At 37.4% G+C, this 57671-nt stretch carries 49 protein-coding genes and 3 pseudogenes; 18 read left to right on the forward strand and 34 right to left on the reverse strand.

The genetic code is table 11. The annotated features are described in order from the left end of the window. Nucleotides 1-245: 245 nt before the first annotated feature. Nucleotides 246-446, forward strand: a complete 201-nt coding sequence (locus ACFINZ_RS05380; protein ID WP_375684827.1) for a helix-turn-helix transcriptional regulator — start codon at nucleotides 246-248, stop codon at nucleotides 444-446. A gap of 99 nt (nucleotides 447-545) precedes the next feature. Here the strand turns inward: ACFINZ_RS05380 and ACFINZ_RS05385 are convergent, their stop codons facing one another. From ACFINZ_RS05385 to ACFINZ_RS05395, 3 genes are read right to left on the reverse strand one after another with little or no spacing between them, the layout of a single operon-like run. Then, entirely contained in the window at nucleotides 546-950 is a 405-nt protein-coding gene (locus ACFINZ_RS05385; protein ID WP_375701214.1) for a hypothetical protein, read from the reverse strand. Then, the gene (locus tag ACFINZ_RS05390; protein WP_375701215.1) at nucleotides 947-1360 is read right to left on the reverse strand and encodes a hypothetical protein; all 414 of its coding nucleotides are present in this window, start codon (nucleotides 1358-1360) and stop codon (nucleotides 947-949) included. Before ACFINZ_RS05390 ends, ACFINZ_RS05385 begins: the two co-directional genes overlap by 4 nt. Beyond that, entirely contained in the window at nucleotides 1353-2333 is a 981-nt protein-coding gene (locus ACFINZ_RS05395) for a hypothetical protein (RefSeq protein ID WP_375701216.1), read from the reverse strand. Before ACFINZ_RS05395 ends, ACFINZ_RS05390 begins: the two co-directional genes overlap by 8 nt. A gap of 73 nt (nucleotides 2334-2406) precedes the next feature. Here ACFINZ_RS05395 and ACFINZ_RS05400 point away from each other — a divergent pair, with 73 nt between their 5' ends. The 3 genes and pseudogenes from ACFINZ_RS05400 to ACFINZ_RS05410 form a co-directional block, all read left to right on the forward strand. After that, nucleotides 2407-2601 carry a DUF488 family protein gene (locus ACFINZ_RS05400; protein ID WP_375634695.1) on the forward strand — a complete coding sequence of 65 codons (195 nt, stop codon included), beginning with the start codon at nucleotides 2407-2409 and terminating at the stop codon, nucleotides 2599-2601. Between the two features lie 353 nt (nucleotides 2602-2954). Further along, a complete protein-coding gene (locus ACFINZ_RS05405; protein ID WP_375633559.1) occupies nucleotides 2955-3326 on the forward strand; it encodes a hypothetical protein in 372 nt (123 codons plus the stop codon). Further along, nucleotides 3278-4176 (forward strand): annotated as a pseudogene (locus tag ACFINZ_RS05410) (tyrosine-type recombinase/integrase); the annotation flags it as partial. The gene ACFINZ_RS05405 and the pseudogene ACFINZ_RS05410, both read left to right, overlap by 49 nt. A 57-nt stretch (nucleotides 4177-4233) precedes the next feature. Here the strand turns inward: ACFINZ_RS05410 and ACFINZ_RS05415 are convergent. The 6 genes and pseudogenes from ACFINZ_RS05415 to ACFINZ_RS05440 form a co-directional block, all read right to left on the reverse strand. After that, a complete protein-coding gene (locus ACFINZ_RS05415; protein WP_375618459.1) occupies nucleotides 4234-4533 on the reverse strand; it encodes a HigA family addiction module antitoxin in 300 nt (99 codons plus the stop codon). An 18-nt stretch (nucleotides 4534-4551) separates the two neighbouring features. After that, a pseudogene (locus ACFINZ_RS05420) lies at nucleotides 4552-4832 on the reverse strand (type II toxin-antitoxin system RelE/ParE family toxin). Nucleotides 4833-5038: 206 nt separating this feature from the next. After that, nucleotides 5039-5707, reverse strand: coding sequence for a ribonuclease HII (locus tag ACFINZ_RS05425; RefSeq protein ID WP_375633558.1), 669 nt, complete (start codon nucleotides 5705-5707; stop codon nucleotides 5039-5041). Between the two features lie 166 nt (nucleotides 5708-5873). Beyond that, on the reverse strand, nucleotides 5874-6782 hold the full coding sequence (locus tag ACFINZ_RS05430; protein ID WP_375634696.1) for a 4-(cytidine 5'-diphospho)-2-C-methyl-D-erythritol kinase: 909 nt from the start codon (nucleotides 6780-6782) through the stop codon (nucleotides 5874-5876). A gap of 238 nt (nucleotides 6783-7020) precedes the next feature. Continuing rightward, entirely contained in the window at nucleotides 7021-7869 is an 849-nt protein-coding gene (locus ACFINZ_RS05435; protein WP_012754808.1) for a S49 family peptidase, read from the reverse strand. 192 nt (nucleotides 7870-8061) lie between these two features. Further along, on the reverse strand, nucleotides 8062-8850 hold the full coding sequence (locus tag ACFINZ_RS05440) for a tRNA1(Val) (adenine(37)-N6)-methyltransferase (protein ID WP_375633556.1): 789 nt from the start codon (nucleotides 8848-8850) through the stop codon (nucleotides 8062-8064). Between the two features lie 180 nt (nucleotides 8851-9030). Between ACFINZ_RS05440 and ACFINZ_RS05445 the strand changes: the two genes are divergently transcribed. From ACFINZ_RS05445 to glyS, 4 genes are all read left to right on the forward strand, one after another. Beyond that, a complete protein-coding gene (locus ACFINZ_RS05445) occupies nucleotides 9031-10107 on the forward strand; it encodes a polyprenyl synthetase family protein (protein WP_273787893.1) in 1077 nt (358 codons plus the stop codon). Between the two features lie 95 nt (nucleotides 10108-10202). Continuing rightward, nucleotides 10203-11897 (forward strand): tetratricopeptide repeat protein, encoded by a 1695-nt coding sequence (locus ACFINZ_RS05450; protein WP_375701217.1) that lies wholly within the window; start codon nucleotides 10203-10205, stop codon nucleotides 11895-11897. A gap of 91 nt (nucleotides 11898-11988) precedes the next feature. Continuing rightward, a complete protein-coding gene (locus tag ACFINZ_RS05455; protein ID WP_375606430.1) occupies nucleotides 11989-12930 on the forward strand; it encodes a glycine--tRNA ligase subunit alpha in 942 nt (313 codons plus the stop codon). Further along, a complete protein-coding gene (glyS, locus tag ACFINZ_RS05460; RefSeq protein ID WP_375701218.1) occupies nucleotides 12930-15152 on the forward strand; it encodes a glycine--tRNA ligase subunit beta in 2223 nt (740 codons plus the stop codon). Before ACFINZ_RS05455 ends, glyS begins: the two co-directional genes overlap by 1 nt. 124 nt (nucleotides 15153-15276) lie before the next feature. On the opposite strand, the gene ACFINZ_RS05465 is transcribed toward glyS, so the two are convergent. The 8 genes from ACFINZ_RS05465 to ACFINZ_RS05500 form a co-directional block, all read right to left on the reverse strand. Next, nucleotides 15277-15771, reverse strand: a complete 495-nt coding sequence (locus ACFINZ_RS05465; RefSeq protein WP_375633552.1) for a F0F1 ATP synthase subunit B — start codon at nucleotides 15769-15771, stop codon at nucleotides 15277-15279. Continuing rightward, nucleotides 15768-16349, reverse strand: a complete 582-nt coding sequence (locus tag ACFINZ_RS05470; protein ID WP_375633551.1) for a F0F1 ATP synthase subunit B — start codon at nucleotides 16347-16349, stop codon at nucleotides 15768-15770. The genes ACFINZ_RS05465 and ACFINZ_RS05470 overlap by 4 nt, the downstream gene beginning before the upstream one ends. 143 nt (nucleotides 16350-16492) lie before the next feature. Next, nucleotides 16493-16723, reverse strand: a complete 231-nt coding sequence (locus ACFINZ_RS05475; protein WP_005773968.1) for a F0F1 ATP synthase subunit C — start codon at nucleotides 16721-16723, stop codon at nucleotides 16493-16495. Between the two features lie 54 nt (nucleotides 16724-16777). Beyond that, the gene (locus tag ACFINZ_RS05480) at nucleotides 16778-17536 is read right to left on the reverse strand and encodes a F0F1 ATP synthase subunit A (RefSeq protein WP_375623586.1); all 759 of its coding nucleotides are present in this window, start codon (nucleotides 17534-17536) and stop codon (nucleotides 16778-16780) included. Nucleotides 17537-17543: 7 nt separating this feature from the next. Further along, complete coding sequence (locus ACFINZ_RS05485; protein WP_375618449.1) at nucleotides 17544-17978, reverse strand: AtpZ/AtpI family protein; 435 nt, start codon at nucleotides 17976-17978, stop codon at nucleotides 17544-17546. Nucleotides 17979-19063: 1085 nt separating this feature from the next. Continuing rightward, nucleotides 19064-20488, reverse strand: coding sequence for a ribosome biogenesis GTPase Der (der, locus tag ACFINZ_RS05490; protein ID WP_375642960.1), 1425 nt, complete (start codon nucleotides 20486-20488; stop codon nucleotides 19064-19066). A gap of 4 nt (nucleotides 20489-20492) precedes the next feature. After that, complete coding sequence (locus ACFINZ_RS05495; RefSeq protein ID WP_375618447.1) at nucleotides 20493-21164, reverse strand: tetratricopeptide repeat protein; 672 nt, start codon at nucleotides 21162-21164, stop codon at nucleotides 20493-20495. 581 nt (nucleotides 21165-21745) lie between these two features. Further along, complete coding sequence (locus tag ACFINZ_RS05500; RefSeq protein ID WP_375634700.1) at nucleotides 21746-23518, reverse strand: SLC13 family permease; 1773 nt, start codon at nucleotides 23516-23518, stop codon at nucleotides 21746-21748. 354 nt (nucleotides 23519-23872) lie between these two features. On the opposite strand from ACFINZ_RS05500, the gene ACFINZ_RS05505 reads away from it, so the two are divergent. After that, entirely contained in the window at nucleotides 23873-25579 is a 1707-nt protein-coding gene (locus ACFINZ_RS05505; protein WP_375701219.1) for a hypothetical protein, read from the forward strand. A gap of 146 nt (nucleotides 25580-25725) precedes the next feature. Next, nucleotides 25726-27084 (forward strand): Na+/H+ antiporter NhaA, encoded by a 1359-nt coding sequence (nhaA, locus tag ACFINZ_RS05510; protein WP_375633545.1) that lies wholly within the window; start codon nucleotides 25726-25728, stop codon nucleotides 27082-27084. A gap of 2586 nt (nucleotides 27085-29670) precedes the next feature. On the opposite strand, the gene ACFINZ_RS05515 is transcribed toward nhaA, so the two are convergent. Beyond that, complete coding sequence (locus tag ACFINZ_RS05515) at nucleotides 29671-30927, reverse strand: aspartate kinase (RefSeq protein WP_375633544.1); 1257 nt, start codon at nucleotides 30925-30927, stop codon at nucleotides 29671-29673. Nucleotides 30928-31116: 189 nt separating this feature from the next. Between ACFINZ_RS05515 and ubiG the strand changes: the two genes are divergently transcribed. Then, nucleotides 31117-31860 carry a bifunctional 2-polyprenyl-6-hydroxyphenol methylase/3-demethylubiquinol 3-O-methyltransferase UbiG gene (gene ubiG / locus ACFINZ_RS05520; RefSeq protein ID WP_375633543.1) on the forward strand — a complete coding sequence of 248 codons (744 nt, stop codon included), beginning with the start codon at nucleotides 31117-31119 and terminating at the stop codon, nucleotides 31858-31860. 20 nt (nucleotides 31861-31880) lie between these two features. Here the strand turns inward: ubiG and grxC are convergent, their stop codons facing one another. Further along, entirely contained in the window at nucleotides 31881-32135 is a 255-nt protein-coding gene (grxC, locus tag ACFINZ_RS05525; RefSeq protein WP_375618441.1) for a glutaredoxin 3, read from the reverse strand. Nucleotides 32136-32182: 47 nt separating this feature from the next. Continuing rightward, nucleotides 32183-32968, reverse strand: a complete 786-nt coding sequence (locus tag ACFINZ_RS05530) for a ComF family protein (RefSeq protein ID WP_375634703.1) — start codon at nucleotides 32966-32968, stop codon at nucleotides 32183-32185. 195 nt (nucleotides 32969-33163) lie between these two features. Between ACFINZ_RS05530 and ACFINZ_RS05535 the strand changes: the two genes are divergently transcribed. Beyond that, nucleotides 33164-34042 carry a methyltransferase gene (locus ACFINZ_RS05535; protein ID WP_375634704.1) on the forward strand — a complete coding sequence of 293 codons (879 nt, stop codon included), beginning with the start codon at nucleotides 33164-33166 and terminating at the stop codon, nucleotides 34040-34042. 7 nt (nucleotides 34043-34049) lie between these two features. On the opposite strand, the gene ACFINZ_RS05540 is transcribed toward ACFINZ_RS05535, so the two are convergent. Beyond that, nucleotides 34050-35405 carry an L-cystine transporter gene (locus ACFINZ_RS05540; RefSeq protein ID WP_375612078.1) on the reverse strand — a complete coding sequence of 452 codons (1356 nt, stop codon included), beginning with the start codon at nucleotides 35403-35405 and terminating at the stop codon, nucleotides 34050-34052. 1022 nt (nucleotides 35406-36427) lie between these two features. On the opposite strand from ACFINZ_RS05540, the pseudogene ACFINZ_RS05545 reads away from it, so the two are divergent. Next, nucleotides 36428-36658: pseudogene (locus ACFINZ_RS05545) on the forward strand (type ISP restriction/modification enzyme); the annotation flags it as partial. Between the two features lie 1126 nt (nucleotides 36659-37784). Here ACFINZ_RS05545 and ACFINZ_RS05550 read toward each other — a convergent pair. Together ACFINZ_RS05550 and ACFINZ_RS05555 are read right to left on the reverse strand one after the other, a co-directional pair. Next, complete coding sequence (locus tag ACFINZ_RS05550) at nucleotides 37785-39158, reverse strand: glutamate--cysteine ligase (protein ID WP_375612076.1); 1374 nt, start codon at nucleotides 39156-39158, stop codon at nucleotides 37785-37787. 68 nt (nucleotides 39159-39226) lie between these two features. Continuing rightward, on the reverse strand, nucleotides 39227-39970 hold the full coding sequence (locus ACFINZ_RS05555) for a 16S rRNA (uracil(1498)-N(3))-methyltransferase (protein WP_375634705.1): 744 nt from the start codon (nucleotides 39968-39970) through the stop codon (nucleotides 39227-39229). 235 nt (nucleotides 39971-40205) lie between these two features. On the opposite strand from ACFINZ_RS05555, the gene ACFINZ_RS05560 reads away from it, so the two are divergent. Beyond that, complete coding sequence (locus ACFINZ_RS05560) at nucleotides 40206-40349, forward strand: hypothetical protein (protein ID WP_273790383.1); 144 nt, start codon at nucleotides 40206-40208, stop codon at nucleotides 40347-40349. A 315-nt stretch (nucleotides 40350-40664) separates the two neighbouring features. Here ACFINZ_RS05560 and ACFINZ_RS05565 read toward each other — a convergent pair whose 3' ends face one another. Further along, a complete protein-coding gene (locus tag ACFINZ_RS05565; protein ID WP_375642958.1) occupies nucleotides 40665-42545 on the reverse strand; it encodes an AsmA family protein in 1881 nt (626 codons plus the stop codon). Between the two features lie 315 nt (nucleotides 42546-42860). Here ACFINZ_RS05565 and folD point away from each other — a divergent pair, with 315 nt between their 5' ends. Beyond that, nucleotides 42861-43760 (forward strand): bifunctional methylenetetrahydrofolate dehydrogenase/methenyltetrahydrofolate cyclohydrolase FolD, encoded by a 900-nt coding sequence (folD, locus tag ACFINZ_RS05570; RefSeq protein ID WP_375618434.1) that lies wholly within the window; start codon nucleotides 42861-42863, stop codon nucleotides 43758-43760. Nucleotides 43761-43826: 66 nt separating this feature from the next. On the opposite strand, the gene edd is transcribed toward folD, so the two are convergent. The 7 genes from edd to ACFINZ_RS05605 all read right to left on the reverse strand — a co-directional run bounded on the left by edd (nucleotide 43827) and on the right by ACFINZ_RS05605 (nucleotide 52370). Then, nucleotides 43827-45650 carry a phosphogluconate dehydratase gene (edd, locus tag ACFINZ_RS05575; RefSeq protein WP_375634707.1) on the reverse strand — a complete coding sequence of 608 codons (1824 nt, stop codon included), beginning with the start codon at nucleotides 45648-45650 and terminating at the stop codon, nucleotides 43827-43829. Between the two features lie 54 nt (nucleotides 45651-45704). After that, nucleotides 45705-46457, reverse strand: coding sequence for a 6-phosphogluconolactonase (gene pgl / locus ACFINZ_RS05580; RefSeq protein ID WP_375618432.1), 753 nt, complete (start codon nucleotides 46455-46457; stop codon nucleotides 45705-45707). 10 nt (nucleotides 46458-46467) lie between these two features. Then, nucleotides 46468-47940 carry a glucose-6-phosphate dehydrogenase gene (gene zwf / locus ACFINZ_RS05585; RefSeq protein ID WP_375633535.1) on the reverse strand — a complete coding sequence of 491 codons (1473 nt, stop codon included), beginning with the start codon at nucleotides 47938-47940 and terminating at the stop codon, nucleotides 46468-46470. Between the two features lie 120 nt (nucleotides 47941-48060). Continuing rightward, a complete protein-coding gene (locus tag ACFINZ_RS05590; protein WP_375629621.1) occupies nucleotides 48061-49344 on the reverse strand; it encodes an NAD(P)/FAD-dependent oxidoreductase in 1284 nt (427 codons plus the stop codon). Between the two features lie 11 nt (nucleotides 49345-49355). Further along, the gene (locus tag ACFINZ_RS05595; protein ID WP_375633534.1) at nucleotides 49356-50783 is read right to left on the reverse strand and encodes a glutamine synthetase family protein; all 1428 of its coding nucleotides are present in this window, start codon (nucleotides 50781-50783) and stop codon (nucleotides 49356-49358) included. A 458-nt stretch (nucleotides 50784-51241) separates the two neighbouring features. Continuing rightward, nucleotides 51242-51457, reverse strand: coding sequence for a class I SAM-dependent methyltransferase (locus ACFINZ_RS05600; protein WP_375636605.1), 216 nt, complete (start codon nucleotides 51455-51457; stop codon nucleotides 51242-51244). Nucleotides 51458-51674: 217 nt separating this feature from the next. Next, on the reverse strand, nucleotides 51675-52370 hold the full coding sequence (locus tag ACFINZ_RS05605) for a hypothetical protein (protein WP_375633533.1): 696 nt from the start codon (nucleotides 52368-52370) through the stop codon (nucleotides 51675-51677). 981 nt (nucleotides 52371-53351) lie between these two features. Between ACFINZ_RS05605 and ACFINZ_RS05610 the strand changes: the two genes are divergently transcribed. From ACFINZ_RS05610 to ACFINZ_RS05620, 3 genes are all read left to right on the forward strand, one after another. Then, entirely contained in the window at nucleotides 53352-54131 is a 780-nt protein-coding gene (locus ACFINZ_RS05610) for a hypothetical protein (RefSeq protein WP_375633531.1), read from the forward strand. 10 nt (nucleotides 54132-54141) lie between these two features. Further along, nucleotides 54142-55362, forward strand: coding sequence for an MFS transporter (locus ACFINZ_RS05615; RefSeq protein ID WP_375636608.1), 1221 nt, complete (start codon nucleotides 54142-54144; stop codon nucleotides 55360-55362). Nucleotides 55363-55434: 72 nt separating this feature from the next. After that, nucleotides 55435-55560, forward strand: a complete 126-nt coding sequence (locus ACFINZ_RS05620) for a hypothetical protein (protein WP_375614153.1) — start codon at nucleotides 55435-55437, stop codon at nucleotides 55558-55560. Nucleotides 55561-56368: 808 nt separating this feature from the next. On the opposite strand, the gene ACFINZ_RS05625 is transcribed toward ACFINZ_RS05620, so the two are convergent. The 3 genes from ACFINZ_RS05625 to ACFINZ_RS05635 all read right to left on the reverse strand — a co-directional run bounded on the left by ACFINZ_RS05625 (nucleotide 56369) and on the right by ACFINZ_RS05635 (nucleotide 57491). Beyond that, nucleotides 56369-56494, reverse strand: a complete 126-nt coding sequence (locus tag ACFINZ_RS05625; RefSeq protein ID WP_375655218.1) for a hypothetical protein — start codon at nucleotides 56492-56494, stop codon at nucleotides 56369-56371. Nucleotides 56495-56603: 109 nt separating this feature from the next. After that, on the reverse strand, nucleotides 56604-56732 hold the full coding sequence (locus ACFINZ_RS05630; RefSeq protein ID WP_375684027.1) for a hypothetical protein: 129 nt from the start codon (nucleotides 56730-56732) through the stop codon (nucleotides 56604-56606). Nucleotides 56733-57371: 639 nt separating this feature from the next. Then, complete coding sequence (locus ACFINZ_RS05635) at nucleotides 57372-57491, reverse strand: hypothetical protein (RefSeq protein WP_375636642.1); 120 nt, start codon at nucleotides 57489-57491, stop codon at nucleotides 57372-57374. Nucleotides 57492-57671: the final 180 nt, after the last annotated feature.

The following is a 57671-nucleotide window of genomic DNA, read 5'->3' on the forward strand; positions in this document are numbered from 1 at the left end:
TGGATAAATGGGCGGCTTATGTCACGGGTCAAACCTAAAATATGGGGTGAATAACCCCATTATCTGTGGATAACTTTCTCTCTCTTGTCTCTCATTCTTTCTCAATAAGATTCATCACGTATCACATCAGAAATTATATGATAAAATATTGTTTTCTATAAATAAAATACCTTCAAAAATGAACCAAAATGTGGTTAATAAATAGTTGTGATTTGTTACCATTTTTTGATAGAAAGGATTTTAGAATGACAGAAAATGATATTCTTTTGACAGACCGTGAAAGTGCAAAATTGCTTCATATGAGTGTTTCAACATTCCGGCGTCATGTTACCAATGGCTCTCTCCCAAAACCTTTAAAATTTGGTTTTTTATCACGTTGGTTACAATCGGATCTTTTGAATGTCATCGAGCAAGCAAAACAGCAACGTCAAACTGACGCGGCATAAAAAAACCTTGTCACGTAAGGACGGACAAGGCTTTCTCAAACTCATCAACCTAGAGCTTTATTTGGTGTAAATTCAAAGCTTTCTCTGCTGAAGCAAGACTTAAGGTTCGCATTCAAGTTGTTCTGAATGTTTTTTACAATAAGGGCTATTTAAGCGTCTCTCAACACTTCGCTGAGGCATGACAGCACCAGGACGACAAATCGGAAGATTTTCTTCTTTAAAAGTATAACACCATCCCCCTTCATGTTCATCTTTATAGTGGAATCCTGATTGAATCATGCAAGCATGGACTGTTGCCTGTGCATTAATACTCTGCTCTCTGCTTTCTGAATCCTCATCATAAGGCGTTGGCATTCCACATTCTAATAAAGCTTTTCCTATCTCAGTAAAATCTGCTCCTGGCTTCTCCCACATATACATATACCCTGGAGCAGGCTTAAAAAAATTACACCCAGCTATACTTAACAGGATTATCCCGCTTAATAATCTTAAAATGTGTTTCATTTTTTGCTCCATGAATTAATTGAATCAATTTGTATCCGGTGAGATGAACCATAATCATGTCTACATGCTCGATCCGCATTTGCATAACAAACATGAGGACTTGGATAATCAAATAGTACTTTCTTTGCCTCTTTAACTGCGTTACTACCAAGGGGACTCTTGTCAAAAGTAGCGGGATTTTTGCCAAACACAACACCAACAAAATCATCTGCATGGTTTTCCAAGCCGACAGTGGTTTTCTTTCCATCCCTTAAGATATATAACGTATCTGCCATGTCTTGAGTATTATAAGCTGGACCAAAAAAATTAACCGTTGTTTCCTTTGCTATACCGTGAACACCATGCTTTACTAAATCATGTGATCCATTTCCTGCTGTTATGGTACCACGACTATGGGCATCATCATGCAATCCTGTATTGCCATAAAGATACATTGTATCCTGGAATTTCTTGGTTGAATTGGTCAATCCAAAAAAATCTACCTTCCAGAAACTTCTGAAAAATCGCTATCCCTACTTCCACTTCCCAGTCTTCAGCTTCTGGGAAGTATGTAAAATAAAGGGGACCATGATCATTGTCAGCAAACTGGACAGTATAACGCGCAGCATCATCTGGTGAGGTAAAAATACCATTGTAAAACATATGAACCTTGCCATCAGAACCTTTTTGTAAATGTTTTTCTTCTTCTGGTGTTAAATAGTGATACAGAGGTATTTTTCTTCCATAGCTGTCTTTTATATAGTTTCCATTTTTATCTGTTGCATAGAGGACATTGCCATTTTCATCATGCTCAACCTCACCCTCAGGATGCTCTTTGAGATATGCGAATTCACGTATTTTGTCCCAGTATCCCAATCCTTCATCCGATAAATCATTGATCATATCTACGCGATTATGCACTGCTCCCTCAAGCGGTGCGACATCTAGCTGTCCTACTGCTTGGTGGGCTGTAGCGGTGTTGCGGTTGAGTGCATCAATGATTTGTCCAGCATCTTGCCCCATCGCCCTCTGTCCAGTTGTATCAGTAAGGATGATAGTCCCATCGCTGATCGCAGATTTGGTTTCCCCTTCTGCTCCATCCTTGGCTTTGCCGTGATTTAAAACATTCTTGGCAATGTTCTTTATCGTGTCATTCCCAGAAATGCTAAACCCATGGCTGCTGGCTTTAGCATGCGCACTGTTGGTGATATCACTGGTGCTAATGCTTCCTGTGGTCAGGCTGTTTTTGTCCGCTGAGGCTGTGCTAGCAATAATGCCTCCGGTTAGGGTCGTTTTGTCTTTAACAATGATATTAAAGCCGACATCACCCGCTTTGATGCCTGATTGCTCCACAACACTATGATAATCGCTAGAGGATTTATCCTTTTGGAAAGAGGCACTCATGGAGCCCCCACCTATTTACTAAGGAAATTAAACGTGTGTAACATCAAACATATCATCATACAGTCTGCTAAAGATGAGAGCTTTGTTTTTTACCATTGGCTATGAAAGAAAATCCTTTGAGGACTATTTCAATCAACTTATCAAAAATAATATTAAACTTTTGTATGATATTCGTAAAAATCCAATAAGCAGAAAATACGGATTTTCAAAAAGACAATTAGAGAAAGTTGTAAACAACATTGATATTGAATATATGGCATATGCCTGAACTTGGAATCGCCTCTGAAAAACGAAGAAATTTGAAAACACAAAAGATTATGATCGCCTTTTTGAAGATTATCAAAATACAACTCTCAAGGATAATTCTTGTGCAATAAACAAATTATATCAAATTTTTTTAACAAAAAGCGCGTTGCAATCACCTGTTTTGAAGCCAATGTATGCATGTGTCATAGAGGACAACTCGCATTAGCTCTCATTCCATTGCCTGATTGGAAATATGAAATTAAGCACATCTAAAAAATAAATTTGCATATTTTTTTAAAATGGGAGTGCCCATATGCCTCCCAGCCCCCTACCCATTCCTAACAACTTTTAAGTGATGCATGATTCACGCTACGGGTGAATTCTGCGCAAATCAAGGAAAAGAAATATGAACTGACCGATGAAACAATTGAGGTTGGTGGATACATTACACTTTACCGCATCCGTGCTTTGAGAGACTTTGGAGATGTAAAGGCAGGTGATCTTGGCGCTTTTACACAAAAAGAAGACAATCTAAGTCATGATGGCAATTGCTGGATAAGTGATGATGCAAAAGTCTATGGTTATGCCAAGGTTTTTGGGGATGCACATGTTTACGGTGGCACATTTATTAGTGGAAAAGCTAAAATTTATGGAAATACTAAAATTTATGACAGTCCATTGATTTCCATCAGAGCAAATATACGCTGGCTATTAAACAAGCGCAAAATGGCATCTCCAAGAAAATAAACAGACTTACAAAAGGCTCTTTCGATTGGTTATTGCATCAGTATTTACAAAGCATGCAATGGCATAATCAATTAGAATCTACTAAAAAAATTAAATATCGAATTCTGAATAATGTTTCTAAACATATCGGTGATCGTGCATATAAAAGCATAAACAAACAACACATTCTTGAAGCCGTAGATAGAAGGCGAGAGACCCCCGCGGCGGTAAAACATTTTTTGACCTCTTTAAACAGTCTCTTTAATTGGGCGGTTGATAATGATCTTTTGAATAGAAATCCTGCTTTTAATTAAAAGCACCAAAATCTTTAAACAGTGGGGGATTACTGCCATGGCTAGAAGAGGACATAGACAAATATTATCACCGTTGGTCACATGGTACACATGAACGCGTCTGGATTGATGTTCTTCTTTATACAGGCTTGCGTCGTGGTGATGCCGTTCGTATCGGCTGGAAAGATATCACAACAGATAATATTATTCATTTAAAAACAGAAAAGAGCCAATTTAAAACAGATGTTTTTCTTCCTATTTTATCAGAACTAGAGGAAACCCTTAAAATTGGTCCCATAGGTGATGAAACATTCATTTGTGGTAAAGGTGGAAATAAGCTTGTCAAAGAAAGTTTTGGCAACCTCTTTCATGAAGCATGTAATGCGGCGGGTATTAAAAAATCAGCGCACCGATTGCGAAAATTAGCAGCAAAACGTGCTGCCAATGCTGGTGCTACGGTTTCACAAATGAAAGCGCTTTTTGGCTGGACAGAAGATAAAATGGCATCCCTTTGTACCAGAACAGCCGATAGAAAACGACTTGCAATAGAAGCAATCAAAAAGCTACAAAAAAGTTAGAGCAATGGGCAGCAGCTAAAAAAACAAACAAAAGCACCATCAAAATTATTAACGAAATCAAAGCGGCGTTTGAGGTGTATCAGAAACAAGAAGAGAAATAGGTGGTTGTGCCTGTTGCTTTGTTTGCCATAAATTATAGTTTGTTTGCATATCCAACCAAAATTTTGCTTTACTAAAACCAGCTAATTCTAATTTAATAGCAAGCTCGGTACTTATAGAAGCATGTCCGTTAATCACTCTTGATAAAGAAGCTCTTGTCATATGGAGATGATCAGCTAATTTTTGTATTGTTATCCCCATTTCTTCTAAGAAAGCTACTTTCAGAACTTCACCCGGATGTGCGGGGTTATGCATCATTTTTTTTCATTCCTCTCATCAATGGTAATCTTGATAATCAACAAGCTCCACATCTGTTCCTATAAAGCGAAAAGTAACACGCCAATTTCCATTCATCCATATAGAATAGTACCCTGTAAGTTCACCTTTAAGAGGGTGTATTTTAAAGGCAGGCGCTCTCAACATTTCAGGCGTAGTAGCACTTGTTAAAGCCGTTAAGATAACGCGTAATTTTTTACGTGATCTGGTCAAATAGCTTTTGTGGAACCTGTTGTATAAAATAATTTTAAGCCCTTATGTTTAAAACTCACAATTGCCATATACTGCCCCTTGTCGTATATCATTGCTATACGGTTAATAACAATAAGAGTCAAGCCCATGTTAGAAATATCTGATTATATATCTGGAAAAAATGGATGGGAATAAGTGATAAAAAAGCTTCAAAAAGGTTAGGGATAGACACCCAAAAAAACATAACAGAATCAATGATTATAAAATCCCTTACTCTTGTAATAAATTATTGATTTTAATTGCCTTTTTTACACTCTTTTAGTGGTGCAAAACTATAACGATGTAATCCTATAACTGGTCCATATTTATCAAGAGCTGTACGATGCGCTAGCGTTGCATAACCTACATGCTTCTCTAAACCATACCCTTTATAAACTTGTCCTGCACATTCCATCATCCGGTCACGCGTTACTTTTGCAATAATAGATGCGGCTGCAATGGAAACCGAACGCTGATCACCCTTAATCAACGCCATTGCAGGACAGGACAACTCAGAAGGAATATCACGCCCATCAACAAGGACATAGTGGACTGGAATGGCTAATCCTATAATACAGCGACGCATTGCTTCTAAAGTTGCTTTTCTAATATTGGATTGATCAATTGTACGAGCACAAAGACTGGCAACTGAAACCGCTAATGCACTTTGCAAAATTTCATGATAAAGTCTATTTCGTTGGAGAAAAGAAAGTTTTTTTGAATCATTTAACCCATTAGGAATACGATCTTTATCCAAGATAACTGCTGCTGTTACCACAGGTCCAGCGAGAGGCCCCCGTCCTACTTCATCAACACCTGCTATATGAAAAAAACCCTGTTTTTGCAAATACAATTCGCACGAAAAATTTGGTTGTAGCGGAAAATTAAACATCTTTGATAAATCACAAATACAACAAACATACATCTATTTCTGTAAACTGATCATTTTTTGCAAGCATTACAGTTTTAAATGGCTCTTCAAACATTCCGCGAATTCTTGCACAAAAAATAAAAAAACACATTTCTTTGGTTACCCTCTTTTATTATGTATAATAAAATCATGATGAAATAAAAGCTTTTATATTTATTTATCAAATAGTTCCTAAAGTCATGATAGGTTTTATAAACCAATTTGGGTGCATTGATTTGATAAAAAGAGCTGCTTGTTGCGCCGTTTGTTTATTTTTAAAAATGCCAAAGCAAGTTGCTCCCGTTCCAGACATACGGGAAAAAAGAGCCCCACATTCATCTAATATAGATAACACTTCAGCTAACTGAGGTGCTATTTTTAATGCAGGAGAAAAAAGATCATTACGCGTTTCTTGTAAAACTTCAACTAATGAATCAACACTCTTTAAAGCGTCTGTATTAATTTTTAAAGAAGGATTATGACGCTTCTCTAACGCTTTAAAAACAGCTTGTGTTGAAATCTCTTGTCCATGATTAACCAATACCATTGCTAATGAACAAGCTTCTTTTAGTCGTATCATCTCTTGACCAATCCCTTTAACCAAAAGCGGCTGCTGATACTTTAATGCACAAAGGCACATGGGAACATCAGCACCAAGAACTAAGCTCATTTTTGCTAATTCTTCGTAAGAGCAATCAAGATTCCACTGCCGACGCAACATGCTGATAACCCCAGCTGCATCACCTGAGCCACCACCAATGCCTGAAGCAACAGGTAATGTTTTTACAAGCCGAAAAAAAGCAGGTTGAGCACATTCCGGAAAAGTCTTATGCATAAAGTCCCGTGCGCGAATAACCAAATTGTCTAAATGAGAAACAAGCCCTTTTGCAAACGGCCCCGTCAAAACAAACTGATTATTTTCACAAGGTGCATAGTGTAGACAATCACCGCTAAGACTAAAATAAACCAAACTTTCTATTAAATGATACCCATCAGCACGTTGCCCCACAACATGTAGAGCTAAATTCAATTTAATAGGTGTAAATAAATAGGAATGTCTTTGGAACGAAGTTTGTACATTTGATATCATATGACGTAATATTCACTTACATAGGGTTCTTTTAAAAATTCCCCCCTTTTACCCATACTTTTAGCACGAGCCCTATAAACAGCTTGGAATATTCTTAATCGTTTTCTAAAAAAACAATAAATATAAAGAGTTCTCATACAAAATAAACGACATGTTCTCATTCATATCATTTCAAGCCTTTTTTCTTCTAGCATCTGTTTTTAGATAAAAATCTCTCTGGCTTGAATGATCCTTTCCATCACAAACCATAACGCTGCCAAAGCGCTCGCTCTTCTGCTGCCATCAATGCACTATCAACGACTGTATAAACCGTATGTGCCGTCACTCCTGAAGGCGTTTTAGGTCCTAAAAAACTTTTTGGAGGCATAATAAGTCGAAGTTTTGCATCATTACCAAAGCGCTCCTTAATAACAGAACGTACATCATTCAATCCATCAACCAGACCAAGCTCAACGCTTTGTTTTCCACTCCAAAACATTCCTGTAAAGAGATTCGAATCATCTGATAATTTTTCAGCACGCCGTTCTTTAACCAAATCGATAAAAGTTTGATGCACTTCAAGTTGGAGAGATTTCAAATGCTCAATATCCGCCTTTTTTTCTGGCTGAAATGGATCTAATGTAACTTTGTTCTTTCCTGCTGTGTATACACGCCGTTCGATACCAATTTTCTTCAAAAGTTCCGGAAAACCAAAGGAAGCTGAAACCACTCCAATGGAACCAACAATTGAAGAAGGATCTGCAAAAATTTCATCCCCTGCACAAGCAATCATATAACCACCAGATGCTGCAATATCTTCAATAAACACAAGAACCTTTTTATTTTTTTCTTCTGCCAAGTCACGAATGCGCTTGAAGATAAAACGCGATTGTACAGGTGAACCACCAGGAGAATTAATAATAAGTGCAACAGCCGGTGACTTTTTGTGTGCGAAAGCCTTCTCTAAAAGATTTGCACACCTACTGAGGGAAAGGGTACGAGATATAGATGCTGATGAATCCATAATTGCTCCTTGAAGGCGCACCACAGGAATTTCAAGTTTATCGGAAGAAAAACGGCGTGGAATAAAACTTTTAATAAAATCCATCAAAACAAAATCTCCTTATAAATTAAGAACAATTAAATAGGCAAGGACAACAAAAAGGAACAACGCTATAATATCCAAAAGCGCCAATCAATCCCCACATTACAACCAGAAATATAACTTCACCCAAAAGCTAAACCTCCCTAATGACAAAGTGTAGACTTTAAATAATAAACTAAAAAACACAAGATACTATTAGAAAAGTTCCCACAAGCTTATATATCCATTATTAATTGCATCAACTCGAGGTGAAAAAGTATGGTCATTACCTTCATGTATAACCAATGCCGGTAAAATAGATAAAGCTGCTCTGCTTCCTCGTTTTGCGTAAAATAAAAGACGAATTGCTGCTGTTTTCGCACGGGCATGCACAGGAATTATACAAATACCACCAAAACGCCCTTCTAAAGCACGCAAGATATCTGTCAGCGATTGTGGACGTGCAATGAGCCCTAAGTATCCACCTGGCTTAACAATAGCTGCTGCACTCCGCAACCAGTTATCAAACATTGCTTCAGACATAACATGTGCTTCAGATTTTTGTTTATCAGGTGTCTTACGATCGGTGGGATTATTAAAAGGTGGATTCATAATCGCAAAATCAAAGCTATTATCTATCAAACCTGCTTTTATACGGGCATTCCCTTTGAAGGTAACATCTGCTTCTAGCAAACAAATTCGGCTAGCAAATTGTTTATTTTGTTTTAGCATAAGCGTTTTTTGAGCGTAAGATACCATAAAAGCTGAACGTTCAACTAAGGTAACATGAACTTTCAGACAACGCGAAGCAACAGCCAACCCTGCAGCTCCAGCACCTGCGCCTAAATCAACAACCTTGCCCTTTAAATTACTTGGAACCAAACTAGCCAATAACATCGCATCCATTCCAGAACGATGACCATATTTATGGGGTTGAACCAAATAAAATTTTCCGCGGTGAAAACTGTCAATTGTTTCACCACTCTGATTCGTTGTTTTATCCATTTAAAAGCCTAATGTTCACCTTTATAAACTGCATTTTTGCCATTCAGCTGCTATTTTAAATTTTTTTATTATTTCATAACAACAAGATTACACTCGCTAAAGAACATTTCTTGCCAATAACATTCCAAGCTTACACTTCAAAGCGCCATCAAAAGCTTGAGTCAAAACCAAACCCCCTTTATGCTAGTAAATAAAGTAAATTTTATATATGTCCATTGCAATACTCTAGGAGTAAACACATTGAGCGCAGCTATCAAACCAGAACAAATAAGAAATAATCAAATTTCTCTTCAATCTCTTGTCAATCTTACTCAAAAAGATATGGAGCGTGTAAATCAATTTATTCTCTCTATGGCAAAATCAGAGGTTGAGATGATCCCTGAAATTTCTAACCATCTTATTTCATCAGGTGGAAAGCGATTACGCCCAATGATTACGCTCGCTTCTGCTCATATGTTCGGTTATCAAAGTGACGGACATATAAAACTCGCAACAGCTGTTGAATTTATGCATACAGCAACATTACTACACGATGATGTGATTGATGAAAGTAATTTGCGACGTGGAAAATCCACGGCACGGATGATTTGGGGGAATCAAGCAAGCGTACTTGTTGGTGATTTCCTGTTGGGTCAGGCTTTTAAAATGATGGTCGATGTCGGTTCCATAGAAGCGCTCTCTGTCCTAGCGAACGCTGCTGCAATTATTGCTGAAGGAGAAGTCATGCAACTTTCTGCTGCAAAAAATATCAAAACCAGCCCTTCAGACTATCTCAAAATCATCAATGCCAAAACAGCCGCACTTTTTTCAGCAGCCGCTGAAGTAGGACCGATTGTTGCTGGCTATGGACATAAAGAGCGTTCTTCATTACGTGAATATGGAACATCTTTAGGTTTAGCTTTCCAATTGATTGATGATGCACTTGACTATAGCGGTAGTGCTCAAAGCTTAGGAAAAAATATAGGGGATGATTTTAGAGAAGGAAAAATAACAATGCCTGTTATTATCGCATATGAACGTGGAAATATAGTAGAAAAAAATTTCTGGAAACAAGCACTTGAAGATGGCAATAACAATAATGAAGCCTTCGCATACGCGCAACACTTAATAGAAAAGTATGATAGTATCACAGATACAATAGAACAAGCACGCATCTACGGAAAACATGCAATTGATGCTCTTGTTCCCATGAACGAAAATCTTGCTTACAATGCTCTCGTTGAGACTGTTGAATTTTGTATTGCGCGCGTAAACTGAATTCTTTGCAAGAATCGCAGTATTTCTCAATAAAGTAATGAGATATGATCTATAAACAACACCATCGATTGATTATCTTGAAAAGGATTAGCTCCATGTGCTCTGCAACGGTATCCCGAATTTTTACCCTCTTTATCGTGGGTATCATGCTGATGCCATTCCCCACCTACAGTAAAATAAGCACCGCAATTCATACAAGCTCATTTACAGGTGCTTATTTAGCTGGAAGGGTTGCAAATCATGAAAATAAAACAGAACTTGCTATCAATTACTTTAAACAAGCACTCATTTATCAACCTGATAACATTGAAACACAAAAAGAGCTCCTTGAAGCTATGCTCTCGGTCGGAAACTTTAAAGAAGCTGTCCAACAAGCCCAAAAACTCAAAGAGCAAGATGTTATAACTCCCTTTGTTTCCTTAACTTTGTCAGTAGAAAGTCTCATCAAAAAAGACTATAAGAATGCCAATTTTCTTCTACAATCAAAAGAACCTCCGAAATCCAATAATCCAATACCTGAACTCATCGGTGCTTGGATTAAATTTGGATCTGGACAAAAATCTCAAGCAATCACTGATCTTAAGAAACTCAAAGGTCCTGTCTGGTATGACCTTTTTATATCTTATCATCTAGCACTTATGAGCGACCTTGCAGAACAGCCAAAGGATGCAAAAAAATATTTCATTAAAGCACTTAGTAACAAACAGGGGACTCTTATCGCTCCTAATACTTATGAGCGTATTATCATAGCCTATGCCTCATTCCAATTGCGCCATAATATGCGTAACCAAGCTCTTCAAACAATCCAACATGGTGAACAAATGTTGTCAGGTCGAGAAGTCCTTAAAAACTTTCGAGAAAAAATTGAAAAAAATTCTTTCTTAGAGAGAGTTATTAAAACACCTCAACAAGGAGCCGCCGAGGTATTATATAATTTTGGAACAGCCCTCAACCACAAAAACTCAGGGCGAATTGCACGTATTTTTAAGCAATTATCTTTCGCCTTATACCCTCAAAATGACGCAACACTGTTTCAGCTCGCACACATTTCTGCTAAATTGAACGATCCACATCAAGCAATTAAACTTTATCGCGCTTTATCCCCTAAATCTCCTTATTATAAAGATGGACAACTTCATCTTGCATTCCTTCTTGCCAATAACAACAATTACAAAGAAGCAATAAAATTACTCACATTGTTAAATAAAAAATTTCCCAATGATCGTAATATTTTGATAACGCTCGTTGCTTTTTATATGCAGGACAATAAATTTCTTGAGGCCATTAAAACTCTAGACTACGCTATTACAAAGATAAAAAACTTTCAGCAGGACGATTGGAAACTCTTTTATCAGCGTGGTATTGCTTTTGAACGTTTAAAGCAATGGTCAAAAGCAGAACTTGACTTGCGAAAATCACTTGAATTTTTCCCAAATCAACCGCAGGTTCTTAATTATTTAGCCTATTCCCTTGTGGAACGTGGTGAGAAGCTTGAAGAATCGCTCCGTATGCTACAAAAAGCCTCTGCTTTACAAGCTCACAACAGCCATATTCTCGATTCTTTAGGGTGGGCTTATTATAAACTAAAAGAATATAATAAAGCAGTGCAAATATTAGAAAATGCTGTCAGATTACAACCTGAGGACCCAACACTGAATGATCATTTAGGGGATGCCTATTGGAAAGTTGGGCGTAAACGTGAAGCAATCTTTCAATGGAACCACGCAATTGACGGAAAACCAGAAAATTCTGAACAAATTCAAGAAAAGTTGAAATTTGGTTTGCAATAAACGATGCTTAACCATAAACCACATGAATAATAAATAGAGAAACTAAAATTACTTTGGTTTTTTGTTTAGTCCAATATAAAGAGTATAAAGCGTGAAACTACCTGAACATCTTAACCCCAAACGTTCTTTTCAGGGACTAATCTTAACTTTGCAAAATTATTGGGCACACTATGGATGTGCAATTTTGCAACCTTACGATATGGAAGTCGGAGCTGGGACTTTTCATCCAGCAACAACATTACGCTCTCTAGGACCACGCCCTTGGAAAGTTGCTTATGTCCAACCCTCTCGACGTCCAACAGATGGCCGATATGGTAAGAATCCAAATCGTTTACAACACTATTATCAATTCCAAGTGCTTCTCAAACCCTCTCCGCTCAATCTACAAGAACTTTATATAAAGTCGCTACAAGCTATCGGGCTTGATACAAAACTGCATGATATTCGCTTTGTTGAAGATGATTGGGAAAGTCCCACTCTTGGTGCTTGGGGGCTTGGATGGGAATGTTGGTGCGATGGAATGGAAGTCTCTCAATTTACTTATTTTCAACAAGTGTGCGGCATTGAATGCGCTCCTGTTTCAGGGGAACTCACATACGGTCTTGAGCGTCTAGCGATGTATATCCAAGGGGTTGATAACGTCTATGACCTTAACTTTAATGGTTTGGAGGGAGAAAACAAAATAAGTTATAGAGATATTTTTTTACAGGCAGAACAGGAATACTCATATTATAACTTCGAATTTGCTGATACAAAACTGCTCCATCAGCACTTTATCGATGCAGAACGCGAATGCAGCGCACTTCTTGATGCTGGAAAACCAAATAAAGAAAATGTATTCCATCGCTGTGTTTTTCCTGCCTATGATCAATGTATTAAAGCAAGCCATATCTTTAATCTTTTGCAAGCACGTGGCGTTATTTCTGTAACCGAACGACAAAATTACATTCTTCGCGTTCGTAATCTCGCCCGCCGTTGTGGGGAAGCCTTCTTACTCACAGAAGCTGGACAAATATATACTGGAGAAGCCTAATGTCTGATCTTCTTCTTGAACTTTTCAGTGAAGAAATCCCTGCACGTATGCAACGAAAAGCTGCTGCTGATCTTAAAAAATCTGTTACAGATCAACTTGTGAATGCTGGATTGATCTATGAAGCTGCTCGTGAATATTGGACACCTTGTCGGCTCACATTGGACATACGCGGACTTTCCATACGCTCCAAAGATATCCATGAAGAACGCAAAGGTCCCAGTATAAAATCACCACAGCATGTAATTGATGGTTTTCTACGTGCAACAGGATTAAACGATATTTCTGAAGCGCATATTGGACATGATGATAAAAAAGGTCATTTTTATATTGCTAAAATTGTTAAAAAAGGTCGAGCTGCAGAAGAAATTATTGCCGATATTTTACCGGATATTATCCGCAACTTTCCGTGGACGAAATCTATGCGTTGGGGAAAAGATTCAGCACAAAGTGGTACTCTGAAGTGGATTAGACCTTTACAAAACATTCTTTGCATCTTCGGACCAGAAATTGGTGAAACACATGTTATTCCGTTTACAATTGGTTCTCTTAAAAGCAATAATTTAACTTATGGTCATCGTTTCTTAAGTGATGGAAAGCCATTTCAAGTGCGCCGCTTTGATGACTATGTTACTCAACTTGAAACCCATAAAGTCATTCTGGATGCCGAAAGACGAAAGAATATTATTTTAGCTGATGCCCAAAATCTCTGCTTTGCAAACGGTTTAGAACTGGTTCAAGACAATCCCCTCCTAGAAGAAGTTGCTGGTCTTGTTGAATGGCCTGTTATCTTGATGGGTGATTTTGACCAATCATTCCTTGATATTCCTCCAGAAATTATTCGCTTGACCATTCGAGCCAATCAAAAATGTTTTGTCACCCGCAAACAAGGAGAAAAAGTAAAACTTTCTCATCATTTTATTCTCGTTTCTAATATTCTTGCAAATGATGAAGGCAAAGAAATTTCGAAAGGAAATAGTAAGGTTGTCCGTGCCCGTCTTTCTGATGCACTTCATTTTTGGCAAACCGATCAGCGTGATTTGCCTGATCTTCAACAATTGGAATCTTCTATAAAAAAATTTCAACTTGATATAAAAAAGCCTCTCGATCAAAGAATGGCACGACTTGATCATTTGAATGTAACTTTTCATGCTAAATTAGGTACACAAGGAGCAAGGGTAGAACGCATTGCTACACTCGCACAAGAAATTGCCCCTTTGATACAAACAGATCCTCTTTTAGCAAAACGTGCAGCCATCCTTGCAAAAGCTGATTTGCAAACAGAAATTGTCGGAGAATTTCCTGAACTACAAGGTGTTATGGGGAAAAAATACGCCCTTCTTCAAGGGGAAGATCCTCGCATAGCTGTAGCAATCGAAGACCATTATAAACCTCAAGGACCAACAGATCGTCTTCCACAAGAACCACTTGCTATAACCGTTATGCTCTCCGACAAAATTGACATGCTCGTTGGCTTTTGGCTCATTAATGAAAAACCAACGGGCTCAAAAGATCCCTATGCGTTAAGACGAGCAGCATTGGGAATTATTAGGCTTGTACTTTCGCGAGATTGGAAAATCAATCTTATGCCACTGTTTCAGTTAGCAATGAATCTTTTCTTACAACAAAAAAATAAATATGAAATCTCTCAAAGAGAAAATTCACAATTGATGAATCTGCTTCCAGAAAAAAATGAATATATTTTATCAGACCTGTTATTCTTTTTTCATGACCGTTTGAAAATCTATCTAAAAGAGGAAGGTGCTCGTTACGATGCCCTTGAAGCCGTTTTAAATAAAGATTCTGATGATTTTTTATTGGTTGCACGTCGTGTCGAATCGCTTATCGCTTTTATCAATACCCATGATGGAATGAACTTTGTAGCCTCTGTAAAACGTACTGCCAATATTCTTGAAAATGAATTTCAAAAAAGCACAACAATAGCGAATGAAATTAATCCTGAGCTCTTTGTCGAGAAAGAAGAAAAGCAGCTCTATCATGCAATCTGTGAAGTAGAAAGAAAGGTTCTTGCCCCCATCAATGCAACAAATTTATCATTTGCCCTCAGTGTGCTAGCGCCACTTGGAAAATTGATTGATATATTTTTTGAAAAAGTATTGGTGAATGATAAAAAACCTGATATTCGTGCTAACCGTCTTGCTCTTCTCAAACGCACTTACATTGTGACACAATCGGTTGCAGACTTCTCAAAACTTGTCATTTAAAATCAAAATACCCTATTAACTGATAAAAACAATGAAGATAATTTTTTCTTTTTTATGACTTTTATTAATTAATATTGAGAAAATTATGCAACCAAAGAGAGTGTTCTTTATCTCTCAAATATCATTAATTAAGATATGTTTTCATTTTGATAAATGATTCTTTCTCAAGAGACTCTTTGATAAGTTCATCAGCCTTGTTAGAATCTATTTCCCTTGCAATAAGGGTACGTGCTGTAGAAATTGCCAAATCAATCGCCGATGAAGAAACCATGCGTATTGCATCGGCTTCTGCTTGGGCAATTTTTTGTTCTGCCAATTTATTGCGGTTTTTTACATATTCTTCTGCTTTTGCACGGGCCTCAGCAATAACAGATTCAACTTCATGCTTTGCTGCTGCAATAATTTCTTGCGCATCTTTTTCTGCTTCTGCATGTTTGCGTTGATATTCAGCCAATATTTCCTGTGCCTCTTCACGAAAACGCAGCGCCTCATCCAGTTCATCTTTGATACGTTTCGCGCGTGCATCAAGATGGTGTATAACCCTCTGTGGAATTTGGAAATAGACTAAAAGAGCCAAAAAAAGAACTAACCCAACAAATGCCCAAAAAGTATCAGTCATCTTTGTCTTCCTCCATAATCCGCAGTTTTAACAACTGAACGAACAGCCTCTTTGCTGATATCAACGTCAATCAATTTTTTCACAATTTCAAGAGCTACTTCTTCAGCGATAGAACCAACATTTTGCATCGCTTTATCCCGAATTTTTGTTATCTGTTTTTCAGCATCTGCGAGTTTTTTCTCTAGACTCTCTTCAATTTCTTTCCGTTCAAGCTCTGCCTTTTCTTTTAATTCTTCACTAGCTACCTGCGCTATAGCCTGCGCGTTCAAACGCGCTTCCGCTAATTTCCGCTCATAAGTTTCAACAACAATGTCTGCTTCTTGCTTCATGCGCATTGCCTGATCTAAATCAGATGCTATTCGATCTCGCCGTGTTTCAATAACACCGCCAATACGTGGTACAATTACACGGGAGATAAAAAGATAAAAAAGTACGAAAGAAATTGCCAACCAGAAAAAATGCGAACCAAAATGCACAAAATCAAAAGGCGGAAACACACGATTTGCATGCTCTGCCACCTTTTTAATATGTTCTATCGACGTTTCAGTGTTCTGTGCATAAGCGCTTGAAACAAACATCCTCTTTCATCCTTTAAATAGCTTATTAAAGCCCTCTATAACCGATGATAACTGACTAACATCTCTCTGGCATCTCTCTGGTTAAGAGCCTAAAAGGGTAAATCTTTCCTCATGCAAGAACAGATATACCCTTTTGATGATGATTAAACCCCAAAAAGAAGTAATAAAGCAATGAGCAATGAAAAAATTCCCAAAGCTTCTGTTACAGCAAAACCAAAGACGAGACGTCCAAACTGACTATCTGCTGCTGATGGATTTCGTAATGCACCAGAAAGATAGCTACCAAAAATATTACCAAGTCCTAAAGCTGTTCCAGCCATACCAAAGCAAGCAAGACCAGCACCAATATATTTTGCTGCAAGCACCATTTCCATGTTATTCTCCTTTAAAGCGAAATTGCATTATTCGACGGAAAACCGCCAGTTCTATTAATGTCCTGGATGAATTGCATCATTAAGATACATACAAGTTAAAACCGTAAAGACGTAAGCCTGAAGAAATGCGACCAAAAACTCAAGAGCAGTAATTGCTACAGTCATAATAAGCGGTAAAATCGAACCACCCACACCTACGAGTCCTACCCCAATCATTGAAACAACAAACCCAGAAAACACTTTAAGCGTAATATGACCAGCAAGCATATTCGCAAAAAGACGAAGAGAAAGACTAATTGGACGGGAGAGAAAAGAAATAACCTCAATCATTGTCACCAGAGGTAAAACCACAACAGGAACTCCACTGGGAACGAACAGTTTCAAAAAACTGACCCCATGCTTATAAAAGCCATAACCAATCACCGTCAAGATTACCACCATTGCTAACGAAAACGTGATCATGATTTGAGACGTAACCGTATAAAAATAAGGAAAGAGACCAATAAAGTTAGCAACCAAAATAAAAGTAAACAGAGAAAAAACTAAAGGGAAAAACTGCATTCCCTGCACACCAGATGATTCCCGCAGAGTCGATGCTACAAATTCATATGCCATTTCCGAAAGAGACTGCATCCGCGTTGGAACCAATCCACGACTCGATGATGAAATAAAGAGAAAAATAGAAGTTACAACAACCGTGAGGACTGTAAACAATGATACATTTGTAAACGATAAATCCATATTTCCTATGGAAATCTTAATCAGCCTTGAAACCTCAAACTGATGAATAGGATCTGGAGCGTGTGCTGTCACTTCAACCTCATTTATCGGACCTCTCATTGGCCCCTTTATCTTGTTTATCTTGGCGCAATACGCCTTTTTTTCCTAATTGACTGGAGGAAACATACCCCACAGACCGAAGAATACTCAATACACCCGCAGCAAATCCAAAGAAGAGAAAAAATACCAATCCCCAAGGCCATGAACTTGCTAACTTATCAAACCCCAACCCCAAAACAATACCAACTATAATACTTGCCAAAAACTCACTGGAAAGCTTAATTGCACCTGCCATCCTTCCTTGTGATTTTTCCCGCTTACTCTTATACTCCCGCTTCTTTAATGCTTGCTTGCGCACTAAAGCTACGCTTAAGTTCCTACTACGACATTCCAAATCCTCTGAATGAAGACACTCTCCTTGCTTTTTCTCTTCAGCCTCCTTACGGCTCATAACGGGTTTCTCGCCCATCGCCATCATTGGCTCCTTAATTAAAAAGCAACGTAAGAATACATTTCATAAAACCGTGTGCATCATATTGTTCCCGAATTTATTCGTCAAGATACTAAAAGAAATCTATCACAAGTTATCGTATAAATTTCATTGCAGAAATAACGTATTTTTCAATTTACATGCTTTCTTAAAAAGATATTCTAAGCACCTAAACCGATTTCACGACAGCACCCGTGAATGTATAACGAAAAGTTCCCGTGAATAATATAAAACTTATAGAACAACCATTTTACGCTTAACGAAAGGTGTAAACTAATACCATCTTATTTTCCGGCTCCCAATGTTATATCAGTCCTAGTTTTGAAAGAGAACATAGAAAACTAAAAACAGTATGAGAACGTTGGTTTTCTCCTTTTATTCGAATAAACTTGCACTTTTCATTTTATGAAAATGATAATAATCAATGGTTTCTGTATGATCCTATTCGCAAAGTATTTTATATACACCATTACAAGCCTCATCACGAAATGAGCTTGAGGGTATTAAGAGAAGCTCCTTTAAATACAAGATATTAATAAATCAAAAATTTCAAATAGATTAAGCCAATAGAACACAATAAAATTTAAATATGATTACCATACCACTTTATACAATTTTAATCTACTTTTATAAACTTCGCTCCTTACAATTGAATATCTGTGGATTCAGCAAATATTTTTGCTTTTTATTCAGACAAACAAGCAAAAGCGCTTATTCATAAGCTTTATTTTTATGAAACGATAATCTAATGCTGCTTTTCAAACAAGCATCATAATTATATTCCCCTACCCTCATATTGTGCATCTATTCTTGCACTTAAATAACCCATTAAGAGGATTATGTACTCTTTCTTAAATACTCCCTATTAAACTCTTCTCATGACATGCAAATAAATGATCTTTATCAAGATGAGAGAGCTCTATTCAATAGCGCTCATGATAAATGATTATCAATAAAATTAAAACTTTAGCAAATAAAACTTTTTCTTTTATGAAAAGAAAGATCATTAAAAAACTTATTTTTAAGATTCTTAAGTATAGATTTCATTCACTTAAAAAATTAAAGAGTTATCATTTCTTCTTGGAACGTGTCGCAAAAGGATTATCAGAAGCTCGTAATGATATGCGAACGGGTATACCAGACATATCGAATGTTTCACGTAACCCATTGACAAGATAACGCAAGTACGACTGGGGCATACTTTTGGGGCGCGAGCAGGAAATCATAAATCCAGGAGGACGTGTCTTAACCTGTGTGATGTATTTAACCTTAAGTCGACGTCCAGAAACCGCAGGAGGTGGATGATGTGCCACAACAGTTCCAAGCCATTGGTTCAATTTAGCCGTCGAAATGCGACGATTCCATACACGGTGCATCATCATGACATTTTCCATCAGTTTATCAATCCCTTGACCATATTGTCCTGATAAAGGAACAGCTCTCAAACCACGAACTTGAGGAAGAAATCGCGCACATTTTTCATGCAAATCAATCAATGTGGTCTGACTGTTTTCAATAAGGTCCCACTTATTGAAAGCAATAACTGGAACACGCCCTTCACGAATCACAAGATCAGCAATTTGTAAATCCTGCTTTTCAAAAGGTATCGTTGCATCAAAAACAATGACCACCACTTCTGCAAAACGAATAGCACGTAAAGTATCTGCAACAGATAGTTTTTCTAATTTTTCTTGAATTCTCGATTTTCGACGTAAACCTGCAGTATCAAAAAGTTTAATATGACGACCACGCCATTCCCAATCTACAGAAATAGAATCACGCGTGAGTCCTGCTTCTGGTCCTGTTAACAATCGCTCTTGTTTCAACATACTATTGATAAGAGTGGATTTTCCTGTATTGGGACGCCCCGCAATTGCAATCCTAATGGGCTTACTTTCATCGTAAATAAGCTCCTCTTCTTCCAAATCCTTTACATCATCACCAACAGATGCAGGTTGTATCATTCTATCTTCTTCTTTGTTGTTGCCAAAAGCATGCTCTGACCCAACAGCATCTATAATTGCATCACGCAGATCACTAAGTCCCAAACCATGTTCAGCCGATATTGGGCACGGCTCCCCCAAACCTAATGACCACGCCTCATACTCTCCTCCTGTTGCCGCTCTTGACTCAGACTTATTGGCAACAAGCACAATTGGCTTTCCTGATTTGCGAACCAATGAAGAAAAATTTAAATCACTTGGTGTTATTCCGCTCTTTGCATCAAATACAAATAAAATAAGATCCGCTTCATCAATTGCAACTTTTGTATGAGAACGCATACGCCCCTCAAGTGTATGATCACCTGCTTCTTCCAGCCCAGCGGTATCAATCACATCAAAACGTAGATCTTGAAGTTTTGCCGCATGAATACGCCGATCACGTGTTACACCAGGCTTATCATCAACCAAAGCCAATTTTTGCCCAACCAAACGATTAAATAGTGTTGACTTCCCAACATTGGGACGACCAACGATAGCAATGGTAAGGCTCATCGATTTATTCCTTATTTGCCTTGCCCTCAGCTTGTATAAGCTCAAGCATCATTCGAGCCCGATCTGTTATTTTTAAACCCAAAGAACCTTCTTCAGAAATTTTCTTAAAATAATAAACCGCCTCATCCATTTTATCCGCCTTATAAGCAGCTAAGCCTAAAGCTTCTCTTGCAGACATACGCATAGGATCGGTATCACTTGCCATATCTTTGATGCGCTTTTCAACATCAGTTAATGTCCCTGTATCAACCAGAATATAAGCCGCCCGAATTTTTGCAACTTTCTGCAAAATCTGCGGTGCTTTCTCGTCCGCTGCAACAGAATCAAAGATCTCCACTGACTTAATAATATCACCTTTCTCCATGAGTAAAGAAGCCTCACGTAAACGAGCAAGAAAAGGATACCCCCCAAAATGAGAGGTTTTAACAGTTTCTAATTGCTTTATCGCTTTATCAAAATCACGTGTATCCGCAAGATCAAGACTCTTTACAAATGCATCACCAATATAACCAGCTTTCTTTATTTGTGTATGATGATAAACTTGATAAGCAACTATCATGAATATAAAAAGAATAGCTGCTCCAATAATTGAAAAACCATACCGTCTCCAAAAAGCAAGCGCCTTTTCCTGACGAAATTCTGCATTCACTTCAGCAATAAAACTATCATACGACATATATCATACCTTGAAAAAAGTTACTTCACCTATGCTTTTACGCATAAATGGATAAAGATGGTAGCCCTAATTAACTAAAAATCTTTAAATTGCTCGTTTATTTATTTTAAATCAACATGTAGCCAATTCAATCAGATTTTTGCAACAGTCTTAATCGAAAATGATGTAAGCACCCTGTTTGTTCACATTACAGCTTTTACATATATTGAGTCTTATGAAAAATTCACTGCCTTAATATTTATCATGATTGCCTATCATCTCAAGCGAACTTTCTCCCCATTATATAGAGGGATAATCTTTTGAAGTCTTCAACCGCAATCGTTGGTTGTATTGGATTATACAATTATAATAGAAAAACCAATTCTTGAAAAAACTTGAATAAACAGTAAATTTCCACGAATACCTACTAAAACCAAATAGATAAATCTTATCTGTATCAAAAATACCGAAGCGCCATGATTAAAGTGTGGTATAATTCCAAATCTTCAGTTAAAGTTCTATATACAAAGTGTATCCCTTCAGCTTATCTTCATGCGATTAACAACTTTTTATAATTGATCCTTAAAGTTTTTTAAAATATCCTATTGTAAGGGCCAAACCCACATAAGCATTGGAACAGCAATAATAACGATCAACACCGCCAATGGAGCACCCAAACGTGGATAATCACTAAAACGATATCCTCCTGGCGCCATCACGAGCATATTACTTTGATGTCCAATAGGTGTAAGAAACTCACAACCCGCACCAATTGCAACAGCCATCAAAAAAGCTTCAGGCTTATAATGAAGGGAATGAGCAAAACTTGACGCAATTGGTGCTACCATCATCACTGTTGCTGCATTATTCAAAAATGGCGTGACCAACATAGCTGTCACCAACATAAGTGCTAAGGCACCAGATGGTGGGAAAAATATTGCCAATTGGCTCAGCCATTGACCAATGAGATCCGTACATCCTGTTTTCTCTAACGCTTCACTCACTGGAATAAGAGCCGCTAATAGTACTAATATTTGGCCATCTAATGCCTGATACAGATCACGCGCGGGCAAAACGCGAAAGATAACCATTGCAGCAGCAGCAGAAAAAAAAGAAAACGCAACGGGAACAATATGAAAAGCTGTAAAAATAATTGCTATAAATAAAACAGCTAAAGAGATGAAACCATGTCGTAAATTTCCAAACACAATATTTCGTTTTGCTAGGGGCAGGCATTTCAATTCTCTTAACAAATTTGGAATAACTGCATCCTGTCCTTGCAAAACAATCACATCGCCAAGATGGAAAATAATATCATCAAGTCTTCCCCGCACCCTTTCATGTTGACGACTTAACGCAAGCAAATTTACATTATAGTGATCAAATAGGGAAAACTCTTTCGCACTAATACCAATAAGGGGTGAATTATGGGTGATGACTGCTTCAATAATATCGATGTCACTGTCCTTATCACCTGCAGCAATAGTTCGCCCCTTAGAAAACTCTAAACGAGCAGAGTTCATCACGCTATCTAACCCTGTATGCGACCCTTCCAGCAAAATAATATCATTTTCAGACAAAACAAAATCTGGTAACGGTGAAATAGATACTTTGTTTCTGATGATTTGAATCACCATAACATCACCACTTGATGGCTTAACCAAATCAACAATATTTTTTCCCACAATCGGTGAATTTATTGGAATATGCACTTCTGCAACATAATTACGAATATCAATGGCATCATCAAACGATACACCTGAACGTACACGCACAGGCAAAAGCCAATAAAAAAGAACCAAATATAAAACACCAGCCGTCGCAATAACCGCACCAACTGGTGTAAAATCAAACATAGTAAAAGGTGTTCCGGCTAAACGTTCTTGCATCGCTGAAATAACAACATTGGGAGATGTTCCTATCTGTGTCATAAGCCCCCCCAACAAAGAACCAAAGGCCATGGGCATCAAAAAGACAGAAGGAGAAACCTGAGAACGACGTGCAAACTGAAAAGCTATCGGAAGCATAATAGCCAAAGCACCAATATTTTTAACAAACATTGATAATACGACAACAGAAAGAACTAAAAAGGCTAATTGAAGACGCACAGATTTCACGTCTGGCCATATCCGTTGAATAATAAACTCCATTATACCAGAGCGCGATACAGCCGTACTGACAACAAACACACTCCCCACGATAATAACGATATCATTACTAAAACCGCTAAAAGCTTCCTTCGGACTGACAAGACCAAGGGCACAAGCTATTAATAATGTACAAATAGCAACAAGATCATAACGAAATCGATCCCAAATAAAAACAACCATCATGAGACCAATGATCGAAAAAGCCATTATTTGATTTTCTGTCATAACACTTACCTCTCCCCATTAAATTATAATGAACAAGAACATATTTTTTATGTTTTAAATATTCCTATAAACAGCAGCAAGATAAAAGCAGACATCGGAATATTTTAGGATAATTTTAAAGTGATAAAAAATTATGATGCGCATAAACTTACCTCTCCTTATTATGCGTTCTTTTCTATAAAGAGCTAAACTCAAAGAAAATTGATAAAAGTTGATAAAGCTATATTGCAAAAAAGATGAGAATAACTCTAATATAGAGAGTAGATAATTGTTGAAACTGGTACACGCTATATTTAAACCTTTGTCGTTGCTTAAAAGAATTTATCTTCACTCTCAATTCAAAGAGTGATAAAAATGAAAGAAGAAAGAATGGTCAATCTTAATAGTGGGTATCAAAGTAACCTCAGATATTGGCTCACTTGTATTATTGGATTTGTTGCTATCTTGGCAATTATAATTGTTGGTGGATTTTATATCGCAAAACCCTATCTTGACAGTTTTGTAAAACAAGAAATAGCCCGTCGTGGTATAAAAGCCCGAACATCTGAAGTAAGCATTCTAGGTAAAATCAATTTGAAGAATGTGACATTACCTGTTCCAGCTGGTACATCACTTAGAATTGGTGCCATTTCTGCCCGTCCTCCCCTTTCCTTTATTCCCGGAACTTTTACATTTTATAATGTTGATTTAAAGCATAATAATATTCATGTGCAAATTCCCCAAATTTCTCTTCGGAGTGTATCCTTAAAAGAAAAAGATAGAACGATAACATCACGGCTTTTACAATCAATGATGCGTATTGAGCTTTCCTCAATTATTGCTCCCAATATACAACTTTCTATAGAAAATAAAAATAACCGAATAGAAACGGTTGAAGTCAAGAATTTCCAGCTTTCTGATTTTAGAAATAACCATATCCATTCAGTTAGTATCAAAAATATGGATCTTAAAACGGTCGTAGCAAATGGTGCCAAACAGATGCAACTTATGGCTAAAAGTGATACAATAAAAGCCCATGATATCGACATCAACTATGCCTACTCTATCATTTTTGGAAAAAACAATGCTCTCAATCAAGGTAAAACCGTTACTGGCCCCATTTCTTTGAATAATATAAGTGTCGATATTTTTGAAGAAGCAGAAAAAAACAGCTCTTTCTTCCTTGGGCAGTTTAAAACATCTGGTTTAAAGATGAAACCGCTTGAGCAACCTCCTGAAAAATTAATCAAAGCTTATCTTAATGCAAGAAAAGAGAATAATAAAATCGCCGAAAAAGTAGCACAAAATGGTCTTCTTCTAAACATACTGCTCGCCATTACCTCAGCGGATGCCAAAGTTGATAATATCACCGTTGATATACCGCAGTTGAAAGCAACGCTCGAATCATTCCAATTCAAACCAAGTTTGTGGAAACAACCTATCCCTAAAAAGCTTTTTCTTTCTCTCAATAACCTTTCCGTTTTACCTAAAAAAATGAATGAAAAAGACTTAGATTTCTTCAAAAATCTGAACTTTGAGCGCTTTAATGTTTCAGGAAAAATTGATATTTCTTACGATGAAAAAAAACGTATACTCTTTCTTGATACAATGTCTTTCAATATGAAAAACGTTGGATCTGGGAACATATCGGCTAAGGTTATTGATGTTGATGAAAAGCTTTTTTCTGGTCAGAAAAATATAATGATTGCTGCGTCTCAAGACCTTGGCATCAATGAAATTGATATACAATATACGGATGCAGGTTTCATTGATAAGCTTTTTTCTTATCTTGCGCAAAATCTTAATGACAGCCAACATGATCTAAAAAAGGAACTTTATGACGATTTCTATCTAATGATGACGCAGACCCCAAAAATTCTGCTAAAAAATCATGACGAAGCAAAAAAAATTTCAAAATCCTTAGGAGAATTTGCTAAAAATCCACAAACATTGATCGTTAAAATTAAAGCAAACGATAATAAAGGTCTCGCAATAGTTGATCTCGAATCTGCTCTACAAAATGATCTATCTAAGGCTTTAAGCAAAGTACATCTCACTATTAAAAATGAAGCGTCGCGTTAAACATTTTGTGCTTTAAACATGATGATCTTGTCTATAAATTAAGAACTTTATTCCTCTTTTTTCTTTTGTATGATACAGAAGGTATCATACAAAGTCATTTATACAGAGAGTATAGAATCTAAAATTGACGATGCTTGGAGTTGTTCATGTCTGATTTATCTTCAAATCGCCTGCCTAATCGCGTTTCTCGTGTCACTAATCAAGCGCTTTCTGCTATCGAGCGTTTTCTCCATATTGAAGCTCTTAGTGGTGTTGTTCTTTTATTAGCTGCTGCTGCTGCACTTATTTTTGCCAATTCTAAATATGCTGCTTTCTATGAATCTTTTTGGCATACACCTCTTGGCTTTAATTTGGGTCATTTCACTCTTTCATGGGATTTACATTTCTGGGTTAATGATGCCCTTATGACTATTTTCTTTCTCGTCGCTGGAATGGAAATTCGACGCGAAATTCATGAAGGTGCTCTTGCCGATTTTAAACAAGCAATCTTACCAATTGTTGCTGCAATAGGGGGCGTTTGTGTTCCTGCAATTATTTACTTTATCTTCAATTTTAACGAAGGACATATCCGCGGTTGGGCTGTGCCAACAGCAACAGATATTGCCTTTGCTCTAGGTATTCTTGCTCTTCTAGGAAAAAAAATTCCTTCTAATCTTCATATTATTCTTCTATCATTAGCAATTATTGACGATATTATCGCTGTTCTTATTATTGCTTTTTTCTACTCAACAAACATTGATCCTAGCGGTTTAATGATTGCAGGAGCGGGTATTGCTTTGGTACTATTTTTTCAGTGGATCGGGCTTGCATCAGCATGGCTTTACATTTTACCTGGTGCAATCATTTGGTGGGGTTTAATGGTAACAGGCGTTCACCCATCGCTTGCTGGCGTAATCTTAGGGATGATGACTCCCGTTCTTCCTACCCGTACTCTTGTAGCGCCACTCACCATGCTCAGTAACGCTATGCAAATTCTTCAAGAAAAAAATACAAAAACAGATCTGCATCATATTTCAACAGCATTGAAAAAGATGCGCAAAGGACAACGGGCCATGATCGCCCCAGTAACACGTGTTCAAAAAGCATTGCATCCATGGGTTGCATACGGTATCATGCCAGTTTTTGCCTTCGCAAATGCAGGAGTAAGTTTTGCAAACTTTGATCTTTCTTCTGACAAATCATTCTTGATTGTTCTGGGTGTTGTCATTGGTCTTTTCATCGGTAAGCCTCTTGGTATTATCACTGCCAGTTATATAGCTGTAAAATCAGGGCTATGCCGCCTCCCCCCTCATATGACCTGGACAGGCGTTTTACTCATTGGTTTTTTAGCAGGAATTGGCTTTACAATGTCTATTTTTGTTTCAATGCTCGCTTTTAAAGATATTATTCTGCTTGATGCGGCAAAAATTGGGGTCCTCTGTGGCTCTGGTTTATCTGCTCTTATTGGTCTGGGATATGGATTTATTTATATTAAGCGCAATAAAGGAATTTCTCATAGTTCCTAACAAACTAACTGAAAATACATTTTTATGCAGAACTTTTAAAAAGCGATTTCGCTCATTTGTTGGGTTCGGACGATATTTAATGTAAAAGCTGTTGTCTCGCCTCATCTTTACACTTATAAAGGAGAAAACTAACATCATCATACTATTTACGAGCTTCTAATGTTGAAACACCTTTGACTCTTAAGAAGTCTTATAAGAGATATTTTATTCCTTTCTTCAATATTCTTTTACTCATGCACCAGCTCCACTCATGTTGTGCACAGAAATAATTTTAATTGTTTCAATATAAAAGGCTTCGTGGTTTCATAAAAGCTGCCTTTCGTCGAGACTATTATTCACTATAAAGAAAAAATTAATTATTATGAATCAATATCTTATGTTTAATTATACGAAACAGATAAGAATAAGCAAAGTTCAATAATCAGTTAAGTAATTCCATGGTTTATTTTTTTCCAATAAACCACCCTCCTCGTTACTGATTTTATTGCCGGTATTCTAAACAACTTTAATTTTATCTTCTTAAAAAGTACATTATTTTTGGGTAAAAATATTTAATTTATCATTATAAATCTTGAATAAAATTCAAATATCGTATGATTTTTTCATTTCAAATCTGTACATGATGAATCAATCAAGACTATTCGCTTACACGTCACAAGCCGAAGAGAAATATGGATTATTGAGGAAAGAAATAAGAATGCTTCATCATATCCATACAAGAGCTGTTCAACACGAAAACTAAAAATTAAATGATGACGACCAACTGACACCTTTGATCTAAGAAGGAGATGGGGGCCCAATAAATTTTACGTTACACCATCCACAAACGCCGTAATGGGCTTGGGGAGAAATATTTCTTTAAAACAAGCGCGTAAATTGGCACTATAATAGCGTTTTTTTTACGTGAAAGGCATATATGATTTAATAACGCAATAAACAAAAACGTGAACCAATGTGTAATATCCATTATTTAAAAGATATTGCTGTCAACCCCTTTGAAAGTTGTAAAGCAGAATTAAAAGGAAGTTGTAAAATGGAAGTTGGTTTTCACTTTTATGGCTTCATATTCTCCCCCAATTAGGTTTTATCTCCATTTCAGAAATTACCCCAACAGGTATACGCAACATCCTTGTTCCTATCTGGCATACAAAAACAGGAGTTGCTCGTAGTCCTCTTACCCGTCTCAATATATATCGTCAAACATGCATCTACGCTGATATTAGATATTGATACAGGTAACAAAAAACAAAAGATTTTTTTGGAATAACAACGTCATAACATTACTACTAGATTGACAATGGAGTGGAAAAATATTCCCGTTTTTTATCATCGACACATCGCTTGTCTCACTCCATGAAAGAATTAAACTTGAAGCATGCTTCCATAGGGAGCACTCTAGTTTACGTAATTAACTCGCGGGAAAAAAGAAAATCCTAGTCATTTAGACTATTCTAAAACATATGATTGGTGGAAAAATAGAGCATATATATCGTTGTTCTCCCCTTTTTCCGCTCTTATTTGATATTTATTTTCTTTTTGTTTAAAGAGCTCGCTCTATATTTCTTGATACCATAAAATACTCTTCATAGATAATTTAAAAAGCAATATTTTCGAGACTTTCAAATTATACAATGCCACATAAAATACAAGAAGAGTTTTGCTTACAAAGACCACCATTTGCAAAATATGTAAATATGATAAGAAACTAGCACAATATACTGCAAAAACGAAAGAATGTATTTCATGTGTGATTGGCAGTATGACACAGAAAATACTTATAATAGAGTAGTTAAGGGAAGAAAGTTAACCTAAAGAACATATGGAGGTATCAAAACTTTGAAAATCTTAATCATAATTCAAAAAAGAGAAATAGACATGAAAAAAAATTTAATTAATAAAATCATAAAAGCAACACACTGTAACATTATCATTAATTTTGATCTATATTTACATGATTTTATGAAAAGTACTTCTGAATAAGCTATAAACGCATAAGATATGGTAATTTTATAACTTATAGTGCAACATAAATATTGTCTATAAAGATATATTTTTTTATTGCCTCATAATATGGAAAAAATTAAATTTTCAAGATATACATAAAGTCATAAACAATCATTTGATGACAAACTAAACATCTCTAGAAAATACATCATCAATTCTATTTTTGGTAATTCCGTCACTAATCCAATGAGCGCCCATTTCTCTAAGATTTATAATATTAAATCTGTATTCACGAGGCTGTCCCTCATGTAACATGCATTCTTTGAATAAACGCAGTGCATTGTTCCTTAGTTCTATTAAGGCTTATCGTATAAGTCTTCTCCATCCCACTCTATAGGTTCTAAAACGTTTATAGACGGCATATTTTATATCCCTTCTTAAACAGAGTTTTTTACCTAAACATCTTTCTCTTGTAATATATAAGTGACCATTTTAAATTCATCATGAACAAGTTTAAAATAAGAGAGTTCTGCTGTATTAAATATTCCATTTAAGTTTAAAATATAAATTATCCTTAACAAAAATTATTAATTATATATTAAAGCTTTACGTTATTGAAACTCTGTTGAAACTAAAAAATACTTATCCCTTATCAAGTGCATAAACAGCATGTAATGTTCTAACCGCAAGTTCAGTGTAAGCACTATCAATCAAAATAGAAATTTTAATTTCTGAGGTCGTAATTGCTTGAATATTAATACCCTTTTCAGCCAAAGCCTTAAATGCTGTAGCGGCAACACCTGCATGACTACGCATTCCAATACCAATCACAGATACCTTGGCGAGATCGCTTTCAAATTGGAGAACATCAAATCCAATTTCTTTGCGATTCTTCTCAAGAAGTGTAACGGCTTTTTCTACATCTGATGATGGTACCGTAAAAGTCATATCAGTTTTTGAGCCATCTTCAGAAATATTTTGCACAATCATATCAACATTAATGCGTTCTTCAGCCAAGGGACCAAAAATTGCTGCCGAGATCCCTGGACGATCAGCAAGCCGCCGAAGGGAAATTTGTGCTTCATCCTTAGCAAAAGCAATACCAGTAACATTTTGTTGTTCCACAATTTCATCCTCATCGCAAATAAGTGTTCCAGAAGAACTCATTGGATCCTCCATGCCTAACGCATCAGGATCCTCAAAACTTGAACGCACAAAGGTACGAACCTTATGAACCATTGCCAATTCAACAGAACGAACCTGTAAAACCTTTGCACCAAGAGAAGCCATTTCTAGCATTTCTTCAAAAGCTACTTTTGGTAAACGACGCGCTTTCGGCTCTATACGTGGATCCGTTGTATACACACCATCCACATCTGTATAAATATCACAGCGATCAGCTTGTACAGCAGCGGCTATAGCAACAGCACTTGTATCTGATCCCCCACGCCCTAAGGTAGAAATCCGGTTATCCGGAGATAACCCCTGAAAACCAGCAATAACGGCAACCTGACCTTCCTGAAAACACTCGATTAAAAAAGATCCATCAATATTAGTAATACGTGCACGGCCATGCGCATTGTCTGTATGAATAGGAATTTGCCAACCAAGCCATGAACGTGCATTCACCCCCATTTCTTGAAGTGTCAAAGCCAACAAACCTGAAGTAACCTGTTCACCAGAAGCAACCACAACATCATATTCACGAGCATCTCTATGCATAGAGGAAGCATCACTTGTCCACTGAACAAGTTCATTTGTTTTACCAGCCATCGCAGATACGACAACGGCTACCTCATTGCCTGCATCAACCTCTCTTTTGACATGCCGTGCAACATTATGAATACATTCAATGTTTGCTACAGATGTTCCACCAAATTTCATGACAATGCGCGCCATTAATAACACTCTTACCTTTACATCTCTTATCTCAAACAGTAATGAGAATTAGATACTGTATCAATTAACCATTTTCTCGACATAGCGAATATCTATCATTTGTGCAAGTTTCATTATGATTATATTAATTTCTCTTGACTTTGTATAAAATCTACTTGACCTGATCATTAAAAATAAAAGGAAGGCAACATGATCGATGAAACACAAACAACTATTGATCAAAGTGAAATTGATCATTTTTCACGTATTGCTACAGAATGGTGGAATCCACAAGGAAAATTTCGACCTCTTCACCAATTTAACCCAACACGCCTTGCTTACATCAGAGAAAAAATCTGTTTAGAGTTTAATCGTGACCCTTCTTCACTTACGCCCTTTGACAATTTGAAAATTCTTGATATTGGCTGTGGAGGAGGCTTGTTATGTGAACCAATGGCACGTCTTGGTGCTATGGTTGTAGGCGTTGATGCTGCACAAACAAATATTGAAGTCGCAAAAACCCATGCAGCTCAAAATGACCTTTCCATTGATTACCGCACGACGACAGCAGAAGTACTTGCCAATGAAGGAGAAAAATTTGATATCATCCTTAATATGGAAGTTGTTGAACATGTCGCTGACGTTAATCTCTTCATAGCAGCTACAGCAAAAATGTTGAAACCACAAGGGTTGATGTTTGTCTCAACACTCAACCGCACATGGAAAGCATGGGGGCTTGCTATTGTAGGCGCTGAATATATTCTACGTTGGCTTCCTAAAGGAACCCATGATTATAAAAAATTCCTAAAACCTCTAGAACTTAAAAATTTCTTATCAAAAAACGCTCTGACTGTCATTGATGAGATAGGTATTACTTATAACCCATTAAACGACAGCTGGAATCGCTCAAAAGACATGGGCGTTAACTATCTCCTTCTTGCAAAACGGTCTTAAGAATATGTAATTTACAAATATTATATGCCTTGTAATAGAGAATTCAGCTTTCCCTCAGCCTCTAAAGCATAAAGATCATCACAACCGCCAACGTGATAATCACCTATGAAAATTTGTGGAAATGTATTACGTCCATTTGCACGCTGTACCATTTCTTGGCGAAGGGATGTGGAAGCATCAATATCTGTATACTTTACGCCTTTTTTATTAAGCAAATCACGTGCTTTTGTACAATAAGGACAACCAGGACGTGTATAAATTATTATCTCTTTCATAGTATTATCCTCCAATATTTTTTAATAATATTCATTTTAAATTCCTCTTAAGAAGAGGGAAAAATAGAATCTTCTTTGAGAACACGCGAAAATGTTAGCACATCAACCTGTCGTGCACCTGCATCTTTTAATGCAGCAGCTGCTGCTGTAACTGTTGCACCCGTTGTAAATACATCATCAATCAGCAAAACAGAACATCCTTTGAGATATTTTTTAACTTTATGCGAAACCTTAAAAGCATTTTTTACGTTAAGTTTTCTCTCTCTCGAAGAAAGACTAACCTGCGGACGGGTATGCCGACAACGAACAAGCCAACTCGGTTTTAAAAGCTTTTTTTGTGATGCTGCAATATAACGTGCAAGCTCAGCAGATTGATTATAACGCCTCTCCCAAAAACGACGAAAATGCAATGGAATGGGAATAATAACATCACAATCATCAATAACCTCGCGTCCAGCAAACATCATCCAATTGGCCATAAATGATGCCAATTCTATATGATCACCATATTTTAAGCGCGTTACTAAAGTTCGTGCAAGCCCTTTATGAACAATGACTGAGCGAACACGTGAAAAAGGATGAGTATTACGGAGTGCTTCACCACTAAGAAAACCTTCCCCCATATCACAAACAAAAGGAGTCCCCATAACAGGACAATAAGGTTTCGTGATAAATTGAAGTTCTTTCCAACATTCGGAGCAAATCGTACCATAAGTAGAAACATTTTGCTTACATCCAGGACAAATTGGTGGATAAAGCATCGTTTTCAAGCGTTCAACGAACTTACTTAGTATATCTCCGCTATTTAACGCCGCTTCTCGAAAATACAACATTATAAATTTAGGCTTTTACAAGTTTCCCTTAGAACAAAAGTTCCTTTGTATTTCCTCAATTTATAATTTTAATTCCTTTAAAAACTCTTACCTTCTATAAATTTATTTCTTTCATATTATAAACTTGACAGAGCTTGCACAAATAATGAACCTTTTCAAAATATATTCTTTCATAGATCGAAAGTGTTCTACAATATGTCGCATCCTTTAATTTTTGATCATAACCGCATTGAACAATTCCGAAAACGAGCCTTTCAAAAAGCAAAAAAAGGATGTGACTTTTTACTCTCTCACATGGCAGAAGATCTCTATAAACGCCTTAGCACTGTTGATCGCCTCTTTACATTAGCTCTCGATTTACACAGCCATACAGACCTTTCTGCGCAAGCTTTAATGAAATCTGGAAAAGTTTGTTCTATAGAACGCATTGAGACCGATCCGCTTTATCAAAGCCATGATAAAAAATTTCATTTACGTCATCGAGAATTTCTTGATTTACCTCAAAGTTACTGTGACCTTATTGTTTCACTTCTTTCATTACAATTGACCAATGATACCCCTGGTGTTCTAAGCCAGATAAAAAATACCCTTAAACCAGATGGCTTATTTCTTGCTGTTATGGCAGGAGCTGGCACATTAAGAGAATTGCGCGAAAGCCTGCTGCAAGCTGAAAGTGAAATTTATGATGGAGCAAGCCCTAGGGTCTACCCTTTTGCCGACATTCGTGATGCAGGCGCTCTTTTACAGCGTATTGGCTTTGCCCTTCCTGTAGCAGACGTTGAAGATATCACAATACGTTATAATACAATGTTCGACCTTATGCACGATCTTAAAGCTATGGGAATGCAAAATGCACTCATAAATCGTTCACGACGCCCTGTATCCAAACGTTTTTTTCTCCGCGCAGCTGAAATCTATGCACAACGATTTAGTGATCCTGATGGACGTATTCGTGCACATTTTTCTTTCATCTGGCTCTCTGGTTGGGCTCCTCATCCCAATCAACAAAAACCGCTCCAGCCTGGTTCAGCGCAAATATCTCTTACAGATGTTTTACAGCCCCAAAAAATATAATCTAAAATTATTTTTTAAAAATACTTTTATCTGTTGTCCGTAATATTTGACTGGTGACCGTTCCAGCTATCATTGAATCGCTCACGTTTAGAGCAGTACGTCCCATATCAATTAGCGGTTCAATAGAGATAAGTACAGCAACCAAAGTAACAGGAAGCCCCATAATTGGTAACACAATCAATGCAGCGAAAATAGCACCTCCCCCCACACCAGCAACACCAATAGAACTCAACGTTACAACACCAATAAGCGTAGCAATCCAAGTAGGATCAAGAGGATTAATCCCCATAGAGGGTGCAATCATGGTCGCAAGCATCGCTGGATAAAGACCAGCACAACCATTTTGTCCAATTGTTGCCCCAAAAGAAGCTGCAAAACTCGCAATGGATTGTGGTACACCTATCCACTGTGTTTGCGCTTCAATATTCAAAGGAATACTTGCAGCACTTGAACGACTGCTAAAAGCAAATGTTAAAACCGGTAAAACCTTTTTGAAAAAACGAAAGGGATTAATCCCAGAAATACCAAGCAATACACCATGAATTCCAAAAATTAAAATAATACCGACATAAGAGGCAATGATAAAAACCAGTAAATTTAAAATATCTGTAATACGCGATATTGCTCCTACTTTCGTCATAAGTGCAAAAATACCATAAGGCGTCAAAGCAATCACAATACGGACTAACCGCATAATCCAAGCTTGTGCCACTTGAATAAATAAAAGCGCTTTTTCTCCTTTTTCTGGCTCATCTTTCTTTAAAAGAAGAACCGATGCACCTAAAAATGACGCAAAAATCACAACACTAATAATTGACGTACGTTTAGCTCCACTCAACTCAGCAAATGGATTTTTAGGAATCATAGACAAAATCATCTTTGGTATATTCATATCTCCAAGTTTAGAAATATGACCTTCAAGAAGAGCAGAAACATTTTGCCCTTCATGCACCAAACCATCGGTTGTTAATCCAAAAAAATTAACCACAAGCACACCAACCAATGCTGAAAGAGCCGTTGTAAAAAGCAATATTGAAATTGTTATTATACTCATCTTTCCAACAGCATAAACAGAATGTAAATGAGCAACTGCTGAAACGATAGAGATAAAAACCAGTGGCATAACAATCATTTGCAACAATAAAATATAGCCCTCACCGACAATGTTAAACCATTCAACGGATTTCAATAAAGTGCTTTCACCCTCTCCATAAATAAACTGCAAAACACTTCCAAAAATCAAGCCAAGGATAAGCCATAGCATAACACGTAGTGAAAGACTCCATTGCATTTTCTTACTTTGAGAAACCAACAATAAAAAAATAACAAATAGAAATAAATTGACGAAAAAATTAAATGTCATTGTCTATGCTCACTATTATTATGGTTGACATAAATAATCTGCATAATTCAAAATCAATGCATGATATTTAAAATTAACCTATAAAGCTTACAAGGCTTTTACAAAATCATTATTTTTTTAATTTATAGATTAAAAGAGAATTTTTTATCTACTAATAAATGTTTAAAGAAAATAAATAAAATTATTTTCTTATTATTTAAATTTTCACTCTCATAAAATAGTTAAAAAAGAAAAATATAAGCAACATTCATTGCATCTTAATACTGAATAATTCCAGCATATCTTATCCTATAAATCTCTTTACCTCTCTCTTTTTCTATTTGAACTGAAGCGAGCTTTCCAAGCAAGGATGAATTAACAATCGAACATTCATGATTTTTCTAGAAAATACACCAACAAGCTACTTCTGCTCATTTTATGGACTGCACTCTCAATAGCTTTGATCAGCACTTCAAATATAATTATTTTATTGAAAATACTTTTTATACATTCTTTCTTTGCTCTCAATGAAAGCTTTTTTATTTTTCAAAACTCTTTTTATAGTCATAAAAAGGCTTTGAAAGACAAGATGTTGATTTATAATGATAATTTACTGTTTTGCATATTAAATGAGAATCCCGAATAACGTAAGATTCTCTCATTTCAAACCTGTTTATCTTGAATCAATCAAAATCATTTGCTTGCACGTCATAAGCAGGGCTGGCCGTATGGGTAAAAATGTATAAGAAAGGAGTAGAAATACCTCTGATGAAACATCTTAGTGCAAGAGCTGTCGCAACATTGGAGAGCGGAGCTTGAGCAGCAAATATAAATAATATGATTGCTTTTTATAATAGCGCAGTAAAACGTTTTAACGATACCTATTCATATGCTGATCGAACAACACGTGCACGTGCTGTAGATAATTTTGTCACTTTAGATATAAAAAAGATAAGTTGGAGTTATAATGTTACGCAAGAACTAATAAGAAGAAAGGTTTTGAATTTGAAGAGGCATGCCTCACTCAGAGTTCATATCATCCTTTTACGCAACAGTGGTTTTATTATAATCGGAATCTCAACGATGGAATTTACCAAATGCCTCGTATAGTCCTGATAGGACAAAAAGTTGAAAATAGGATGATACAAATTACAGGCATAGGAGCACGAAGCGTTTTTTCTGTATTGATAGCTAAGAATTTGCCTAATCTAGATGCAATAGATACAGGTCAATGCTTTCCACTGTATCTTTATAAAAACGTTGAATCTCTGTAACTGTTCATGATGAAAAACAATCCCATTTATTTGCAAATTCAATAAAGGAAAGAAAAACATCTGGTTTACAGAGGCGTGATGCCATTACGGATGAAGGACGAGCACATTTTAAAGCTGCTTATCCTAGTGGAGCATAACAAAGACGATTACAAATTTCTAGATAATGAAAACAATGGAAAAGACTGAGGATATATGATTACAATGAGAGGCTTTAAGCCTACAAATATTATAAATTTTATGAATAGTACAGTTTAAAGCATTAAAAGCAGTCTTACAGTAGATTTACAATGTATGGGGATAATTAATTGCCTATAATAAGTTGCGCTCATACTGATAAAGATTATTCTGCTATAGAAATGTTGTGCTTTTTTGAATTTTTGTGCGTATTCAAACACTCATTCGTTACAAGCTCAATCTCTTTATCTCGTGCCTCTTTATCAAGAATAATAGTATTTTAATATAATACCCCTTTGCATACAAATAGTTATTTCTTATCTATGAATAGCTTATAATTTCATATAACTCTATGAAGATAATATTTTTTATTTATCAATATTTAATGATGTAATTAACACATTCATTCTATATATTATCATCTTTATTTCTATCTATTTACATAATATATTTCTTTTTTCTATAAAAATAAAATTGAGTTATACATACATAGATCTATCGGTATTTTTTCTACTGTCTTTTTAGCACACTGAAAGATTGATATCATAATTTTTGTATAATAAAATGCTCTTTCATATAAGCATCCTATATTGAATTATAATAATTGACTATTAACCGCAAATTATATTTTTTTATCCCTTTTAAAAGTGAAAAATATTATTTTCAGACCTATTCATAAGTAGGCTTAGCCAAGTGAATAAAAAATGTTTGATAATAAGCTTTATCTCTTATGAACTATCTTTTGTACAAAGGGACAACATTATGATTACGGAAATATCGTGATATTATTGGGTATAAAAATCACACTCCCCAAGAAATTTTTGTATTGTATCCTTTCCGTTATGAGAAATGTTAAAAGCAAGGTAGGATATGCTCTCTAGAGCAAATGAGTGAATGAACCACCACGGTGATATGCATTTTTAAAAAAGTAGGAAGTATCTTTGCTTCAAATTTAATAGGCACATTCTAAAAATAAAGGTTCTACCGACTCATTCCAAATAGAATAGTAATGGGACAAAAATTTTTCAGCATCTGTTTGTCCCATTGCAACAACCTCTTCTAGAGGATTAAGAAAATTTGTTTCATCAAAACCATTCGTATCATACTGTTTGCGATTTTTTAAGCCTTTGCGAGCAATAGCGAGAGCTTGACGTGCTAACTCTAAAAGAATAGTTTGACGAAAAGGAGTTCTTAGCCCTTCTTTAGGAACGCGTTGGCGCAACTCTAAAACTTCTTCAAAACACCAATCTTTTGTCAAAGCCTCTGCCTCATTAAGTGCTTCCCTATCATAAAGAAGCCCAACCCAAAAAGCCGACAACGCACAAATGCGCTTCCAAGAACCACAATCAGCTCCCCTCATTTCTAAAAATCTTTTTAAGCGGACTTCAGGAAATAACGTTGATAAGTGATTAATCCAATCTCCCATGTTTGGAATTGAATTTGCAACTTGTCCTTTTAATGCTCCATTCATAAACTGACGAAACGTTATGTGTGTACAATCATAATAACGACCATCACGCACAACAAAATACATTGGAACATCAAGGGCCCATTCAACATAATCAGCAAAACCAAAACGCTCAGAAAATACAAAGGGCAGAACGCCTGTCCTCTGATTATCCGTATTACGCCAAATTTCAGAACGCCACGATAAAAAGCCATTTGGGCGCCCTTCTGTAAAGGGCGAACTTGCAAATAATGCCGTTGCAATGGACTGTAACTTCATGGATACTTGCATTTTTCGCCGCATATCACTTTCAGATGAAAAATCAAGATTAACCTGAACTGTTGATGTGCGATACATCATATTAAGACCATTATACCCCACTTTAGGCATATAATCAGTCATAATCTGATAACGTGATTTAGGCATTCGCGGCGTTTCAGCTAAAGTCCACTTTGGACTAGCTCCAAGACCTAAAAAACCTATACCTAATGGTTCTGCAATTTTTTTGAGAAGAGTTAAATGCTCCATCAACTCGTAATATGTATGGCTTACTGATTTTAATGGTGCACCAGATAATTCAAATTGTCCCCCAGGTTCCAAAGAAATGGCTCCCTGATCAACTGATCCTACGAGCCCAATAATATTCTCTTCATCTAAAATAGGTTTCCATCCTAAAGCGCTTTGCATTCTCTCTAAAAGCGCTCGAATTCCCCTCTCTCCTTCATAAGGAACAGGGTGAAAACCATCTCTATAAAACGGAAATTTTTCATGTTCTGTACCAATGCGCCAATCATCTTCTGCTTTATACCCCCCTTGGAAATAGCTAACCAAAGAATCTAAGTTATAAATTTCACTTTCATCAGTTATATCAAGCGCCATAACTTACCGTATCCTATAATTGGTATCATCATCTTAAATAAATTGTTTAGAATGATTTTACAGATTTCTCAATCCATTGCCCAATCCCCCACGGTAGCATTAAGAAGAGCCAAAGCAGCAACAGCGGCAGTATCAGCGCGTAAAATACGCGGACCTAGTGATATTGGAAACACAAAAGGATGTTTTTTTAAAAAGCTCCGCTCTTCTTCACTAAAGCCACCTTCCGGTCCAATAAGAATACCAGGTGTTGTAACGTCACGCTTTTTAAAAGAAGGTAATGGATTATGCAATTTATGCTCTTCATCACAAAAGAATAAAGGCTGTGTCTCATCCCACTGTGCTAAAAGTTCTGCTAATGATAGAGCCGATACGCATTTAGGAAGAGATAAAATTCCACACTGTTCAGAAGCTTCAATAACATTGGCTTCCATACGCGCCATATTGATACGCGTAACCTGCGTATGATGCGTTATAACAGGCTGCAAAATCGATACCCCCATTTCAACAGCTTTCTGCACCATATAATCCAACCGCGCATTTTTGAGTGGAGCAAAGCAATAAATAAGATTGGAATGCGTCGTTTGTAATCTTTCTTGATGGATAAGCTGAACCACAACAAATTTTTTCTTAACAGTGATAAGTTTAGCAAGCCACTCACCATCCTGTCCATTAAAAAGTAAAATTTCTGCTCCTTCTTTCATACGCAAAACATGCATAAGATAAGAAGCTTGTGCCCCCTCTATCTTTATTTCTTCATTCAAAGCCAATGTCTGTCGGATAAATAATCTTTTAAGTTTATAATTTATGCGCATAAAAATTTTGCCAATGCTCACTATCGTCATCGAGAAAATGAAGAAAAATATATAGCAAAAAGAAAAAATTATATCTATAGAACTATAATATATTAAAGAATTATAGAGTTTTTTTAGCTTTATGAGATAATAATAGGAACTTATAGATCCTTAAGTGATTCTGCTTTCATAAAAGTTTAAATAATGCACCATTCATCTTTGCATTCAGTCATTGATGCATCCGTGGAGGAAAAATATGTCTGCTAAAAAAGCTACAATTATTACGATTACAACCCTCTTAGCCTTTATTTTGATTACAGTGGGAATTGGTTCTGTTGGAGCCGACGGGAAGCATACAATTACCAAAGATGGCTATGGTATTTCTTCTGCGATTCAATAAGCACTGGCCAACATCCTCCTTAAAATTTTAATGTTTTTTAGCAATTTTTATAAGATTAGCACCGATATTATGAATCTCTTGTATTTGAAAGATTCCATAAGAAGGTTTTTTATTCCTCTCTTCAGTCATTTATCTATACCAACCTCACTTATTATGACGGTGAGGATGGTTTTTACTGCTTCACGACGAACGGATTTAAAATGAGAGAATCTTCCGATAATGGGAGCTCTGATTTAAATTTAAAAGACAATTTTAAGTTGTAAAAAGACGAATTACCATTATAGGATAGAATATTATACAGATGAAAAACGATACTCAATCTGCGTTAATATCTTTTGTAACCCAAAAATCACCATGATTTTGTCCTTTAGAGCTTAGAGAAAATGTAAAAGGCCATGCAAGGCTATTAGCAAGACATTGGACATCTTTACATAAAGTTTCTGATCTATAGTTTTTGCGTAGTTGTGCCTGTAATATCAGTTCATTTTCCTTCCCTTGCGCAATAGCAGTTGCAATGATTCCTTGAATGGATAAGCTCAAGTCTGCTGTACGCATTAATGACTCTGTTACCTTCATCATACCTTCTGAAAAGCTTGTCTGAATATCCCAGTGATCAAATGTTGTTGAAAAAGTATCATTATTCATTAAAAGAAATTGTTGTTTATTTGAAAGTCTTGTTTGTAATTCATTCAGATCATACCCTAATAGCCGACCAGAAGACATCTTCAGTGTTAACTCACCCTGCATTTTCGTAAAAATTTCTGGCCAAGAATCAGCAAGTGTTCGTACCGTTGCAGTAAAATTCGTTTTGCTTTGTATAAATGGAATAAATCCCAAGATTTCTAAAGTCTCCTGCATATCAATAGAAGCACCTGAAATATTTCCTCCAATACGCACTTTCTGTCCAGCTGAGGTAACTTCAATATTACTTTGCACAGATCCACCAAAAATATTCGCATGTCCAAGATCAAAAATACCATGACCATCTCTTATTTGTATTGCAGCAGCTAAATTTGTGAGTGAAATATTTCCTATTTTAGCTTGTGGCGCAGAAAGTCGTATATCCACGCCAATACAATCAAAAGTTCTAATGTCAAAGCAGGCATTTTTCTTTTTACCTGAAAAAAACATTGAACCCAAGAGGCTAAGGTCTAGATTATCAAAGGCTAAAGAGCCCATGACATTTGGTACATAATCTTGAAAATCGAGTTTTAAAGCTCCTCGCGCATTGGCTTTCCCCATCGTAAATGTAACATTGTTCATTTGGATATGCATTGGCTGCGCTAAAAAATGAGATTCCCATACAATGGGTATTTTTAATTTATGTCCCCAAAACTGATTTCCACCAACCCAAGACAATGTCTGATTCCATCCAGGAGAACGCATTGACACTTTTCCGTCAAAAATATAATATTCAGATAATCGAGCCTTTCCTGTAAAAGTTATTCCCCCACGTACAGAATTGAGACTTGCCCTAATATGACTTTTGCCTCCAGCAAAAAGCAGTAATGCTTGAGAAGCATCAAGTGATAATTTTGTAAACTCTCCGCGCCAACGCGCATCTGCACGTAACCGTACTTCCTGAGTTGATTCCGGCCAATCTAAAGTTGCATTTAATCCTGTTATTTTTTCTGCTACTCCTGAAAAACTATCGTGATACACAAGAACACCATTTTTAATGACAATCCGTCCAAAAGGTTGTTTTAAAAGGTGCTCTATCTCTGGATGCTCAGGATTATGTTTTAATATTTCACGCGTATTACGTATTGCCACCCCTAATGCACCTTGTGAGCGAGAAAACCGATCAAAAAAATCTGCTATTGTTTTAACAGGCTTTTCCATAACAAATTGAGGATGCATAATCCGCGTCTCTGAAAAAGAAATATGTCCCCAAAGAAGATCGACGACAGAAAGATCAACTTCTATTGATTCAGCTTCCATTAATGGCGCAACATCATCCATTTTTGATGTTAAAGTAACGCCAGAAAGAAATGCTTTAGGATAAGGAAAAAGATGTAACCGCGGTGGATCACGCAATTGCACATTGTAACCCGTCCATGCACTTAAATCCTGCGCTAAACGAATACGAATCGCATCTGTAGAAATAAGATAAGGTAAAACGAGAATCCCCACTCCAAATAAAAAGATAATTGTAATAAAAACTCCGCTCAAAAATTTTATTATTCTGATGCGCACATTATCCCTCTATACTTATCCCCCTATAACAGATTAAAAACAAACTTAAATGATCATAAAAAGTTTTTATAACCCTATAATTCACTATATCCACTTTGTATCTTCATTATTTTTGTTCTTTATCCAAAATTTATTCAAACAGCAATGTTGCTGCTTCTTTATAAAGCAATTATTTAAAAGTCTTCAAAACTATAAATCCACAACATTATAAAACCATTCTTACTGTTCTCATATGAATATTGCTATAAAACTCTATCGTATTATTAGAAAATGCTTTACAAAAAAAACAAACAGCCTTACCGAAAGGATCTCTGAATGAATAATATTATCGACGGAAAAAAACTTGCTGAAGAGATTATTGTGAAAGTTAAGGCCGAAACAGCAAAGCTCCGCCATCACTATAATATACAACCTAGTATCGCTGTTATTATCGTTGGAGATGATCCTGCAAGTCAAGTATATGTCACCTCAAAAAATAAAAAAGCCGAAGAATGTGGGTTTCTTTCAATCAAACATGTCGTTTCCAAAGAAACGCAAGAAAAAGAACTCCTTCAACTTATTGCAACATTAAATTCTGATCCCAAAATTCATGGTATTTTGGTACAGCTGCCTCTCCCTGCTCATATGAATACAAATCGCATAACACAAGCCGTTGCTTTCCAAAAAGATGTTGATGGTTTTCATTATATTAATGTAGGAAAACTCGCAGCAAACGCACTTGAAGATGCGATGATTCCCTGCACTCCAGCTGGAGCCATGATGATGATTGAACAACACTGTGGGCAAGATTTATCTGGACTTGATGCTGTCGTTGTTGGACGCTCTAATATTGTTGGAAAACCTATGGCTGCCCTTTTAACAGCAGCCAATGCCACTGTGACAATTGCCCATAGTCGTACCCGTGACCTTGATGATGTGTGTCGAAGCGCTGATATTCTAGTAGCAGCTGTAGGCCGCCCACAAATGATTAAAAAAGACTGGATAAAAGATGGTGCAATTGTTATTGATGTCGGTATTAACCGCGTTGCTGCACCAGAAAAAGGTATAGGGAAAACACGTCTTGTTGGTGATGTCGATTTTGAAAACGTAAAAGAAAAAGCTGCTGCGATCACCCCTGTTCCAGGAGGCGTTGGACCAATGACAATTGCCATGCTTATGGTTAATACACTCAAAGCAGCTGCGCGATCACACAATCTGCCTATACCAAAATTCTAAAAATTGTAACAATTCCTTGTATATGGTTTCATTGTATATGGTTCAGCTTATTTATTTTTGCATTTTTCATGTCATAAAAACAGATGCCCCTTGATCTGCACGATTAACGAATTGACGAAAAACATGAAAAAGTTCGCGTCCAACACCATGTTCGTTTTTTGAAAGATCCGGAGGTATGATTTTTCGCGCGTTAAATTTTGCTAAATCCTCCAAAAGAGTTAATTTACCCTCATGAGCATCAAGAAAAACAATATCACCATCCTGCAAACGTGCAATGGGGCCATTATCCACTGCTTCTGGTGTCACATGGAGAGCAGCAGGAATTTTTCCTGACGCTCCTGACATACGCCCATCGGTTATCAATGCTACCTTTTGACCGCGATCTTGTAAAACGCCTAAAATGGTTGTTAATTTATGAAGCTCTGGCATACCATTGGCTTTTGGTCCTTGATAGCGAATGACAGCGATAAAGTCTTTATTATGCAACACTCCAGATTTAAAAGATTTTTGTAGTTCCTCTTGATCATTAAAAACAAAGACTGGTGCTTTAATCTGCCAATACTCTGGTTTAACAGAGGAAACTTTTATAATAGCTGTTCCCAAATCTCCTGATAAAACACGAAGACCACCATCAAGCTGAAATGGCTTTCTCCACCCCGCTAACACCTTATGATCACCACTTTCCTTAAGAGCCGCTTCACGTACCACATGACCATCAGCAGAAAGCTTTGCTTCAATTGCATAAGCATTGAGATCTTTACCAAAAACCGTAGAGACATCTTCATGTACCAAACCTGCCTCGATAAGCTCGCGAATAATAAATCCCATTCCCCCCGCAGCATAAAAATGATTAATATCTGCTAAACCGTTAGGATAAATGCGCGCTAAAAGAGGCACAACGGATGAAATTTCTGCAATATCATGCCATGTCAATTTAATACCGCAAACAGCAGCCATAGCAATCAAATGAATCGTATGATTGGTAGAACCTCCTGTTGCATTTAATCCTACAATGGCATTCACAAAAGAACGCTCATCAATGATCATACCAAGTGGACTATAATGATCACCAAGATCTGTCATTTCAAGTACACGTTTCGTAGCTTCTTTTGTTAAAGCATCACGCAATGGTGTATTCGCATTAATAAAAGAAGCTCCCGGCATATGAAGCCCCATCATCTCCAGTATCACCTGATTAGAGTTAGCTGTTCCATAAAATGTACATGTTCCTGGCCCATGATAAGAACGTGCTTCTGATGCTAAAAGTGTTTGGCGATCTATTTTATTTTCCGCGTAAAGTTGACGTATCTTCGCTTTTTCATCATTACCTTGACCACTTGTCATGGGACCAGCTGCTATAAAAATTCCTGGTAAATGACCAAATGTTAGTGCACCAATCAATAAACCTGGTACAATTTTATCACACACCCCAAGATACAATGCTGCATCAAAGACATCGTGTGATAAGCTTATAGCTGTCGCCATTGCAATTACTTCACGCGAAAAAAGGGAAAGCTCCATCCCCGCATTTCCCTGTGTAACACCATCGCACATCGCGGGAACACCACCTGCAACCTGTGCAACACCACCAACCATACGGGCCGACTCTTTAATTAAGTGAGGAAACTTTTCAAAAGGTTGATGCGCTGAAAGTATATCGTTATATGCCGTGATAATGCCAATATTCCCAACGATATTTCCCTTCAAACGCTCTTTATCTATTGCACTACAAGCAGCAAAGCCATGAGCCTGATTGGCACATCCTAAAAAACTCCGTTTGGGGCGATGAACTTGTGCTTTTGCAATACGATCTAAGTAAATTTCTCGTGTTGATCGAGAACGTTCATAAATCCTTCGTGTAACTGTGGCAATTGTCTTGGAAAGTGCCATATTTCTCTCCCCCTTCATTGTTTCTTCCCCTCATTCATTGAGAGAGATTACGTTTTATTCACCTTGTGTCGCATACTTTGATTCACTTATTTCATTTTCTGCAGGCGACCAATAAACCTGAACGAGATGAGGGGAATTACGCAAAATTGCCCGAATAGGCATTTCTATTTCAAACCCGTCTTGACAAGCTTCTTCAAAACAATCGCGTTTCTGAAAACCTTCGAAATGGAGAATAATACAACGAGATTGCATAATAACTGGCAAAGTTAGTGAGAGTCTTGGCTCAACAGCACTCTTAGCATGAAGGGGTAAAACAAGTGCTTGTGTTCGTAAATCAAGCGCTTGCTTTAAACGATCAGCATCAGGAAAAAAAGATGCCGTATGTCCATCCTCCCCCATTCCTAAAACAACAACATCAAAGGGTTTAGGCAAAGTATTAACACGACTCGCCGCTGAAAAAGCAGCAAGTTCAGCAGTAATTGCTTTATGATAAAGCCCTACAAAACGTGCTTTTTCGGCAAAATTTTGTAACAAATGACACCGTACCATATATTCATTTGAACGTTCATCGTGTGTAGGGACAAAACGTTCATCGACCAAAGTGATAATGATCTTTTGCCAATCAATATCCGCTTTTGACAAATAATGAAAAAACAATTCTGGTGTTTTACCACCAGACACCGCTAAAACTGCTCTCTTGCGCTCAAGAACAGATACACTAAGCTCTGCGGCTACTCGATCTGCTAATGCCAAGGCTAAAGTCTGAGGGGTTTCAAAATCTAAACGGTCAATATTCATTCTATACATACTTATTGCTCTAAACTAAATTGTTCCATATACGCCCATCACGTTCCATGAGGCTCATCGAAGCAGACGGCCCCCACGAACCAGCGTTATAACTGTGAACAGGCTGTTTTATTGCTTCCCATCCCTCAATGATTGGATCAATCCAACGCCAAGCAGCCTCAACTTCATCACGACGCATAAACAGTGTTTGATCTCCACGAATAACATCCATTAATAAACGTTCATAAGCATCAGGATTACGTTCAGAAAATGCGGAAGCAAAACTCATGTCTAATGGAATGTGACGAAACCGCATACCGCCATAACTTGGATCCTTAATCATCAACCATTGTTTTACACCTTCATCAGGTTGGAGACGAATTACAAGCCGATTAGAAAAAATTTCATCTAAATCCACATTAAAAATATTATGAGGAATAGGTTTAAAAACCACAACAATTTCAGACATTCGCGTGAACATGCGCTTACCTGTTCGTAAATAAAAAGGCGTATTAGCCCAACGCCAGTTATCAATCTTAACCTTAAGTGCTACAAATGTTTCACTCTTACTCACTCTTCCCAGATCATCAAAATAGGACTCTACCGATATACCATTTGATAGACCAGAAAGATACTGCCCACGTACAGTATGCTGCCCTACATTATGGACATCAAGCGGTGTTAAAGAATGTAAAACTTTAAGTTTTTCATCGCGCACAGCATTAGCACTGTTAGTAAATGGTATTTCCATCGCAACCAAACAAAGTAATTGTAGCATATGGTTTTGAACCATATCGCGTAGAGCACCAGTGCTTTCATAATATTCTGTACGCCCCTCTAACCCCAAAGATTCAGCAACGGTTATTTGAACATGATCAATATAATTGGAGTTCCATAGCGGTTCATAAAGTGTATTAACAAACCGCAATGCCATTAAATTTTGAACAGTTTCCTTCCCAAGATAATGATCAATACGAAAGATCTGCTCTTCATTAAAGGCGCTTGCAAATACATCATTAAGTGAAACAGCTGTTTTTACATCACAACCAATTGGCTTTTCAATGATAATCCGTGTTTGTGCTGTCACCAAATCATTTTTTTCCAACTTCATCGCAATATCAGCAAAAAGTAACGAACCAACAGCCAAATAAAAAGCTCGAATATCCGCTGAATCTTGTGACAGAAGAAGGGCTAAATCCTCCCACCCTCGATTTGAGGAAACATCAACAGAAACATAGCTTAAACGTGCAAGAAAACGATTGAGTTCTGTTGAATTGAGATCTTTTGGATGGATATGTTTTTCTAAAGAAATGCGGACAAAATTTTGATATTCTTCACGACTTAAGGAAGTGCGCGAAACCCCAATAATACGTGTTGGCTCACTGAATTGCCCAGCACACTGACAATGATACAAAGCCGGCAAAAGCTTGCGCAACGCCAGATCACCATTGCCACCAAAAACAATACAATCAAAGGAAGAAACTGGAATAATTTTACGCACCATGAACTTGTTTATTTTTCTATTCGATTATGAAATCCCATATCACTTATAAAAGCTTTCATCATTAAAGCAGACAGATACTAAATAAGCCATTAATTTTCTTCATTTCAAGCAATGTTTCCATTAAAGGCGATCCAATAAAGAAAACCAACGCATTGCTAAAAATATAAGCGGATAACGCAAAACTCTTCCTCCCGGAAAAGATGAAATCTTTAAGTCTTGGAAATAGGAAAAACGTTCATATTTTCCAGTTAACCATTCTGCGTATAATTTTCCCACGAAAGGAGCCAGCATAACGCCATGCCCTGAATAACCACCACAATAAGTCATCCTTGAAAAAATTTGGCGAACATAGGGCATGCGTTCAACTGTGATGGCAACCGTTGCTCCCCACCGATGGCTTAAATTGATAGAATGTAATTGAGGATAAATTTCAACAATTTGCCGTTTTATACGTTCATCTAAATTTAGAGGATGCTTATTATCATAACTTTCTACACCACCAAATAAGAGACGATTATCAATGCTTTTGCGAAAATAGCGAACCATAAAACGGGAATCATCAACCGATTCCCCCCCTATAAGAATTGAACTATGCTTTGGTAATGGGTCCGTTGCTCCAATATAAGAGCGAATAGAAACAATATTTTTTTCAATAAAACGCTCCAGACCAAGTTTATACCCATTTGTTGCAAGTAAAACATGCTCTGCTGTTACACTACCTTTTTCTGTTATTACTTTCCAATGTGCTCCCTTGCGCCTTACGGTCGTTACTTGTGACTTCTCATAAAGCTTAGCACCAGCATCTTGTGCTCTTTTTGCCAACCCAATAATCAATTTTAAGGGATTTATATGACCGGTATCCGCATCATAAATACCACCACAATAAAAAGTTGATCCAAGTCGCTCAAATGTTTCAGCCTTATCCATAAAAGTAAGCGCGTGATAGCCATAACGCTGCATCGCCTCAATATGCTGTTGATAAGAGAGAAGCTCACGCCTTTTATGAGTTACAGAAAGCTGTCCTCCTATCAAATCACAAGGACAATTAGGCATTGCGCATAAAGCTAAAATATCTCTTTTAGCTTCTTCTGCTAAATCAAATAGAGCTTTACTTCGCTCAAAACCATACTTTTTTTCTAATGTTTCTACCCATTGCCGTTGCCCTGTTCCCAGCTGTCCACCATTGCGCCCTGAAGCACCATCACCAAAACGTGATGCTTCAAATAAAACAACATCTACTCCAGCCTTGGCTAAATGATAAGCAGCCGAAAGACCCGTAAATCCGCCTCCAATAATGACCACATCACACTGTCTGTTTTCACAAAAAGAAGGATAAGAGGGACGTTCTCTTAAAGCATCTTCATACCAAGAAATTCCTGGAGAAATTGAATTATAATCAATCATCGTCATAAAATTTAAACATTCAGCAGGAGATATTCACGCTCCCACGGACTGATTACTTCCATAAAAGTTTCAAACTCTTGTCGTTTGATTGCAGCATAAGTACTGACAAACACATCCCCTAAAATAGCACGTATCACTGTATCTTGTTCAAACAAATTGACTGCCTCAATGAGCCCACGCGGTAACTCAATATTATCAGCGTTTACATTATTTATCGCTGGCTCATCCGGCTCAATTTTTTGTTGCAAACCAATAAGACCACACGCTAAAGAAGCCGCAAGGGCTAAATAAGGATTCGCATCTGATGAAGGAAGCCTATTCTCAACACGTCGCGCTTGAGGAGCAGAACGGGGAACTCGAAAAGCTGTAGTACGATTATCATATCCCCACCGCAAATTAACAGGAGCCGAATTATCAGGGACAAGACGTCGATAAGAATTCACATAAGGCGCAAGCATCACAAGTACGCCTGGCATATGTTTTTGCAATCCACCAATAAAATGGCGAAAACAGATACTTTCTTCACCATTTTCCTGTGTAAAAATATTCATACCGGTTTTCTTATCAACAACCGATTGGTGAATATGCATAGCAGAACCCGGCTGCCCTTGAATGGGTTTTGCCATAAAAGTTGCATACATATTATGTTTTAGTGCTGCTTCACGAATTGTTCGTTTAAACATAAAAACTTGATCCGCTAATTCAATAGGATCACCATGACGTAAATTGATTTCAAACTGTCCTGCTCCTTCTTCATGAATGAGGGTATCAATTTCCAATCCTTGTGCCTCTGAAAATTGATAAATATCATCAATCAAATCATCGAATTCATTAACACCAGCAATGGAATACCCCTGTCCACCACCAATTGAACGCCCAGAACGACCAACCGGTGGAACTAACGGATAATCAGGATCGGGATTTTTTTGTACCAAATAAAACTCAATTTCTGGTGCCACAACAGGGCTTAAACCCATTTTTGTGTAAAAATGAACCACTGTTCGTAAAACATTGCGTGGTGTGTAATCCACAACCTGACCATTTTGATACACAAGATCACAAATCACCTGTGCCGTAGGAGCATCTTCCCATGGAACAATGCTTAACGTAGAAAGATCAGGCTCAAGGCGTAAATCACCATCTTCTTTAGGATATTCAAAACCATGACCATCTTCCGGATAATCCCCTGAAATTGTTGCCATAAAAACTGCTGAAGGCAATGCCAATGATGTTTCCGATGTAAATTTTTTAGAAAGCATCATCTTGCCCCGTGGTACCCCTGCTTGATCAGGCGTAATACATTCAATATCCTCTACCTTACGAAAAGCAAGCCATTGTGAAACTTGTTCCCAATTGCGCACACCACGTAAACTTTTGAGAAAACGAGAGACAGGTTTAAAATTCTTACTTTTCGTTTGTTTACCATTTTTTACAGCCATAACATACCAACTTTAAAAACAATCAAGTCCTATTCTTATTGTATCAGCCCATGCATAAACGACACGAAAAAAATTTATCAACTGATATTTTTGAAGAATACTATAAGATCTATCAAGGTAAAAGAACTTTACGCTCAAAAAGCTATCCTATCACCATAGTGAAAAAATTGATATTGCACCCGATACATCGGTGCGAACCTTCTCCTTATATAAAATAGCGAGAAATACCATATTGTACGTAACCTAATTCCGATTCAAATAATCATATATAAGCAAACATTGACGAGAATAATAAAGGCGAGATATTTAATTTCCTTTTGGTTGTAGCAATGCTTCATATTAAAAGAAAAGAAACTTTTCTTTTAATATGAAGCAAGTTTTGTAACTCTATTGTTATCCACATAGAAGTAAACACCCTAGGATGGTGAGTAGCCTTTACAGCTAGTGCTTACAAACACTCACCCCGCCATAATATGCGTAAATGTATTTTCAGGATAAGTCATACGCTCAGCATTTCCGACATGAAACTTAACCATCGTCTGCATAACAGAGCTATCAACCTTGTTCTGAGCGGATGGTACAGACTCTGCACTTATATCAATTCCCACCGCTTGACATTGCACTTCGCACACAATATTTAGAGCTGAGAATCTAGTAGAGCATACCAAATCCAATAGATAGGATTTTTTGCTAATTGCGCCATGCGTGATCCAACATTTGATAGTTTCCAGCCCACTAGGAGGTGTGTTATTTATATCTAAAAAGCCAAAAAATCAGGATATGAGAACACAATAATATCAATTTCCTTTGAACTAACGTCCTTTACGTCGATCTTTCACTATCGTAAAATCTTTTTTGTATCAGTTACTTTCACATACTTTGACTTATGATCTAGTGATACTGTGCAGATTGAGCACACATCCCCAGAGCCCAGATTATAATTAAGTTCGTACCATTCTGTTCTTTTATAGAGCTAATATTTGAGAATAAATAACCATAATCTTTAGATATAATACGCCTAGGTTTAATAATTACCGTAAGCTTATGTAAATCACAACCCAATTGTGATAATGCCTCATAAATTTTACGAGGGTATTCGTCATTGACCGTCACGGCATCGCAAAATGCTGTGGAAGTCGGATATCCTCCGCCTAGACTGATAAAACTTTTTTGATCCTTCAATGCGTAAATATCCTTTCCAGCCTTAGTTAAGGTGGATACTATTAACTCAGTCGAATTCAAATTAGAGCCCACATGCAAAGGCACCCCATTAAGCCTAATCCTATTGGATTCTAGCAAAGATAATGCGGCACGTAACTTCGCCGCAGTCATACCAAAACACGATCTATCCCCGTTTGCCAGTACATGGCACAATCTCAATGAGATTTTAGGTAATATGTCAAAATGGCGTGCAAGAGTGATGATGTCATGTAATTCGATAATATTATCACACTGGATATTTATATGTTTTCTAATAGATAATTCTATCTCTTCTCGAAGTTTTACAGGGATATTAAAAAATGTATCTCTACCTTTAAAACCATCTTTTTGCGCTAATGATATTTCATAACCAGACGCAAATTCCAAATCCCAGCAACATAACAAAGATACCCCGCACGTCCATTAAAATACCCTGCTTTTTCTCGCCCTAGGCATTCATAGCCCGACCGCGTAAAACAGGATACCAATTACAATATCAGACCATAAGGCTGCAAGAGAAAGTTCTTTTATATTTTTATCTTTACATTGCCTCTTAAACAAGCTCATCTGTTCATATAATGAGTTATATGTATAATACATATAACTTCTACAAAAGGAGGATTCATTATGTTCCGTAAAAATCTTTGGTAATACACTCGGATGATTGGATCACCTGTCGCCCGTCAATAATATAGTGCGAGTTAAGAAATTGGGGGAGGTAAGCTATGCAACTCGTGGATCATCCTTTTGTGAAGTTCGATCAACTCAAGCCGATTTACAACTTCACATATCCGTTATTTCGCACTATTTCAAATGAATTTTACGATTACCTAGACTTTAATAAACTAGCGCAAAGTAAGCAGATTCCACAAGCGCGTACCATTTCTCTTTATTTGCATATTCCCTTTTGCGAAACCATCTGTTCCTTCTGTCCCTTTCAGAAAGGGGCCTACAAGCACGTTAAGCAAATCGAATCTTATATGTCAGCGCTTACCACAGAGATCAGAACCAAAGGAAATTTCATTCGCTCGCTTAGAGGGCCCATCCGCAGCATCTATATAGGGGGGCGGCACACCGTCGCTTTTGTCCGCAGATAATATCCGACACATCGGAAAAGTATTGCATGCCGAATTTGAGCTCTCTTCCTTAACCGAATTTACACTGGAAAGCGAACCGAAGAGCGTCATACGTGATAAACTTTATGCTGCCCGTGAGATCGGCGTTAACTGAATCAGCTTCGGCATACAGAGTTTCATTGAGCGTTTCCGATCATTGTTTAACCTCACCTCAACACGTGAACAAATCAACAATACCGTGGCTTGATCACAAGACATAATTGGACATGTCGGTTTCAACCTACTATATGGCATGCACAGCCAGCAAGCTGAAGAACTATTATACGATTTGAAGCAAGCCAGCGAGCTTCACCCTGAAACCATCAACCTCTATGCAATCAACAATCTGGCTATCACGTCGCAACTGCATAAGTCTTACGCACAAAAAGGGCTAAAACCGTCCAGCCTACAGCATCGACAGATGCTTCGATTATTTAGCGATATCGTTATGCGCAGCTGCGGCTATGCGCCGTGTAATGGGCATTCCTATATCAAAATTGCCAATAACACTCCTCTAACGCTCGCTAAAACGAGTTCAGCTAATTATTTCCGCTATCACAAATATTTGCATGGTTATCATGACAATTATGTGGTTGGCTTTGGGGCGTCAGCACTGTCGATTCTCGGCTCACTCGTCACACGAGCCAATCCCAGTCGAAGCGGATACATTACCGACATACAACTTAAAGGAAAATCCAAAGTATACTACAATTGGGTATCAGCGGAGCAACAAGCCTCCAAAGCTTTGTGTATGCGGCTACCTTATAACGGCTATGCCAAAAAAGAAAGAATTGACTGGACCGCACTTCCCTCTTTCGTATACAATAACCTACAACAGCTCATAGGTGCAGGTCTCATCGCAGAAAGTGATAACAATCTCCAGCTGACTCAGCGTGGTTGGCAATGGTATTCCAACCTTATGTATTTTCTTCTACCTCAGGAAGACAGGAATATCTTGGACGACTATGTCGCAAACATGCTGAATACAACCGCCGTACTTGATGGAACAGCGGAAACCTGTGTGGCATCTTAAGGAGAACAGAATGTTCACGCTTTTTGCCAACAAGAACATACGCTATTTTTGCCTAACCGTTAGTCTGCTCGCCTTACTCAGCGGTGCTTTGCGCACTGCCATCCCGCTATTAGCAAGACAATCTGGATATGGCATAATCGGAGTAAGTTGGGCGCAAGGTCTCTTTTCATTAGCGTGGCCAATTTTCGGCATCCTTGCAGGCGCTTTACTTGATCGCTGCGACAAAATAAAACTTGCCACCTCGGCTCTCTTCATCTTCATGCTACTGCATATTGTCCTGTTCGTACTGCTCATGATACAGATTACTCCAACCGAACAAATTTTCTTCTATGCAACCATTGCTGGATTCATCGTCGTTTCTGCCGAAGCTTATATAATGACGATTCCACCACTTATCATGGAGGGAGAGCGATTGATGACCTTCTACTCTATTGTCTTGTTTTTAGATTTCGGGGTCTCCTATTTTCTTGCCCCTGTCATAACAAGCAGCATTTTAGCGCATAGCACACTGCTATTTCTCGGCCTGTTAATCGTGCTTTTTATCACATTGATTTTTACCGCTCGCCATGCTGTTCCGACATCGCCAACACCTGATAAAGAAAACATCACTTTCCGTTATATCATTGCCGGCTTTCATTTCATTTTTTCAAATCGGCATCTTACCTCCCTTACATTACTCACATTCTTTCTATCGGTGGTATTTGGAGCATTCCTAACCTCATTCATCTTCTTCGTTACCGACAGTCGGTATCTGGGCCTACATAGCAGCCAATATGGCGTGATGTTTGCAGCCTACGCGCTTGGTACAATGGCAGGTGCCTTATTTGCACCGCATATACGTTATGCACCGGTGCGCCTAGCTGTTCTCACTGACGGTTTAGGAACGGTTGTCTTGCTGTTGATTCCAGCCTTTTCAAAAAGTGCTGTCGTCGTATGGGGCGTCACCTTTATCGCTGGCATTGGAGCAAGCTTATGGTTTATTGGTGTTACCGCCTTCAGGCAGCGCCTCACACCAAAGCAACTTCTCGGGCGAGCTAATTCTGCTTTTCGAGTGATAGGCTATGCTGGAACGCCGGTCGGAAGCTTTTTGGTCGGCGTCCTTGGTTCTTTTATATCATTGCAGTTTGCTGCCACCTTTATCGCTGGGCTCCTATTGGTGGCTATCGCGATAACGCTTCCATTTCTTTGGCAGGCTGATCATATAAACACACCCAATCCTGCCACGAGGTAACAGCTGCTTTAAAAAAAAGACACGGTCAAAAAAGGCACACATACCCTATTACGCAATCGATTGATCTGTTCTTTGGATGAGAAAATTATCACCATAATGGCTGATAGAGCCAGCGGCACTATAGAAGCAGCCAAACAAACGCTAAAGACAAAACAGCCCCTTTACGTTGCATTGGGCGATGATCCAACGCCTATATGAAGGATGCAGAGAGCTTATAGCGTACGAAGTGCAATTCTTAACTAAAAACTCCGCCCTAGCAATGCCTACTTATACTCCAGTTAATCCGTTACCCGCTGGACATCAAATGCCTCACCCCTTTACTGCTCCTCAAAATACATTTTGCTGCACTTACGCGCCGTATTCTTCCTTTGTAATTAAAAGAGCAGCCCTCCTTTCCTAGTTTAGGATCCCTGCCTACACAATGCAGCAACAGATGCGACCATATATGCATTCACGCCTTAGGGCCTGCATAGTAGAAAGCTTAGTTCGAGAGATTCATAAAGCCTATATCCCAATAAATTTTCCACCCAATCCACCTTTTAAAAGGGCGGCTTTATATAAACCGTTAGAGTAAGCTATGAAATCCTTAGGTGTATTAGAAATAATTGACGGTTTTTACCTCAGACCAATGTTGATTGACTTTTACTCGTACATATACGCAAGCGGTGCTACTCTTTTCTTAGATAGAAAGGACATAATCGTTACCATCTGACCTATTATTGTTTGAAAATAAAGAAAAAGTATCAGTGCAACTGATGATATTGAAGAGCTATCTCATTATGTAGCTGTACCTAATTACGGCATTATTACGGCATTGGGAAGCTAGACACGCAATCACCCATTTCTGCGTGCCTTCTGCATGATATTCATAAGATTTTATTACGCGGTAAACGCGGTACGTCCAAAAGCCTTAGCGAATTTCGCAAAGCACAAAATTAGCTTGGCGGTACGCAACTAAAGACAGCGTCATTCGTGCCGCCCACTCTTACCACAGCCCCCACTCTCTCTACCACCATCCCCGCTTAGAATCGCGCCAACTCATCACCGGTGCCTCGTTAAACACCACACCAGTCTCAAGAGCGGTAAAATGCGCCTTGCTGCATTTAATCTTCAGCATTTCTTTAAGGCACAAATCAAACTCGCTATTCGTTCCTTTTGTTTCCAGTACAAAATAAAGCTTTTGCGCGCCATCTCACTCTAAAAAACCGCCCAATCAGGCGTATAAGAACCAATGGGAATGGTTATTTTAAATTTCTTGGCAGTTTAAAAAACAATCTTACATCAGAGTCATTATCGAGATTTTGCGCAAACTCTTTCTCAATACGGCTCTCACAAATCTCATGATCATAAACACTTTTCTTATTGACCACCGTTGGCCCTATGATCGCCTTTTCCGACCTAATTTTACAGATGTAGAATCAATCTTATTATGATGCGCACATCCAGAGATTATTTTATCCTCTGCATTAGAACCAAAAACATGAACAATACGCAAGCAGCTTCGGTAAGAAGACCAACCGCTCAATCTCAACCTACACGAAAATGCATGTGCAGGCGAATGCCCCCCATAATATGCAATATTTCAAGCCCGTCTATAGTGGTATCCCTTTTTAAAATTGTGCCTATGGCTTATAATAATCTCCAAAATATACATTTAGCCCTTGTCTGAAATAACTCAATTTTGGATTGATGAGAACGAAAACGCGCTGCGATAATCACGTTGTTCAGCCCTAATAACCGGCACAAGAGAGCCAATATTCCTGCACCACCAACGACTAAATAACGGTATTTCCTATCAATTTTGATCATATCCTCCACCCTTATTGTACATTTCATCAACAAGATGTGCGCAGCGAGCCCATACATTTACACTGTTCAGTCTCCATGTACGGTTTTCATTCTCAAACGCAAAATCATCTTTAGCTGAAGCAACTTGATATTGCAGAGCTTGTCCATAAAGCATATGCACAATTAGTACCAAATATACACATGGCAGTGCGCATTTTTGCTTATATTGTCATGAGAGAGAAGACCAAAAGCTTTATCCAAAAAGCATCATAATCTAAATTATCAAGAGCATTCTTCAATTCCTCTGAATAAGATCCGTGATAAATAGGACTTGCAAGAATAACACCGTCGCAGCTGCGATTGTTTTAACAAATGCATACACTTTAGCATCGCAATGGTAATAACTTATAAAAACAACAACTTTTTTAAATGCCTCCTCAACGGCGTATGAATATAAGCACGTTTTTTCTCGTCATTTTTTAAGGTATTAAACTCTTCCAATCTACCGAACTTACTCTTAA

The sequence above is a fragment of the Bartonella sp. AA81SXKL genome (assembly GCF_042196945.1).
Lineage (GTDB): Bacteria > Pseudomonadota > Alphaproteobacteria > Rhizobiales > Rhizobiaceae > Bartonella.

Excerpts from the sequence above, each read along its gene's own strand:
- ACFINZ_RS05425 (WP_375633558.1), bottom strand. The coding sequence starts at position 5,707 with ATGTATGTTTGTTGTATTTGTGATTTATCAAAGATGTTTAATTTTCCG.
- ACFINZ_RS05540 (WP_375612078.1), bottom strand. The coding sequence starts at position 35,405 with ATGACATTTAATTTTTTCGTCAATTTATTTCTATTTGTTATTTTTTTA.
- ACFINZ_RS05505 (WP_375701219.1), top strand. The coding sequence starts at position 23,873 with ATGAAAGAAGAAAGAATGGTCAATCTTAATAGTGGGTATCAAAGTAAC.
- ACFINZ_RS05530 (WP_375634703.1), bottom strand. The coding sequence starts at position 32,968 with ATGTTGTATTTTCGAGAAGCGGCGTTAAATAGCGGAGATATACTAAGT.
- ACFINZ_RS05445 (WP_273787893.1), top strand. The coding sequence starts at position 9,031 with ATGCTAGTAAATAAAGTAAATTTTATATATGTCCATTGCAATACTCTA.
- ACFINZ_RS05485 (WP_375618449.1), bottom strand. The coding sequence starts at position 17,978 with ATGGCGATGGGCGAGAAACCCGTTATGAGCCGTAAGGAGGCTGAAGAG.
- grxC (WP_375618441.1), bottom strand. The coding sequence starts at position 32,135 with ATGAAAGAGATAATAATTTATACACGTCCTGGTTGTCCTTATTGTACA.
- ACFINZ_RS05475 (WP_005773968.1), bottom strand. The coding sequence starts at position 16,723 with ATGGAAATGGTGCTTGCAGCAAAATATATTGGTGCTGGTCTTGCTTGC.
- ubiG (WP_375633543.1), top strand. The coding sequence starts at position 31,117 with ATGATCGATGAAACACAAACAACTATTGATCAAAGTGAAATTGATCAT.
- ACFINZ_RS05500 (WP_375634700.1), bottom strand. The coding sequence starts at position 23,518 with ATGACAGAAAATCAAATAATGGCTTTTTCGATCATTGGTCTCATGATG.
- ACFINZ_RS05400 (WP_375634695.1), top strand. The coding sequence starts at position 2,407 with ATGAGAGCTTTGTTTTTTACCATTGGCTATGAAAGAAAATCCTTTGAG.
- glyS (WP_375701218.1), top strand. The coding sequence starts at position 12,930 with ATGTCTGATCTTCTTCTTGAACTTTTCAGTGAAGAAATCCCTGCACGT.
- ACFINZ_RS05550 (WP_375612076.1), bottom strand. The coding sequence starts at position 39,158 with ATGGCGCTTGATATAACTGATGAAAGTGAAATTTATAACTTAGATTCT.
- ACFINZ_RS05415 (WP_375618459.1), bottom strand. The coding sequence starts at position 4,533 with ATGATGCATAACCCCGCACATCCGGGTGAAGTTCTGAAAGTAGCTTTC.
- ACFINZ_RS05515 (WP_375633544.1), bottom strand. The coding sequence starts at position 30,927 with ATGGCGCGCATTGTCATGAAATTTGGTGGAACATCTGTAGCAAACATT.
- ACFINZ_RS05590 (WP_375629621.1), bottom strand. The coding sequence starts at position 49,344 with ATGATTGATTATAATTCAATTTCTCCAGGAATTTCTTGGTATGAAGAT.
- zwf (WP_375633535.1), bottom strand. The coding sequence starts at position 47,940 with ATGGTGCGTAAAATTATTCCAGTTTCTTCCTTTGATTGTATTGTTTTT.
- ACFINZ_RS05610 (WP_375633531.1), top strand. The coding sequence starts at position 53,352 with ATGCACAGCCAGCAAGCTGAAGAACTATTATACGATTTGAAGCAAGCC.
- pgl (WP_375618432.1), bottom strand. The coding sequence starts at position 46,457 with ATGTATAGAATGAATATTGACCGTTTAGATTTTGAAACCCCTCAGACT.
- ACFINZ_RS05560 (WP_273790383.1), top strand. The coding sequence starts at position 40,206 with ATGTCTGCTAAAAAAGCTACAATTATTACGATTACAACCCTCTTAGCC.
- ACFINZ_RS05615 (WP_375636608.1), top strand. The coding sequence starts at position 54,142 with ATGTTCACGCTTTTTGCCAACAAGAACATACGCTATTTTTGCCTAACC.
- ACFINZ_RS05535 (WP_375634704.1), top strand. The coding sequence starts at position 33,164 with ATGTCGCATCCTTTAATTTTTGATCATAACCGCATTGAACAATTCCGA.
- ACFINZ_RS05495 (WP_375618447.1), bottom strand. The coding sequence starts at position 21,164 with ATGTCGTATGATAGTTTTATTGCTGAAGTGAATGCAGAATTTCGTCAG.
- ACFINZ_RS05430 (WP_375634696.1), bottom strand. The coding sequence starts at position 6,782 with ATGATATCAAATGTACAAACTTCGTTCCAAAGACATTCCTATTTATTT.
- ACFINZ_RS05385 (WP_375701214.1), bottom strand. The coding sequence starts at position 950 with ATGAAACACATTTTAAGATTATTAAGCGGGATAATCCTGTTAAGTATA.
- ACFINZ_RS05440 (WP_375633556.1), bottom strand. The coding sequence starts at position 8,850 with ATGGATAAAACAACGAATCAGAGTGGTGAAACAATTGACAGTTTTCAC.
- ACFINZ_RS05465 (WP_375633552.1), bottom strand. The coding sequence starts at position 15,771 with ATGACTGATACTTTTTGGGCATTTGTTGGGTTAGTTCTTTTTTTGGCT.
- folD (WP_375618434.1), top strand. The coding sequence starts at position 42,861 with ATGAATAATATTATCGACGGAAAAAAACTTGCTGAAGAGATTATTGTG.
- ACFINZ_RS05555 (WP_375634705.1), bottom strand. The coding sequence starts at position 39,970 with ATGCGCATAAATTATAAACTTAAAAGATTATTTATCCGACAGACATTG.
- nhaA (WP_375633545.1), top strand. The coding sequence starts at position 25,726 with ATGTCTGATTTATCTTCAAATCGCCTGCCTAATCGCGTTTCTCGTGTC.
- der (WP_375642960.1), bottom strand. The coding sequence starts at position 20,488 with ATGAGCCTTACCATTGCTATCGTTGGTCGTCCCAATGTTGGGAAGTCA.
- ACFINZ_RS05380 (WP_375684827.1), top strand. The coding sequence starts at position 246 with ATGACAGAAAATGATATTCTTTTGACAGACCGTGAAAGTGCAAAATTG.
- ACFINZ_RS05435 (WP_012754808.1), bottom strand. The coding sequence starts at position 7,869 with ATGGATTTTATTAAAAGTTTTATTCCACGCCGTTTTTCTTCCGATAAA.
- ACFINZ_RS05395 (WP_375701216.1), bottom strand. The coding sequence starts at position 2,333 with ATGAGTGCCTCTTTCCAAAAGGATAAATCCTCTAGCGATTATCATAGT.
- edd (WP_375634707.1), bottom strand. The coding sequence starts at position 45,650 with ATGGCACTTTCCAAGACAATTGCCACAGTTACACGAAGGATTTATGAA.
- ACFINZ_RS05470 (WP_375633551.1), bottom strand. The coding sequence starts at position 16,349 with ATGTTTGTTTCAAGCGCTTATGCACAGAACACTGAAACGTCGATAGAA.
- ACFINZ_RS05595 (WP_375633534.1), bottom strand. The coding sequence starts at position 50,783 with ATGGCTGTAAAAAATGGTAAACAAACGAAAAGTAAGAATTTTAAACCT.
- ACFINZ_RS05450 (WP_375701217.1), top strand. The coding sequence starts at position 10,203 with ATGTGCTCTGCAACGGTATCCCGAATTTTTACCCTCTTTATCGTGGGT.